This is a genomic window from Pseudomonas tumuqii (genome assembly GCF_013184545.1).
Classification (GTDB): Bacteria; Pseudomonadota; Gammaproteobacteria; order Pseudomonadales; family Pseudomonadaceae; genus Aquipseudomonas; species Aquipseudomonas tumuqii.
Genome location: NZ_JAAOJA010000001.1, coordinates 113825 through 171495, shown reverse-complemented (window position 1 = coordinate 171495; position 57671 = coordinate 113825). Strand labels below are relative to the sequence as shown.

The following is a 57671-nucleotide window of genomic DNA, read 5'->3' as shown; positions in this document are numbered from 1 at the left end:
TAGACTGGCGCCATTCCATTGGAGGTAGCCCATGTCCGAGTCCCTGCTCAGCTCCCGCAACCTGGCCTTCGAGCTTTACGAAGTGCTCGATGCCGAAGCCCTGATCCAGCGCGAGCGCTTCGCCGAGCACAGCCGCGAAACCTTCGATGCGGCCATCGACACCGCCCGCAGCATCGCCGAGAACTTGTTCGCCCCGCACAACCGCAAGAACGACGAGCACGAACCCGAGTACGTCGACGGCGCGGCGGTGCTGATCCCCGAGGTCAAGCCGGCGGTGGATGCCTTCCTCGAAGCCGGCTTCCTCAATGCCACCCGCGAGTTCGACTCCGGCGGCATGCAGCTGCCCAACCTGCTCTCGCAGGCCTGCTTCGCCCACTTCCAGTCGGCCAACGCGGCGACCACCTCCTATCCGTTCCTGACCATGGGCGCGGCCAACCTGATCGAGACCTTCGGCAGCGCCGAGCAGAAGCAGCGCTTCCTGCAGCCGATGATCGACGGCCGCTTCTTCGGCACCATGGCCCTGACCGAGCCCCACGCCGGCTCATCCCTGTCGGATCTGCGCACCCGCGCCGAACCAGCGGGTGACGGCACTTACCGGCTCAAGGGCAACAAGATCTTCATCTCCGGCGGCGACCACCCATTGAGCGAGAACATCGTGCATATGGTGCTGGCCAAGCTGCCGGACGCGCCGCCCGGGGTGAAGGGCATCAGCCTGTTTATCGTGCCCAAGTTCCTGGTCAACGACGACGGTTCGCTGGGCAAGCGCAACGACGTGGTCCTGGCCGGGCTGTTCCACAAGATGGGTTGGCGCGGCACCACCTCCACCGCACTGAACTTCGGCGACAACGGCGACTGCGTCGGCTATCTGGTGGGCAAGCCGCACCATGGCCTGGCGTACATGTTCCAGATGATGAACGAGGCGCGCATCGGCGTCGGCATGGGCGCGGTGATGCTCGGCTACGCCGGCTACCTGTACTCGCTGGACTACGCCCGCCAACGCCCGCAAGGTCGCCTGCCGGACGGCAAGGACCCGACCTCGAGCCAGGTGGCGATCATCGACCACGCCGATGTGCGGCGCATGCTGCTGACCCAGAAGGCCTATGTCGAGGGCGCCTTCGACCTCGGCCTATATGCCGCGCGGCTGTTCGACGACACCCAGACCCTGGAGACCGAAGAGCAGCGGCGCATCGCCCTGGAACTGCTGGACCTGCTCACCCCGATCGTCAAATCCTGGCCCTCGGAGTTCTGCCTCAAGGCCAACGAGCTGGCGATCCAGATCCTCGGCGGCCACGGCTACACCCGTGATTACCCGGTGGAGCAGTACTACCGCGACAACCGCCTCAACCCGATCCATGAAGGCACCCACGGCATCCAGTCGCTCGACCTGCTCGGGCGCAAGGTGTCGATGAACGGCGGCGCGGCGCTCAAGCAACTGGTCAAGCTGATCCAGGACAGCTGCCAGCAGGCCAGCGCCTACGAGTCGCTGAACGCCCTGCGCCAGCCGCTGGAGCAACTGCTGACGCGCCTGTCCGCCGTCACCCTGGCGCTGCTTGGCGATTTGCTGAGCGGCAAGGTCAACCAGGGCCTGGCCAACTCGGCGCTGTACCTGAACGTCTTCGGCCATATGGTGATCGGCTGGCGCTGGCTGGAGCAGGCGATCAAGGCCGAACAGGGCCTGGCGGCCGGCAACCCGGCCGACGCCGACTTCTATAAAGGCAAGCTGCAGGCCGCGCGCTACTTCCTGACCTGGGAAGTGCCGAGCTGCCACCACCACCTGGCCATCCTCGAAGCCCGCGACGACACCTGCCTGGGTATGCAGGACACCTGGTTCTAGGCAGCCCGGCATACTGCGACAAGACGCCCGGCACCTGCCGGGCGTTTTTTTGACAGAAAGCCAAGGGCAGCGGTTAGAATCCGTGGCACGCACCATGCATATCATGCATACAGGTGCAGTCGCCTTTCAGCCCGGAGCACTTCCTTGGACGCCAGCACCATCAATAATCTGTTCTTGATCGGTGCAGTGCTGGTGGCCTTGAGCATCCTGGTCAGCGCTTTTGGCGCGCGCTTCGGCATCCCCATCCTGGTGATCTTCCTCGCCGTCGGCATGCTCGCCGGCACCGACGGCCCCGGCGGCATCCTCTTCGACAACTACCCGCTGGCCTACCTGGTGGGCAACCTGGCCCTGGCGATCATTCTGCTCGATGGCGGCATGCGCACCCGCGTCTCCAGTTTCCGCGTGGCCCTGTGGCCGTCCTTGTCGCTGGCCACGGTGGGGGTGCTGGTCACCGCCGGGCTGACCGGCATGGCCGCCGCCTGGCTGTTCAACCTGAGCTGGATGGAAGGCTTGCTGATCGGTGCCATCGTCGGCTCCACCGACGCCGCCGCGGTATTCAGCCTGCTCGGCGGGCGCGGCCTCAACGAACGGGTCAGCGCCACCCTGGAAATCGAATCAGGCAGCAACGACCCGATGGCGGTATTCCTCACCGTCACCCTGATCGCCATGCTTGCCAGCGGCCAGGATGGACTGAGCTGGTCGCTACTCCTGCAACTGTTCCAGCAATTCGGCATAGGCGCGCTGTTCGGCCTGGGCGGCGGCTGGCTGCTACTCAACCTGGTCAACCGCATGGACCTGGCCAACGGCCTCTATCCCTTGCTGGTGGTCAGCGGCGGGCTGATCATTTTCGCCATCACCAACGCCGTAGGCGGCAGCGGCATTCTGGCCATCTACCTGTGCGGCCTGCTGCTCGGCTATCGGCCGATCCGCTCCCGTCACGGCATCCTGCACATGCTCGACGGCCTGGCCTGGCTGGCCCAGATCGGCATGTTCCTGGTGCTCGGCCTGCTGGTCACGCCCCATGAGCTGTTGCCGATTGCCCTGCCGGCACTGGGCCTGGCGCTGTGGATGATCCTGTTCGCCCGGCCGCTGTCGATTTTTCTCGGCCTGCTGCCATTCAAGGGCTTCCATGACCGCGAGCGCGCCTTTATCGCCTGGGTCGGCTTGCGTGGCGCGGTGCCGATCATTCTCGCGGTGTTCCCGCTGATGGCCGGCCTGCCGAATGCGCAGCTGTTCTTCAATGTGGCCTTCTTCATCGTGCTGGTCTCCCTGCTGCTGCAGGGCACCAGCCTGCCCTGGGCCGCAAAACTGTTGCGCGTCACCGTGCCGCCGGAGCCGGCACCGGTGTCGCGTGCCGGCCTGGACGTGCACCCGACCAGCCAGTGGGAGCTGTTCATCTACCGCCTGGGCGCGGAGAAATGGTGCATCGGTGCCGCCCTGCGCGAGTTGAAGATGCCCGACGGCACGCGCATCGCCGCGCTGTTTCGCGGCAAGGAACTGCTCCATCCCTCCGGCAGCACCCGGCTCGAGGCCGGCGACCTGCTCTGCGTGGTTGGCCACGAACATGACCTGCCGGCCCTGGGCAAACTGTTCAGCCAGGCCCCCAAGCGTGGCCAGGACCTGCGCTTCTTCGGCGATTTCGTCCTCGAAGGCGATGCCGAACTCGACGCCGTTGCCGCGCTCTACGGCCTGAAACTGGACGGCATCAACAGCCAGCAAAGCCTGGGGCGTTTCATCGCCCATGAAATCGGTGGTGAACCGGTGATCGGCGACCAGGTCGAATGGCAGGGCCTGACCTGGACGGTGGCGGCGATGGAGGGGAACAAGATCCGTAAAGTCGGCGTCAAATTTCCCGAAGGCAGTCGTCCGGGGCCAAGTCTGTTTCTCTGACGCCCTGCGGCAAACCTCCTGCGCCAAGCGTTACAGCAGCCTGTTAAACTCAACATCTTTTCGAGCCGCCCGATCGCGACCATGCCCTCTTTACGCACCTATCTAGCCGTACTTCTGCTCGGGCTTTGCCTGGGCTCGCCCTTGAGCCACGCCGCCGAGTCGCCGCAACGCGCCGACGTGCAGCGCAGCCTGGAGAGCCTGGCCGAGCGCAAACTGCCGGAAGCCGAGCAACAGGCACTCAAGCAGACCCTGGAGCAAACCCTGGAGCTGCTCAATCAGCAGGCCGACAGCGAAAAACGCCTGGGCGATCTCAAGCGGCAACTCGAGCAAGCGCCACAGCTGATCAAGGAAGCCCAGCGCGAGCTGACCAGCCTCAAGGCCAGCAGAGCCACCGCGGTCACCCAGCGCTATGCCGATACGGCGGTACCGCAACTGGAGCAATTGCTCAGCGAGCGCAACGCCCAGCTGAACGACTGGCAGAAGCAGATCATCGATGCCAACAGCCTGATCATCACCGCGCAGACTCGCCCGGAACGTGCGCAGGCGGAGATCAGCAACAACCAGACGCGCATTCAGGAAATCAACAATGCCCTGAAAAACGGCAAGGAAGCCGGCAAATCGCTGACCACGGAGCGGCGCGACCTGCTCAGCGCCGAAGTTGCCGCGCTCAATGCGCTAACCCTGTTGCGCCGCGAGGAACTGGCGGGCAACAGCCTGCTGCAGGATCTGGGCAGCAGCCAGCGCGATTTGCTCGATGTGCGCATCAAGCGCCTGGAGCAGGAGCTGCTCGACCTGCAATCGCTGGTCAACCAAAAACGCCGGGCACTGTCCGAGAAAACCGTTGCCGAACAATCCCTGGAGGCGGAGAAAGCCGGCTCGGACAAGCTCCTGGCCAGCGTCAGCACGCGCAACCTCAAGTTGTCCGACTACCTGCTGCGCGCCACCGAACGCCTCAACCAGCTGACCCAGCAGAACCTGCAGACCCGCCAACAACTGGATGCCCTGAACCAGAGCGACCAGGCCCTGGATGAACAGATCGACGTGCTGCAAGGCAGCCTGCTGCTGTCGAAGATCCTCTACCAGCAAAAACAGGCCTTGCCCAAACTGACCCTGGACAACGGTCTGGCCAATGAAATTGCCGATATTCGCCTCTACCAGTTCGAGCTGACCCAGCAGCGCGAGCTGCTCAGCAACCCCGGCGCTTATGTCGAGCAGTTGCTTGCCAAGCAACCTGCCGAGAACGTCACCGAGGAATTGCGCGCGACCCTGCTTGAACTGATGGACACGCGCCGCGGGCTGCTCGAGCGTCTCAATCGTGAGCTCAATGCGCTGCTCAACGAGTCGATCACCCTGCAACTCAACCAGAAACAACTGCAAAGCACCGCTCGCACCCTGCGCACGACCCTGGATGAGCAGATGTTCTGGATCCCCAGCAACAAGCCCCTGGATCTCGACTGGTTCGCCAGCGTGCCGCGTCTGCTGGAGCGCCAGATTGCCGACCTGCCATGGGGTTCCAACCTGCGCGAGCTGGGTGCCGGCCTGATCGAGCGCCCGCTGTTGTTTCTGCCGCTGCTGCTGCTGATCGGCCTGCTGCTGTGGAAACGCAGCTACCTGTACCGCAAGCTCAGAGAGCTGCACCAGGACATCGGCCACTTCAAGCGTGACAGCCAGCTGCACACCCCCCTGGCGATTCTGTTCAACCTGCTGCTGGCGCTGCCCGGCACCCTGTTCCTGGCCCTGTGCGGCTTCGCCCTGCAGATGGACGCCCGCGGGCAGAACGTCAACCTCGGCGCGGCCCTGTTCGAGATGGCCCAGGCCTGGCTGGTGTTCTATACCGTCTACCGGGTTCTCGCCCCGGGCGGGGTGGCCGAGCTGCATTTCCGCTGGCCGCGCGCCCAGGTCAATTTCCTCCACCGGCAGATTCGCCGTCTCGGCCTGGTGGTCATCGCCCTGGCTGGCGTCGTCGCTGTCGCCGAACACCAGCCTGCCAGCCTGGCCGACGATGTGATCGGCATCGCCGTGGTGCTGGGCTGTTACGGCCTGATGGCCTGGCTGCTGCACCAGCTGCTGCTGAGCGGCCCGGCACGCGAGCATGCCTCGGCGTTCCGCATATTCCTCGGTCTGCTGTTCAGCCTGCTGCCGCTGGCGCTGATCATCGCGGTCGGCTTCGGCTACTACTACACCGCCCTGAAACTCAGCGACCGACTGATCGACACCCTCTACCTGCTGGTCATCTGGCTGTTCGTCGAAGCCGCCTTCGTGCGTGGCCTCGGCGTCGCCGCCAGACGCCTGGCCTACCAGCGTGCCACCGCCAAGCGCCAGGCCCAACAAGCCGCCGAGGGCGAAAGCGGCGACGTCGTGATCGAAGAACCGACCCTGGACATCGAACAGGTCAACCAGCAATCGCTGCGCCTGATTCGCCTGGCCCTGCTCGGTGCCTTCATTGCCGCGCTGTACTGGGTCTGGGCCGACCTGATCTCGGTGTTCGCCTACCTGGACAACATCAGCCTCTACGAATACAGCAGCGGCACCGGCGAAACCGCCAGTTTGGTGCCGATCAGCCTCAGCGACGTGCTCGGCGCGTTGATCATCGTCGGCATCACCGTGGCCCTGGCGCGCAACCTGCCGGGCCTGCTGGAAGTACTGGTGCTGTCGCGCCTGAGCCTGGCGCAGGGCAGCGCCTACGCCACCACCACCTTGCTGTCCTACCTGATCGTCGCCGTCGGCTTCGTGGTCACCCTGTCCACCCTGGGGGTCAGCTGGGACAAACTGCAATGGCTGGTGGCGGCGCTCTCGGTCGGCCTGGGCTTCGGCCTGCAGGAGATTTTCGCCAACTTCATTTCCGGCCTGATCATCCTGTTCGAACGCCCGGTGCGCATCGGCGATGTGGTGACCATCGGCAACCTGTCGGGGACGGTGAGCAAAATCCGCATCCGCGCCACCACCATCACCGATTTCGACCGCAAGGAAATCATCGTCCCGAACAAGACCTTCGTCACCGACCAGCTGGTCAACTGGTCGCTGAACGACACCGTTACCCGGGTAATCATCAAGATCGGCGTGGCCTACGAGACCGACCTGGAGCTGGCGCGCAAGCTGATGCTGCAGGCGGCCGAGGAAAACCCACGGGTGCTGCGCGATCCCGAGCCGCTGCTGTTTTTCCTGACCATCAGCCCCAGCACCTTCGACTACGAACTGCGCTTCCATGTGCGCGAACTGGCCGACCGCAACGCCTCCACCGATGAAATTCTCACCCGCATCGCCCTGAGCTTCCGCGAGCACAACGTCGAGATGGCCTTCAACCAGGTCGAGGTCATGGTCAAGAACCTGCAAGGCCAGGAGCTCAACCTGAGCACCGGCAAGAGCACGCTTGGCGAACCCGCCAAGCGCAAGCTCGAGCACCAGCCCACACTTAAAGCCGAACCCGAACCCGAACCCGAACCCGAACCCGAACAGGATCCGATCACCCCGACGACACCCGCAATCGATCCGCAGTAAACATCTCGCGTTGCTCGGGGTCTACCGTTCGAGCAACGCGCGGATCAACCCCGCCGCACCGTTGTGCAGGAGTCTTGCCTTGAAGTCGCTCACCGACCTGACCTTCGACAATCGCTTCGCCCGCCTCGGCGATGCCTTTTCCACCCCTGTGCTGCCCGAGCCGATAGCCGAGCCACGCATGGTGGTGGTCAGCCCGGCGGCCATGGCCCTGCTCGATCTCGATCCGCGCGAGGCCGACAGCGAGCTGTTCGCCCAGCTGTTCGCCGGGCACAAGCTGTGGAGCGAGGCCGAACCACGGGCCATGGTCTATTCCGGGCACCAGTTCGGCAGCTACAACCCGCGCCTGGGCGATGGCCGCGGCCTGCTCCTGGGCGAGGTGGTGAATGAGGCTGGCCAGTACTGGGATCTGCACCTCAAGGGCGCCGGGCAGACGCCCTACTCGCGCATGGGCGATGGCCGCGCCGTGCTGCGCAGCTCGATCCGCGAGTTCCTCGCCAGCGAACACCTGCATGCCCTCGGCATTCCCAGCTCACGGGCGCTGTGCGTGACCGCCTCGAGCACCCCGGTCTGGCGCGAGAAGCAGGAAAGCGCGGCCATGATCCTGCGCCTGGCGCAGAGCCATGTGCGCTTCGGTCACTTCGAGTACTTCTATTACACCCGCCAGCACGATCTGCTGAAACAACTCGGCGAGCATGTGCTGAGCTGCCACTTCCCCGTCTGCCTGGAGCAGCCAGAGCCCTACCTGGCGATGTTCCGCGAGGTGGTCGAACGCAACGCCGGGCTGATCGCCCACTGGCAGGCCTATGGCTTCTGCCACGGGGTGATGAACAGCGACAACATGTCGATCCTCGGCATCACCTTCGACTACGGCCCCTACGCCTTCCTCGACGACTTCGACGCCGCGCACATCTGCAACCACTCCGATGACAGCGGCCGCTACAGCTTCAGCAACCAGGTGCCGATCGCCCAGTGGAACCTCGCCGCCCTCGGCCAGGCGTTGACCCCACTGATCGAGATCGACGCCCTGCGCGAGACCCTGGGCCTGTTCCTGCCGCTGTACCAGAGCCACTACCTCGACCTGATGCGCCGCCGCCTGGGCTGGCTCAGCGCCGACGCCGGCGACGACGCGCTGATCCAGCGCCTGCTGCAGCTGATGCAAGGCAGTGCGGTGGATTACAGCAACTTCTTCCGCGAACTGGGTGCCAGTGCGCCCGAGCAGGCCCTCGCCCGGCTGCGCGAGGACTTCACCGACCTCGCCGGTTTCGATGCCTGGGCCAGCGATTACCGGATCCGCAGCGCACAGGACGGTGGAACCCAGGCCGAGCGCCGCACGCGCATGCACGCGGTCAACCCCAAGTACATCCTGCGCAATTACCTGGCCCAGCAAGTCATCGACGCCGCCGAACAGGGCGACTACGCCCCAGTGCGCGAACTGCATGCCGTACTCAGCCGGCCGTTCGACGAGCAACCGGGCTTCGAGCGCTACGCCCAGCGCCCACCGGAGTGGGGCAAGCACCTGGAGATCAGCTGCTCCTCCTGAAGCGACGGCGCTCAGCGATCACGCAGGATGGTGCGGCCACCAACCCGTAGGATGGCGTTGAGCGCAGCGATACCCATCGCCACGCGGCATGTACGCATCTAACCTGCGCGGCCCGCGCCATCCAACAGCCACTCCAGCCCCATGGCCACGTGCAACTCGGTGCTGTCGAGCAGCGGCAGCGCCGCGTTTGTGCCCTCGAGCAGCAGACCGATCTCCGTGCAGCCGAGAATCGCCACCTCGGCGCCCTGCTCCTGCAGCTGCGCCAGACAGTCCAGGTAGAAGGCCCGGGCGCTGTCCTGGAATTGGCCCTGGCACAGCTCGGCGAAAATCACCCGGTCGATCTCCTCGATCTGCGCCGGGGCGGGGACGATCACCTGAATGCCGAAGCGCTCGGCCAGACGCTGGCGATAGAAATCCTCCTGCAGGGTGAAGCGCGTACCGAGCAGGGCCGCGCGCGTGACGCCCTGGCGCTGCAGCGCCTGGCCGACGGCATCGCCGATATGCAGCAGGGGAATCTCGACCGCCGCCGCAATGGCCGGCGCCACCTTGTGCATGGTGTTGGTCGCCAGCAGCAGCGCCGTCGCACCGGCACGCTCCAGGCCCTGGGCCGCAGCTGCCAATTGTCGCCCGGCCGCGTCCCAGTCGCCCTGTTTCTGCAGCGCGGCAATCCCGGCAAAATCCACCGAATGCAAAAGCAGGGGCGCCGAGTGCAGGCCGCCTAAACGCTCACGCACGCCCTGATTGAGCAGACGGTAATAGCTCGCGGTGGACTCCCAGCTCATGCCGCCAATAATGCCTAACTGCCGCATCGCTCACCTCCCGCATGAAAAACCCGAGCCTAACCGGCCAATGCCTGACGGCACAGGGACAGTGCGCGGCCAGGCTGGCGGTACAGCCTTAAATATTAACGGGCATGCCCGTTTCCCTCATCCGGCGCTTCGCGCCACCTTCTCCCGGAGGGAGAAGGACATAAGGATGGCGTCGCTGCGCGACTTTCACGTTAAATCTAAAAGGCATATAAACCTTCTCAAACATTCTTAGACTCTCTAAGCAGCAAGCCTTATCTTCAGCGCCTCGTATGGCCGCCCTTGAGCGTGCCCGCTACCTCACACGAGATTCGCACGCTAAGGACGTTCATGTTCTGGGACTCGCTACCCCTGCCCTTGCTGTTTGTCGGCGCCCTGCTGATCTGGGTGCTGTATGCCTTCGTGCGCGAGAAGTGGAGCCCGGACATAGTCGCGGCGATTGCCGTGGCCGCCCTGCTGGTGACCCAGTTGCTGGAACCCAAAGAGGTGCTCAGCGTGCTGTCCAACTCGGCGCCGGTGACCATCGCCTGCATGTTCGTGCTGTCCGCCGCCCTGGAGCGCACCGGCTGCATCGACGCCCTGGGCAACTGGCTGGGCGATCTGGTCGGCACCAGCCCGATCCGCGTCCTCACCGGCCTGACCCTGACCGCCCTGGTGATTTCCGCCGGCCTGAACAACACCCCGGTGGTGGCCATCCTCACCCCGGTGGCAATCTCCCTGGCCCGGCGCGCCGGCACCCTGCCGTCGAAACTGCTGATCCCGCTGTCCTACGCCACCATCCTCGGCGGCACCCTGACCATGATCGGCACCTCGACCAACATCCTGGTCGACGGGGTGGCGCGCAAGGCCGGCCTGGCGCCCTTCGGCATCTTCGAGATCACCGGCGCCGGGCTGATCCTCGCCAGCGTCGGCATGCTCTACCTGCTGACCATCGGCCGCCACCTGCTGCCCGAACGCGAAACCCTGTCCAAGCAGTTGCGCCCCGACCTCGATCGCACCTTCATGACCGAACTGCTGGTACCGCACGACTCGCCGGTGGTCGGCAAGACCCTGGCCGAGGCCAACCTCAACGGCGGCAGCGGCTTGCAGGTGCTCAAGCTGTTTCGCGAAGAGCAGGAGCTGACCGAACCGGACCACGCCACCCTGCTCGCCAGCGGCGACCGCCTGGTGCTGCACGGCCAGGTCAAAGACGTGGTGGAGCTGCGCGAGAGCGGCCACCTGACGTTCAACCGCGGCGACGCCTTCGAGACCATCAGCAGTCACGACGTGATCCTCGCCGAGGCCATAGTCGGGCGCAATTCGCGCTACAGCCACCGGCCGATGCGCGACCTCGACCTCACCGCACGCTACGGCATCGCCGTGCTCGCCGTGCACCGCCAGGACGAGAACATCCAGGGCAACCTCGACGACTTCGAGCTGCAATTCGGCGACGTCATGCTGGTCGAGGGCACCCCGGCACAGATCAAGCGCTTCGCCGACAACGGCGAACTGATCAGCCTCAACGCCGTGCAGGAACGCGCCTTCCGCCGCGACAAGGCACCGATTGCGATCATCGCCACACTTTCAGTGATGCTCCTGGCCGCCTTCGGCGTGATGCCGATCGAGGGTCTGGCGATCATCGGTGCGGTGGCCGTGCTGGCGACCCGCTGCCTGGATGTGGAAGACGCCTACAAGGCGGTGGACTGGAAGATCCTCAGCCTGATCTTTGGCATGCTGGCGATCAGCATCGCCATGGACAAGGTCGGCCTGGTCAGCCTGATGGTGGGCAACGTCATGGGCCTGATGCCCTGGGCCGGGCCGCTGCTGATGCTGTCGTTCATCTACCTGTTCACCTCGATCCTCACCGAGGTGCTGTCGAACAACGCCGTGGCGGTGCTGGTCACCCCCATCGCCATCGGCATGGCCCAGCACCTGGGCGTCGATCCGCGGGCCTTCGTGGTCGCGGTGATGTTCGCCGCCAGTGCCAGCTTCGCCACCCCCATCGGCTACCAGACCAACACCTTCGTCTACAACGCCGGCGGCTACCGCTTCACCGACTTCATGAAGGTCGGCATCCCGCTCAATCTGCTGCTCTGGGTGGTGGCCAGTTTCGTGATTCCCTGGTTCTGGCCGCTGACACCGGTGTGACTTGATAAGCGATGACGGCGGCTCCATCTAGTGGACATAGCCACCGGAGCCCGATCATGAGCGACCCCTTGCTGATTCCCTGCCCCCATTGCAACGGCCTCAACCGCATCCCCGCCGAGCGCCTGGGCGACAAGCCGCGCTGCGGGCGCTGCAAGCATGAAGTCGTGCCGAGCACGCCGATCGAACTGACCCAGGCCAATTTCGCCAGCCAGCTCAAGGGCGATCTGCCGCTGCTGGTGGATGTCTGGGCCGACTGGTGCGGCCCGTGCAAGGCCTTCGCGCCGACCTTCTACCAGGCGGCGGGGCAACTGCAGGGTCGCTGTCGCCTGGGCAAGCTGGACAGCGAGGCCAGCCCGCAACTGTCCAGCCAACTGGGCATCCGCTCGATCCCCAGCCTGATCCTGTTCAAGGGCGGCCACGAAGTCGCACGCCAGAGCGGCGCCCTGCCACTGCCGCAACTGCTGGCCTGGCTGGAGCGCCAGGGGCTCTGAGCGTTTTCACAAGCTCTGAGCGAAAGGGTCAAGCACGGCGACGGTTACGGTCAGTTGCACGCCGCCGGCAACGCATTAGGCTGGCAAGCAAACCACCCGAGGCCGACCATCATGCCCCTGCCTGCCGCAATCGCCCGCCAGCTCACCGAAGAACAGATTGCCTTCGTCAAACGCAGCGGCCTCAAGGCCGAAGTGCTCGAGCCGGGCTATGTGCGCCTGTGCATGCCACTGGCCGGCAACCAGAACCATATCGGCAGCATGTACGCCGGCGCCCTTTTCACCCTGGCGGAGATCCCCGGTGGCGCCCTGTTTCTCAGCAGTTTCGACAGCCAGCGCTTCTACCCGGTTATCAAGGAAATGAACCTGCGCTTCCGCCGTCCGGCCCTGGGCGACATCCATGTCGAGGCTCGACTCGATGCCGAGCAGATCGACCGGCTGCAGAGCGAGGCGCAATCCCGGGGCAAGGCCGATTACCTGCTGGAACTGCAGCTGACCGACGCCGGTGGCGAAATAGTGGCCGAGAGTCGCGGCCTCTATCAATTGCGCGCACGCTGACGTCTGGCCTTGCCTTAGGCCAAAAGAACGACTATTGCTTGATGGATAATAAATCGCCGACACCCATCGGCCGGAGATTTGTCCTATGTTTGCCCATATCCTCATTGCCCATGACTTGCGCGACACCGCCGACATGGCTCTGTGCCGCGCCACCCAGTTGGCCCAGCAGCACAATGCCAAGCTGACGATCTTGCATGTCCTCGACCCCACCCAGAGCAGCCAGGAACACGAAAAGGCCCACCAGGCCCTGGATCGCAGTCTGACCCGCTATGCCCCGCCGGGCAGCGAACTGGTCCTGCTCGCCGGCATTCCTTCGGAGGTGGTGCTGCAACAAGTGCAGGAACTCGGTTGCGACCTGCTGGTACTCGGCGCCCATCACCAGCGCCATAATTTCTTTTCCGGCACCAGCCTGGATCGCATCGCCCGCCACTGCCCCGTGCCGCTGCTGCTGGTAGCGCGCGACGACTTCCAGCCCTACCAGCGCGCGCTTGCCGCCATCGACTTCTCCCTCTGCGCCTGCAGCGCCCTGGAGCAGGCCTATCACCTGCTGCCGGCAACCGCCGAACTGCATGCCGTGCATGTGTTCCAGCCGGACCCGGGCACACCCAAGCAAGTCGAGGCGCAACTGCAGATCCAGCGCGCCTTGATCGATCAACTGCTTGAGGACGAAGCGCAGATCCTGCCCGCCGATGGCCCGACCCTGACCCATTCGGTGCAGCAGGGCGGCATCCTGAACTGCCTGCAGGAACAGCTGAAAGCGCGCCGCAGCGAGCTGCTGGTACTCGGCTGCCATGGTCGCAGCGCCTTGTCCCAGGCGCTGCTCGGCAGCCTGGTCCAGCACTTCCTGCACCGGGCGCCCTGCGACATTCTGGTCGTACGCTGAACAGCCGTGCACAACGAGAAAGGCGCCAGTGGCGCCTTTTTGTTTGCTGGCTATATCCCTGCCGGGTTGCGCAGGCTCAGCAGTCGATCAAACCCGTTCAACCGGCCGCATTGAGCAAGTCGTGCAGTTCGACGAACTGCTGGGTCAGTTTGTGCCGTGCATCCAGATAGATCAGCGGTGTGCAGGCCTGGTGCGATTCACGCATGCGCACCGAACTCATCAGGTTTACCGGCAATACCGGCAAACCCTCCGCGATCAGTTCATCGAGCAACTGCTGCGGTAGCGTGGCACGCGGTTGGAACTGGTTGACCACGATGCCCTCGACCTCCAGCCCTTCGTTGTGGTCGTCCTTGAGTTCCTCTATCTCCTGCAGCAGGCCGTACAGGGCCTGACGCGAGAAACTGTCGCAATCGAAGGGGATCAATACCCGATCAGCGGCGATCAACGCGGAAACCGTGTAGAAATTCAACGCAGGCGGCGTATCCAGGTAGATCCGGTCGTAATCCTCGGCCAGTTCATCGAGCAGTTTGCGCAGCTTGTTGATCTTGTGTTTCGACTCCAGCTTGGGCTGCAGATCGGCCAGTTCGGCCGTAGCCGTGACCACGTGCAGGTTGTCGAACGGCGTCTCGTAGATATCGACCCGGCCTTTCTTGGCAAAAGGGCCACTGGTCAGGCTGAGCTTGAAGAACTCGGCGATGCCCATGGGGATCTCATCGCCCGTCAGGCCGGTGAGGTAGTGAGTGGAGTTGGCCTGGGAATCCAGATCGACCAACAGCGTGCGGTAGCCCTGCGAAGCGCTTACGGCCGCCAGGTTGCAGGCAATGCTCGACTTGCCCACTCCGCCTTTCTGATTGAACACCACACGCCGCATGACAAACCTCCCTGATTCCGTTGGCCTTGGATTCTATGCAAAGCGCATGACAAGGGCGAGGTCGGCGTCTGAAATCGCCGGCCCATCCATCAGAAGCCTTCTGGCAAAGTTTGCGCAGAATGCCGGCGACCTAGATAATACGGGCACTTCGCCATGGCAGCGCCGACAATTCAATGTCGCGCGCGACAGCCGCAGTTGACAAGGACGCCCACAGGGCCGGGAAACGCTTCGTGTGATGCATTTCAGGATCGAGCAATGGCGTGCCTGGGCCCCCGGCCTGGAGAGCTTGGATGACTGGCGCACCTGGTGCGCGGCCCCCGTGCGCGTGGCTGACGGCCAGCAGCAACCGGACGTCAGCTTCCTCCCGGCCATGCAACGCCGACGCCTCAGCCGCCTGGCGCGGATGCTGTTTCAGGTTGCCTGGCCGCTGGCCGAAGCCTACCCGGCCTTGCCCCTGATCTTCGCCTCGCGCCACGGCGAAACGCCGCGCACCCTGGCCATCCTCGGCGACCTGGCGCGCGATGAACCCCTGTCGCCGACCCAGTTCAGCCTGTCGGTGCACAACGCCATCATCGGCCAATGGTCGATCCTGCGCGGCGACACCAGCGAGATGACCGCCGTGGCCGCTGCCGGCGATGGCCTCGAACACGCCATGCTGGAAGCCAGCATGCTGCTCGGCGAGGGCGCTCCGGCAGTGCTGCTGGTGATCGCCGAGGAAGCACCGCCAGCAGTGTATGCGCCCTATATCGACGACGTGCCTTTCCCCTACGCCGTCGCCCTGCTGCTCACGCCCGGCGACGACTGGCACCTGCAACTCTGTACCGGTGCAGGCCAGCAAGCCGAATGGCCACACCCCCTCAGCCTGCTGCGTGCGCTCTGCAGCGGACAGCCGACCCTCGTGCATCACTGGAAAAACCGCCAATGGCTCTGGTCACACAACAAGGCCTGAGCCCCTACAGCGCGCCCCTCTGGTGGCGCCTGATCGCCACGGCGCTGAGCTTCGCCCTGTTCGGCATGGGCGGCGTGCTGCTGCGCGTCCTGGTTTTCCCGGTGCTGAGCCTGCTGCCGGGCGACGCCGAGACCCACCGGCGCCGCGCCCGCGGCGTGATCAGCTGGGTGTTCCGCGCGTTCGTCCGGTTCATGTTCCGCAGCGGGGTGCTGACCTACGAAGTGCAAGGCGCCGAACGCCTGGGCCGGCCGGGCCAGTTGGTGCTCGCCAATCACCCGTCGCTGATCGACGTGGTGGTGCTGATCGCCTTCATCCGCGACGCCAACTGCGTGGTCAAGCAGAGCCTGTGGGACAACCCCTATATGCGCGGGCCGATTCGCGCCGCGCAGTACATCAGCAACAGCGGCAGCCTGGACATGCTCGACGAGGCCGCCGCCGCCTTGCACGGCGGCCAGACCCTGGTGATCTTCCCCGAAGGTACGCGCACCAGTCCGGGGCAGCCGCCTGAATTCCATAGGGGGGCCGCCGCCATCGCGCTGCGCGGCGCGCGCATCATCACCCCCGTGGCGATCAGCGTGACCCCGACCACCTTGACCAAGGCCGAGCCCTGGTACCGTATTCCGTCGCGGCGTTTCCATATCCGCCTGCGTGTGGGCGAAGATATCGACCCGCAACTGTTCCGCGCGCAGGGATCGGCCCCCGTCGCCTCGCGTAAACTCAACGAATTCTTGCACCGTCACTTCATTAAGGAGCTCGCCGTAGATGAGCGATTTACAGCTGGAAATCAAACACCTGATCATTGAGGCCCTCGGCCTGGAAGACATGGAGGCCGCAGACATTGGCGCCGACCTGCCGCTGTTCGGCGAAGGCCTGGGGCTGGACTCGGTGGACGCACTGGAGCTGGGGCTGGCGATCCAGAAGCGTTTCGGCATCAAGATCGACGCCGAAGCCAAGGACACCCGTGAGCACTTCGCCAACGTGGCCAGCCTCGCGGCCTTCGTTGCAGCACGGCAATCGGCCTGAGGACTCAGCACATGCAAACTCGTGATGAAATCTTCGCCACCCTGCGCACGGCCATGGTCGAACTGTTCGAGCTGGATGCCGAGCGCGTGACCCTGACCGCCAACCTCTACCAGGACCTGGAAATCGACAGCATCGATGCCGTCGACCTGATCGATCACATCAAGCGCCAGACCGGCAAGAAAATCGCCGCCGAGGAGTTCAAGTCGGTGCGCAGCGTGAGCGATGTGGTCGAAGCCGTGTACCGTCTGGTCAACCCGGCCAACTGATGGCCGGACAGTCAATGAAGAGTCGCGCATGAGTCGCCTGCTCGGCCTGCTGTTGGTCGTGGCCGGCCTGGCCTACCCCTTTGCCGTGTATTTCGGCATGGAACGGCTGTCGCCCCGAGTCTTCGCCGCCCTGTTGGGCGGGCTCTGGCTGGCGCGTCTGGTGCTGGGCAAGCAAGGCGCGGGCGGGCGCTGGATGGCCGCCGCGGGGTTGGCGTTCTGCCTGCTGCTGGGCCTGGCCGGCGAACCGGCGCTGCTGCGCTGGTACCCGGTGTTGATCAACCTGCTGCTGCTCGGCCTGTTTGCCCTCAGCCTGAAAATCGGCCCACCACTGGTGGAACGACTGGCACGCCTGCGCGAGCCGGAACTGCCTGCGGTGGCGGTGCATTACACCCGCCAGGTGACCAAGGTCTGGGCGCTGTTCTTTCTCGGCAACGGCCTGATCACCGTCGCCCTGACCCTGTGGGCGCCGCTGTTCTGGTGGACCCTCTACACCGGCCTGATTTCCTACGGCCTGATCGGCCTGCTGTTCGCCGGCGAATGGCTGGTGCGCCAGCGCGTAAGGCGGACGGCATGAGCTGGATAGGCCTCGATTGCTTGCTGCTGAACCCCGACGCCAGCCGCCCCGTCACCCCGGATCTCGACCACGCCGAGCTGTGCCAGCGCGCACTGCGCCTGGCTGGGCAGTTGCGTGGACAGAACGTGCAGCGCGTCGCGCTCTATCTGGAAGACGCCGCCGACCTGGCGATCGCCCTGCTCGGCGCCTGGCTGGCCGGCGTCCAGGTGCTGCTGCCCGCCGATGCCCAGGCGCAGACGCGCCTGCAGCTGGCGAGCCGGATCGACCTCTGGCTCGATGCCCTCGATCCCGCAGAAGCCGCCGAGCCCCTGGCGGCCCGCGCCCTGGACCTCGACCGGTGCCGACTGACCCTGTGCACCTCCGGCTCCAGCGGCGAGGCCAAGCTGATCGACAAGAGCCTGCGCCAACTGAGCAACGAAGTCGAAGCGCTGGAACGGCTGTGGGGCGAGACCCTGGGCGACGCGGTGATCGTCGCCAGCGTGGCCGCCCAGCATATCTACGGCCTGTTGTTCCGCGTGCTCTGGCCGCTGTGTGCCGGCCGCGCCTTCCTGCGCCACGCGCAACCCTTCCCCGAGGACATGCAACGCATCAGCCTGGAACAGCCCGCGTTCGCCTGGGTCGCCAGCCCGGCCTTGTTGAAACGCATGGGCGACAACCTCGACTGGACCGCCCTGCAGCCGTTGCGCCAGGTGTTCTCCTCCGGCGGCGCCCTGCCGACCGAGGCCGCGCAGCTGTTGCACGCCCAGCTCGGCCAGTGGCCAACGGAAATCTACGGCAGCTCGGAAACCGGCGGCATCGCCTGGCGCCGGGGCGATACGCCCTGGCAGCCGTTCGCCGGCGTCAAGCTGGGGGTCAACGCCGAGGGTGCGCTCAGGCTGACCTCGCCCTACCTGCCGGCCGGTCACTGCGAGCAGACCGCCGATGCCGTCGAACTCCAGGCCGACGGCCGTTTCGTCCTGCGCGGACGCCTGGACCGCATCGTCAAACTGGAAGAAAAGCGCATCTCCCTGCCCATGCTGGAGCAGGCCCTGATGGCCCATCACTGGGTCAGCGATGCGCGCCTCGGCGTGCTTCAGCAGGGCCGTGCCTTCCTCGGCGCCCTGCTGGCCTTGAGTCCGGCCGGCGTGCATGCACTGCGCAACCAGGGCCGGCGCAGTATCACCGACACCCTGCGCCGGCATCTGGCCGGGCACTGCGAAGCCATCGCCCTGCCACGGCGCTGGCGCCTGCTCAGCCAGCTGCCCTACAGCAGCCAGGGCAAGCTGGCCCAGGCGGCGGTCGAGGCGCTGCTCGCCGCGCCACGCCCGACCCAGGTCGAACCGCTGAGCGCCGTGCAGCGGGACGGCGAGTGGCAGCTTGAACTGCAGGTGCCGCTGGACCTGGCCCACTTCAGCGGCCACTTCCCGCAGACCCCGGTGCTGCCGGGCGTGGTGCAGATCGACTGGGCCCAACAGCTGGCGCGGCAACTGATCGAGCAACTGCCGCCGCGCTTTGTCGGCATGGAAGTATTGAAATTCCAGCAACTGGTGCGCCCCGGCGATCCCCTGCAGCTGTCGCTGCGCTTCGACGCCAGCCGCGGCAAGCTCTACTTCACCTTCCGCAACGGCGACAAGGCCTGCTCGTCGGGGCGGATTTTGCTGGGGCCGGCGCAATGAGATGCTTCTGTAGGTTGGCGTTGAGCGCAGCGATACCCGACAAAACCACCATGGGTATCGCTTCGCTCAACCCATCCTGCGTAGGGAAAGCCCATGTATAAGCCCTGCGCGGTGATCCCGGTGTACAACCATGAGCACGCCCTGCCGGCGGTGGTGGCGGCATTGCGTGACGCCGGACTGCCCTGCGTGCTGGTCGACGACGCCTCCAGCCCGGCCTGCGCCGCGGCGATGGATCGTCTGGCCGCGCAGGCCGACGTCTCCCTGCTGCGCCTGCCCGTCAACCAGGGCAAGGGCGGCGCGGTGATGGCCGGCCTGCGTGAGGCGGCGCGGCTGGGTTTCAGCCACGCCCTGCAGGTGGACGCCGACGGCCAGCACGACCTGAGCGAGCTGGCAATCTTCCTCGCCGCCTCGCAGGCCGAGCCACAGACCCTGATCTGCGGTTACCCGCAATACGATGCCAGCGTGCCGAAAGGCCGTCTCTACGCCCGCTACCTGACCCATGTCTGGGTGTGGATCAACTGCCTGTCGCTGAGCATTCGCGACTCGATGTGCGGCTTTCGCCTCTACCCGCTGCCGGCCACCCTGGCGCTGCTCGACACGGTGGCCATCGGCCGGCGCATGGACTTCGACACCGAGATCCTGGTGCGTCTGTTCTGGCGCGATCAGCCGATGCGCTGGCTGCCGGTGCGCGTGCACTACCCGGCCGACGGCCTCTCGCATTTTCGCCTGTGGCACGACAACGCGCTGATCACCAAGATGCACGCCAAACTGTTCTGCGGCATGCTCCTGCGCGCCCCGCAACTGCTCTGGCGCCGGTGGCGCGCATGAGCCAGCCGCGCAACAGCAGGCATTGGGCCGCACAGCAAGAGCGCGGCAGCTTCGTCCTGATGAAATTCATCGCCCTGGCCGTACGCCTGCTCGGGCGCCGCGCGCTCAGCCCGCTGCTCTACCTGATCGTGCTGTACTTCTTCCTGCTCGGCGGCCAGGCCCGGCGCAATATCTGGCACTACCAGCGCAACCTGGCCCACTGGAGCGGGCGCGCCGAACTGCAGCCCAGCCGCCGGTCGGTATTCCGCCAATTCATGGCCTTCGCCGACTCCCTGCTGGACAAGCTGGACGTCTGGAACGGCAAGCTGGGCCTGCCGGACATCGACCTGATCGATCGCCACGACCTGCACGGCCTGATGCAGGGCGAACGCGGACAGATGCTGATCGGCGCCCATCTGGGCAACCTGGAAGTGTGCCGGGCGCTGGCCGAGCTGAACAACAAGGTCCAGATGAACGTGCTGGTGCACACCAAGCATGCCGAGCAGTTCAACCGCCTGCTCAATGAAGCCGGGGCCAGCAACCTGCGCCTGATTCAGGTCAGCGAACTGGATCCGGCGATCATGCTGCAACTGTCCGAGCGCCTGGAACGCGGCGAGTGGCTGGCGATCGCCGGCGACCGCGTGCCGCTGCATGGCGCCCGCAGCGTCACGGTGGATTTTCTCGGCCAGAGCGCCGCCTTCCCCCAGGGCCCCTGGCTGCTGGCCGGTTTGCTGCGCTGCCCGCTCAACCTGATGAGTTGCCTGAAAATCGACGGCCGCTACCAGGTGCTGCTCGAACCCCTGGCCGACCGCGTACAGTGGAAGCGCGGCGAACGCGACGCGGTGATCCGCCGCTGGGTCCAGGGCTATGCGCAGCGCCTCGGCCAACTCTGCCTGGAGGCGCCGCACCAATGGTTCAACTTCTACCCGTTCTGGAAGCAAGATGACGACATACCTGGCTGAACCCGTGGTGTTCGGCGAACAACCGCTGAGTATCGAGCACATCAACGCCCTGTCCCAACGCCGCGCCCAGGCGTTGCTGCAGGACGATGCGGCCTATCGCGAGATGATCGACAAGGGCCCGCGCTTCCTCGATACCCTGCTGGACAAGGAGGGCGTGATCTACGGTGTCACCACCGGCTACGGCGATTCCTGCGTGGTGGCCGTGCCGCTGCACCAGGTCGAGGCGCTGCCGCGCCACCTCTACACCTTTCATGGCTGCGGCCTGGGCCAGTTGCTCGACGAAGCGAGCACCCGGGCGGTGCTGGCCGTGCGTTTGCAGTCGCTGTGCCAGGGGGTTTCCGGGGTACGCATGGAACTGCTGGAACGCCTGCGCGCCTTTCTCGAGCATGACGTGCTGCCGCGCATCCCGGAAGAAGGCTCGGTCGGCGCCAGCGGCGACCTGACCCCGCTGTCCTATGTCGCCGCCACCCTGTCCGGCGAGCGCGAGGTGCTGTATCGCGGCGCGCAACGCAGCGCCGCCGAGGTGCATGCCGAACTGGGCTGGACGCCGCTGACCCTGCGGCCCAAGGAGGCGCTGGCGCTGATGAACGGCACCGCGGTGATGACCGCCCTGGCCTGCCTGGCGTTTTCCCGCGCCGAGTACCTGCTCAAGCTGGCCACGCGCATCACCGCCCTCAACGTGGTGGCGCTGGAAGGCAACCCGGAGCACTTCGACGAGCGCCTGTTCGCCGCCAAGCCGCACCCGGGGCAGATGCAGGTGGCCGCCTGGCTGCGCCAGGACCTGGCGATCGACGCACCGACCGCGCCGCTGCACCGCCTGCAGGACCGCTACTCGCTGCGCTGCGCGCCGCATGTGCTCGGGGTGATGGCCGACAGCCTGGGCCTGCTCCGGCAATTCATCGAAACCGAACTGAACAGCGCCAACGACAACCCGCTGATCGACGCCGAAGCCGAGCGCGTGCTGCATGGCGGGCACTTCTACGGCGGGCATATCGCCTTTGCCATGGACAGCCTGAAGAACCTGGTCGGCAACGTCGCCGACCTGCTCGACCGCCAGCTCGCCCTGCTGGTGGACACGCGCTACAACCACGGCCTGCCGAGCAACCTGTCCGGTGCGCCGGCGGTCAGCGCGATGATCAATCACGGCTTCAAGGCGGTGCAGATCGGCGCCAGCGCCTGGACCGCCGAAGCGCTGAAAAACAGCATGCCGGCCAGCGTGTTCTCGCGCTCCACCGAGTGCCACAACCAGGACAAGGTGAGCATGGGCACCATTGCCGCGCGCGATGCCCTGCGCAGCCTGGAACTGACCGAACAGGTCGCCGCCGCCACCCTGCTGGCGGCCAACCAGGGCGTCTGGCTGCGCCTGCGCGACGGCAAGAGCGACATCCCCGCCCCCGTGGCGGCCATGCGCGAACAGCTGAGTGCGGATTTTCCGCCGGTGATCGAAGACCGCGCCCTGGAAGGCGAACTGCGCCTGTGCCTGACCCGTATCCGCGACCAGCATTGGAGGCTATATGCCTGAGTCCGCCCTGGTGCGCACGGCGCACCCTACGGCCAGCACCGCATACCGCGCAGGCTGCGTCGCGCGCACCACCCGCCAAGGAGCCGCCCATGCGTAGCCAAGGCGTATTGCAGGCCGAGATCGAGCTGGTCGTGCCCTTCTTCGACGTCGACTCGATGGACGTGGTCTGGCACGGCCACTACGTCAAGTATTTCGAGATGGCGCGCTGCGCCCTGCTCGACAGGCTCGGCCACAACTACACGCAGATGCGTGCGGCGGGCTATGTCTGGCCGATCATCGACCTGCAGCTGCGCTACATCCGTGGCGCCCGCTTCGGCCAGACGCTCATCGTGCGTGCCGACCTGATCGAATGGGAAAACCGCCTGAAGATCCACTACCTGATCTCCGACGCCGAGACCGGCGAACGCATGACCCGCGGCAGCAGCGTGCAGGTGGCGGTGGCGATGGCCAGCCGCGAGATGCAACTGGCCTCGCCGCGGGTGTTGCTCGACGCGGTAGAGAAGGCGCTCGCATGAGGCGTTTCCTGCGGGGTATCGCCGTCGGCATCGCGCTGCTCGGTGCCAGCCTGGCCCAGGCCTTCGACCTCGAGCAGCTCGGCGCCCAACTGGCCAAGCCGGCCGTGGTGCGTGGCCCGTTCATCCAGGAAAAACACCTGCGCGCCCTGCCGCAGCCGCTGACCAGCCGCGGCCAGTTCGTCCTGTCCCGCGCGCATGGCCTGCTCTGGCAGTTGCACAGCCCGCTGCAGCAGGATTACCGCATCGGCGACCGGGGCATTGCCCGACGCACGCCCCAGGGCTGGCAGCCGCAACCCGGGCAGGACGTCGCCGCGCAGCAGAGCCGGCTGTTCCTCGCCGTGCTCAGGGGCGACCATGCCGGCCTGGCCGACGACTTCGAGCTGCAGTTGAGCGGCGATGCCGAGGCCTGGCAGCTCAGCCTGACGCCGCGCTCGCGGCTGCTGCAACAGATCTTCAGCGCCATCCATATCCAGGGTGGCGCACTGGTCGAGCGTATCGAACTGACGGAAACCCAGGGTGACAGCACCCTGCTGCGCCTGCCGCAGAGCCAGGTCGACGATCGCTTGAGCGAAGCGGAGCGCCTCGCCCTTGCGCCTTGACCATCGGTCGAGACGGCTCCTGCCGCGCCTGTTCCTCGCCCTGCTGCTGGCGCTGCTGGCACTGAGCGCCTGGCAGTGGCGCGCCGGCCCGCCGTTGCAGGCGAGCATGCTCGCCCTGCTGCCGCAAGGCGCAAGCGACGAACTGGTGCAGCAGGCCGAACGGCGCATGCAGGAGCCGCTGAATCGCGAGCTGCTGGTGCTGGTCGGCCATGCCGAGCGCGAGCAGGCGATTGTCCTGGTGCAGCGCATCGCTCGGCAATGGGCCGAAGCGGAGCGCTTCGAGCAGCTGCAGTGGAGTCTCCAGGCCGACCTGGACGCCCTGCGCCAGCAGGTGCGCAGCAGCCGTCTGAGCCTGCTGCCGCACGCAGACCGGCAACTGCTGATCACCCAGCCCGACGGTTTTATCCAGCAACGCGCCGCCCAGCTGTTCGACACCTTCGCCAGCGTCAGCCTGCTGCCTATCGATCAGGACTGGCTGGGCCTGGGCGCCCGCGCGCAACAGGCGCTCAACCCGCACCCGCGGATCCAGACCGATCTGGGCAGCGGCGCGCTGCTGGTCGAAGACCAGGGCCTGACCTGGGCGCTGCTGCGCGCGCGCATCCGCGGCGACTCATTCGACCTGCAGGCAGCGCCGGCGGTCGCCAGCCAGGTGGCCAGCACGCGCGCCCTGGTCAGTGCCGAGGGCGGTCAACTGCTCGCCGCCAGCGGCCTGCTCTACGCCGCCGCCGGCCAGGCCCGGGCAAGCCAAGAAGTGGCCTGGATCGGCGGCATCGCGACCCTCGGCATCCTCCTGCTGTTGCTGCTGAGCTATCGCCGCGCGCGCGTGCTGGTCAGCCTGCTGCCCATCGGCGTGGCGCTGCTCGCCGGTTGCGCCGCCTGCGTGCTGGTGTTCGGCCAGATCAATGCGCTGACCCTGGTGCTCGGCGCCAGCCTGATCGGCGTGGCCGCCGACTACCCGCAGCATTATCTGAGTAAAAGCTGGAGCAGGTTGCACGGCCAGGCCCACTGGCACAGCTGGAGTGCCCTGGCCGCGACCCTGCCCGGCCTCAGCCTGAGCCTGGGCACCAACCTGATCGGCTACCTGGCGCTGGCCTTCACCCCCTTCCCGGCGCTGACCCAGATCGCCGTGTTTTCCGCCGCCGGGCTGATCGCCGCCTACCTCTGCGCGGTGTGCCTGCTCCCGGCCTGGCTCGGCGGCCTGCAGCTACGGCCCGCGCCCGGCCTGCTGCGCTTCAGCGAAAACCTGCTGAGCCTGCGTGCCCGTCTGCTCGCCAGCATCGGCAACCGCAAACTGCTTGGCCTGCTCCTGCTGTTCTGCGCCGCCGGGCTGCTGCAACTGCAGACGCAGAACGATGTGCGCCAGTGGCTGGGCGCAGAGCCGCAGCTGCTCGACGAAGCCCAGCGGATCGCCGAGCTGACCGGCCAGCAACCCACCAGCCAGTTCTTCCTGGTGCGCGCCAGCGATGAGCAACAGCTACTGCAGCGCCAGGCCGCGTTGAGCGAGCGCCTGGAGCGTGCCGTGGCCGACGGCCAGCTGCTCGGTTACCGCGCGCTCAGCCAGCTGGTCGCCCCGGCCGACTCGCAGCACGCACTGCGCCAGGCGCTGCAAGGCTTGCCGCAGCACTGGCAGCCGCTGCTGGCGGCCGGCATTCCCGAGGCCGCCTTGCACGCGGAACTGGCGCTGCTGCTGAACAGCGCACAACCGCGGCTCGAACAGGCCCTCGCCGGCCCGCTCGGCGAGGCCTGGCGCCCGCTCTGGCTCGGCCGCGGCGACGCTGGCGTGGCCGGACTGGTCAGCCTGCAAGGCCTGAACGATACCAGCGTGCTGCACAGCGTCGGCGCAGGGCTCGACGGCGTGCAACTGGTAGACCGTCTCGGCGAGCTGAACAGCCTGTTCAGCGCCACCCAACTGAGCGCGGCGCAGCTCAAACTGATGTCCATCGCGGCGATCCTGCTGTTGCTGTGCCTGCCGTTCGGCCTCGGCGGTGCCCTGCGCATCGTCTGCCTGCCGCTGCTGGCCGCCCTCACGGCACTGGCCTGCCTCGGCTGGCTGGGGCAACCGCTGACCCTGTTCAGCCTGTTCGGCCTGCTGTTGATCACCGCCATCGGCGTCGACTACGCGATCCTCATGCGCGAGAACATCGGCGGCCCGGCGGTGAGCCTGCTCGGCACCCTGCTCGCGGCCCTGACCAGCTGGCTGTCCTTCGGCCTGCTGCTGCTCAGCCAGACCCCGGTCATCGCCAACTTTGGCCTGGCCATCAGCCTCGGCCTGCTGTTCTGCTGCCTCCTCGCACCCTGGGCCGGCACTCAGCGCAGCGCCCAGAACCAGACGGTGGAGGCATGAGCATCGGCCTGTTCTGGCTCGGCCTGCTGGCCCTGTTCGCTGCCGCCACCTGGCTCGGCAGCCGTCTGCGCCTGATCCCCATCGTCAGCCAATTGCTGCTGGCCACCCTCGGCCTGCCGCTGCTGATGCTGTGGAGTGCGCCACATGGCTTCGGTGCCGACGAGCTGCTCGCCGCCGACTGGCTCAAGCCGCTGTACGGGGTGGCCTTCACCCTGCTGCTGGGGCATATCCTCAGTGACGTGATCGACCTCGACCTGCAGCCCGCCAGCATCAAGATCGCCCTGCCGAGTTTCTTCCTGCCATTCTTCTGCGGCCTGGCCTGCGCCCTGTGGCTGCTGCCGGCGCAGAGCCTGCTGGGCAGCATTGCCGTCGGCCTGCTGTTCGCCCTCACCGCCATCCCGGTGCTGTTCCTCTACCTGCAGCACCTCGGCTACCCGCCGGCGCGCATCCGCCAGCTGCTGCAGGCGGCGATCTTCATGGACCTGCTGTGCTGGCTGATCTTCGGCCTGGCCCAGGGCAGCAGCGCGCCGGCCACCCTGCTCTGGCCGCTGCTGGCGGCCGGCCTGCCCGTGCTGTTCAAGCTGCTGCCATGCCGCGCGGCGCGCTGCAACGGCCTGTGTTTCCTCGCCCTGCTGCTGGTCATGCAGCAGCTCAAGCTGAACGCCCTGGTGTTCGGCATCGCCTACCTGTTGTGCTGCGCCGCCCTGCGCATACCGCTGCGCCTGCCGTTGCCGGCCAACGTGTTTGCCGCCCTGCAGACCTGGCTGGCGGTGCCGCTGATCCTCGCCTACGGCCTGCTGCAGATCGACTGGCACAACGCCTGGCTGGCCTATTCCTGGCTGCAGTTCGGCGCCCTGCTGCTGTTGCCGATCGCCAGCAAGCTGCTGGGCAACTGGCTGGGCCTGAGCTGGGCCGCCGGATGCCTGGCGCCGGCCCCCGGCAAGTGGCGCGAGAGCGTGCTGCTGAACACCCGCGGCCTGACCGAAATCGTCTTCCTCAACCTGCTCCTGCACCAGCAGGTGATCAGCGCCCAGCTGTACTTCGCCTTGATGCTGATGGGGCTGATCTCCACCTTGCTGCCGGCCCTCACCGGCGCCTACTCTCGCCCTGCCACCGCCAATACCGAGGCACGAAGCCCATATGAAGTCCCCTGAACTCGAAAAACGCCAGGTCGTGGTGATCGGCGCCGGCCCCTCTGGCGCCATCGCCAGTGCCCTGCTCAAGCGCAACGGCCATGACGTGCTGGTCCTGGAGCGTCAGCGCTTCCCGCGCTTCTCGATCGGCGAGAGCCTGCTGTCGCACTGCCTGGACTTCGTCGAGGAGGCCGGGATGCTCGCGGCGGTGCAGGCGGCCGGTTTCCAGACCAAGCATGGCGCGGCCTTCGCCTGGGGCGAGCGCTACAACGACTTCGACTTCCGCGATGGCTTCACCCAGGGCCAGGGCTCGACCTACCAGGTCTTGCGCGCCGACTTCGACACCCTGCTGGCCGATCAGGCCGAGCTGCAGGGCGTGGAAATCCGCTACGAGGAAGAAATAGTCGCGGCCGATTTCAGCGGCGCCTGCCCGCGCCTGGCGGTACGCCGGCTGGCTGATGGCCACGAATACCAGGTGGAATGCGCCTTCGTCCTCGATGGCAGCGGTTACGGCCGGGTGCTGCCACGCCTGCTCGACCTCGACACGCCTTCGAATTTCCCGGTGCGCCAGGCCGTGTTCACCCATGTCGAGGATCGCAGTGCCGACAGCGGCTTCGACCGTGAGAAAATCCTCATCACCACTCACCCCACCCTGCAGGATGTGTGGTTCTGGACCATCCCCTTCAGCAACGGCCGCTGCTCGGTCGGCGTGGTCGCCGCGGCGACGCGCTACGAAGGGCGACCGCAGGATCTGGACGCCTGTCTCAAGCAGTTCGTCGCGGAAACCCCGAGCCTCCAGCGCGTGCTGGCGAACGCCGTCTGGGATACCCCCGCACGCGCCCTCGGCGGCTACTCGGCCAACGTCAAATGCCTGCACGGGCCGGGTTTCGCCCTGCTCGGCAACGCCGCGGAATTCCTCGACCCGGTGTTCTCCTCCGGCGTGACCATCGCCATGCGCTCCGCGAGCATGGCCGCCGGCGTGCTGCATCGGCAGCTGTGCGGCGAGGCGGTGGAATGGGAAAATGACTTCGCCATCCCGCTCAAGCGCGGCATCGACACCTTCCGGGTCTACGTCGAGGGCTGGTACGACGGTTCCTTCCAGGACGTGATCCATTATCAGAACGCCGCGCCGGACATCCGCCGGATGATCAGCTCGATCCTAGCCGGCTACGCCTGGGATCAGAACAACCCCTATGTCGCGGATTCCAGGCGGCGCCTGCGGGTGCTGGCCAAACTCTGCGCCCCCGCCCATGCCGTCTGAACAAGGAAGCTCGATGACCCGCGCCGCCGCCACCTATGTCGAAGAAACCGCTTTCGGTTTCTGGTTCCTGCAGAGCCATGTCTGGCAGCAGCACGTGCTGCGTGTGGCGATCGACGACCTCAAGCGCCTGATCGACGCGCCGCTGCCCAGGGCCGCGGTGCTGCTGGATGCCGGCTGTGGCCAGGGCAAGTCCTTCGGCCTGCTGCAGGCGGCGTTCGCCCCGGCGCAACTGATCGGCCTGGATGCCGACCCGCACAGCCTCGCCTGTGCGCGTCGCGAAGCCGAGCGCCAGGGCCTGCCCGTACGTCTGCTCGCCAGTGATTGCGCGGCGATCCAGCTGAACGATGCCAGCGTCGACATCCTCTTCTGCCACCAGACCTTCCACCACCTGGTCGAGCAGGAACGCACCCTCGGCGAATTCTGGCGCGTGCTCAAGCCCGGCGGCCTGCTGCTGTTCGCCGAGTCCACCAGGTTCTATATCGATACCTGGGTGATCCGCTGGCTGTTCCGCCATCCGATGCAGGTGCAAAAGAGCGCCGGGCAGTACCTCGACATGCTGCGCGAGCAGGGCTTCGAGTTTGCCGAGCGCAACGTCTCCTACCCCTACCTGTGGTGGAGCCGGGCTCAGGACTTCGGCCTGCTCGAACGCTGGGGCCTGCGCCAGCCCAAACCAGTTGGCCAGCGTGACGAGACCCTGGTCAACCTGATGGCGCGCAAGCCGCTGGAGCAACCCCAGCCATGAGGTGCCTGCTGCTCCTCGGCATCGGCCTGCTGCTGAGCGCCTGCGCGGCGCGCACGCCGCTGCCCTCGAGCCTTCCCGAATTAGCTACGCCACTGCCAGTGACCCTGCACATCCAGCGCGAACAGGCCGGCGCGCAGCAGTTCTGGTGGCTGGTGCTGCAAGCCGAAGGCTCAACCCTGCGCTGGTCGCTGTTCGACCCGCTCGGCGTGCCCCTGGCGCGCCAGCTGTTGCAGGATGGCGCCTGGCGGGCCGACGGCCTGCTGCCGCCCAACGACGAGGCACGCGAGCTGTTCGCCGCCCTGTTGTTCGCCCTGACCCCGACCGATGCCCTGGCCGCCAGCTACGCGCCCGCGACCTGGCAATTGCTGGCTGATGGTCAGCGCCGGCTTACCCCCGACTGGCGAATCAGCTACCGTGCGCCCCTGGATTTCACCCTGAACCACGCGCAAGACCTGAGTTATCGGGTCAGCGTGCTCTCCGACCAGGAGATTCCCTGATGCCCGGCTACCTCAACGCCCTCGGTCTGATCTGCGCCCTCGGCGAAGGCAAGCAGGCGGTCGCCGATGCCCTGTTCGCCGGCGACGGCAGCGGCATGCGCGCGCAGGACGGCTGGGTCACTGGCCGCCGCCTGACGGTCGGCGCGGTGAGTGCCGAACTGCCGCCGCTGCCGAACGGCATGCAGGCCGCGTTCAGCCGCAACAATCAGTTGCTGCTGGCCGCCGCGCTGCAGATCGAGGCGCAGATCCGCGCCGCCATCGCCCAGTACGGTGCCGCCCGGGTCGGCGTGGTGCTCGGCACCAGTACCTCGGGCATTCACGAAGCCAGCCAGGGCATTGCCCGTTTTGTCGACGACGGCGCGCTGCCGGCGGACTACTGCTACGCCCAACAGGAAATCGCCGCACCGGCCATCTTTCTCGCCGAGTGGCTCGGCTTGAGCGGCCCGGCCTACTGCCTGTCCACCGCCTGCACTTCCAGCGCCCGCGCCCTGCTCAGCGCCCAGCGCCTGCTGCAGCAGGGGGTGTGCGATGCCGTGCTGTGCGGCGGGGTGGACAGCCTGTGCCGCCTGACCCTGAACGGCTTCAGCGCGCTGGAGGCGGTGGCCGCCGAACGCTGCAATCCGTTCTCGCTGAATCGCCGAGGGATCAATATCGGCGAAGCGGCGGCGTTGTTCGTCATGACCCGCGCGCCACTGAGCCAAGCAGCAGCCGGTGCAGAGCCGCCGATCGCCCTGCTCGGCGGCGGCGCCAGCTCCGACGCCCATCATATTTCCGCGCCCCACCCTGAGGGCCTCGGCGCCCAGCAGGCGATGCGCAAAGCCCTGGCCGCCGCAGGCGTAGCCGCCGAGGAGATCGACTATTTGAACCTGCACGGCACCGCCACCCAGCACAACGATGCGATGGAAAGCCTGGCGATGCAGGCCGTGTTTCCCCACGGTGTGCCCTGCTCCTCGACCAAGCCGCTGAGCGGCCATACCCTGGGCGCCGCCGGGGCGCTGGAGGCGGCGTTCTGCTGGCTGACCCTGAGCGCCTACAACCGCGATCAGCGCCTGCCGCCCCATCTGTGGGACGGCCAGGCCGACCCGCAACTGCCGCGCCTGCAGCTGGTCGAGGTGCACGCCGCAGCCGCCAGACGCCCGCATCGACTGATGAGCAACTCGTTCGCCTTTGGCGGCAGCAACCTGTCGCTGATTCTCGGAGCCCTGCCATGAGCCTGTGGCCGATCGCCGAATTACTGCCGCATGCCGGTGACATGATCCTGCTCGACGAAGTACTGCACTTCAGCGAAGAGGATGTGCAAACCCGCCTGAGCGTGCGCCCCGGCGGCCTGTTCAATCAAGCCGACGGCAGCCTGCCGGCCTGGGTCGGCATCGAGCTGATGGCGCAGAGCGTGGCCGCCTACGCCGGCTGCCGGGCGCGCCAGGCGGGCATGCCGGTGGCGCTGGGCTTTCTCCTCGGCACGCGCAATTTCCAATGCAATGTCGAGCGCTTCCCCGCCGGCAGCGAACTGCAGATCCAGGCCCGGCGCTCGCTGCAGGACGACAATGGCATGGGCGTGTTCGAATGCCACCTGCGCGGCCCCGGCATCCATGCCGAGGCGCGCCTCAACGTCTTCTGCCCACCGCACGCGGCCAACTACCTGCAAGAACAACCCGAGGAGTGCACGCCATGACCGACCCGATTCGGCTTACCGGCTCCAGCCGCGGTCATCTAGCCCGCGCCAACGCGGCAAGTTGCCTGGCACATATTCGAGAGATCGCCCATGACTGATCCGATCCTGGTTACCGGCTCCAGCCGCGGCATCGGCCGGGCCATCGCCCTGCGTCTGGCCCGGGCCGGCTTCGATATCGTCCTGCACTGCCGCGCGCGGCGCGATGAGGCCGCGGCGGTGCAGGCGCAGATCCAGGCACTGGGTCGTCAGGCGCGCATCCTGCAGTTCGATGTCGCCGAGCGTAGCGCTTGCCGGACGGTCCTCGAGGCGGATGTGGCGCAGCACGGCGCCTACTACGGCGTGGTGTGCAACGCCGGGCTGACCCGCGACGGCGCCTTTCCGGCGCTGAGCGAAGACGACTGGGATCAGGTGCTGCGCACCAATCTCGACGGTTTCTACAATGTCCTGCACCCGCTGTGCATGCCGATGATCCGCCGGCGCCAGCCGGGACGCATCGTCTGCATCACCTCGGTATCCGGGCTGATCGGCAACCGCGGCCAGGTCAACTACAGCGCGTCCAAGGCCGGGGTGATCGGCGCGGCCAAGGCCCTGGCAATCGAGCTGGGCAAGCGCCGGATCACGGTCAACTGCGTGGCACCGGGCTTGATCGACACCGAGATGCTCGACGACAACCTGCCGCTGGAGGAAATCCTCAAGATGATCCCCGCCGCGCGCATGGGTACCCCGGAAGAAGTGGCCGGGGCGGTGAATTTTCTGATGTCCGAGGAGGCGGCCTACATTACCCGTCAGGTCCTCTCGGTAAACGGTGGGTTGTGTTGATGAAACGAGTCGTAGTCACCGGCATGGCCGGCATCACCTCGCTGGGCAGTGACTGGGCGAGCATCGAGGCGAACTTCCGGGCCGGCAAGAGCGGCATCCGCTACATGCACGAGTGGGATCGTTTCACGGAACTGAACACCCGCCTCGGCGGGCCAATCGATGACTTCGCGGTGCCCACGCACTGGACCCGCAGGCAGCTGCGCAGCATGGGCCGGGTGGCCAAGCTGGCGGTGCTGGCCGCCGAACGGGCGCTGGACGATGCCGGCCTGCTCGGCGACGAGTCGATCACGGATGGGCGCATGGGCGTGGCCTGCGGCTCCTCCACCGGCAGCACCGAGGACATCAAGGCCTTCGGCAACATGCTGCTCAACTCGGTGGCCGACGGCCTCAACGCCAACTCCTATATCCGCATGATGCCGCACACCACGGCGGCCAATATCAGCATCTTCTTCGGCCTCAAGGGCCGCCTGATCCCGACCTCCAGCGCCTGCACCAGCGGCAGCCAGGGCATCGGCTACGCCTACGAGGCGATCAAGTTCGGCCGCTTGCCGCTGATGCTCGCCGGCGGTGCCGAGGAACTCTGCCCGACCGAAGCCATGGTGTTCGACGCGCTCTACGCCACCAGCCTGAAGAATGACGCCCCGCAGAGCTCACCACGGCCCTATGACAGCGCTCGCGACGGCCTGGTGATCGGCGAAGGCGCCGGCATGCTGGTGCTGGAAGAACTGCAGCACGCCCTGGCCCGTGGCGCCCACATCCATGCCGAGATCGTCGGCTTCGGCTGCAACTCCGACGGCCAGCATGCCACCAAGCCGGAGCTGGTGACCATGCGCGGCGCCATGCAGCTGGCCCTGGACGATGCCGGCCTGGTGCCGGCTGCCATCGGCTACGTCAACGGCCACGGCACCGCCACCGAGCAGGGTGACGTCGCCGAATCCCTGGCCACCAGCGGCCTGTTCGGCGCACAGATGCCGATCAGCTCGCAGAAGAGTTTCCTCGGCCACACCCTGGGTGCCTGCGGCGCCCTGGAATCCTGGTTCAGCATCGAGATGATGAACTCGGACAGCTACGTACCCACCCTCAACCTCGACGACATCGACCCGGCCTGTGGCGAGCTGGATTACCTGCGCGGCGAGTTCCGCCGGATGAGCAACCAGTACGTGATGAACAACAACTTCGCCTTCGGCGGGGTCAACACCTCGTTGATCTTCCGCCGCTGGAGCTGAGAGCGGAGAGCTGGCCGGATTAGCCAGCCCCGGCAGTTAACCTGTTGCGCAACGTCAGCAGCAGGCGCCGGGAGGCAGTCGCAGTAGGCGAGAGTTTTTTCACAATTTCCCAGTAAAGCCTCATAACAAGGAGCAACCCATGAACGCCAAACCCTGGATCCTCGCCGTAGCCTGCCTGAGCCTGTTCCCAGCCGTCAGCCAGGCCCGGGACACCGCCCACTTCCTGCCGTTCGACGCCGTCGTCCAGGAGGCGCTGAATGCCGGGCGCCTGGATGGCAGCGTGAAGTTCTACCTGGCCGGCACCAAGCCGGCGGGCAAGGTCAGCATTCTCCAATCCGGGGTCACCACCAGCCAGAAGACCAACGCCTTCAACAAGAGCGACGAAGCCGCCTGCCGCTGGGTCCTGCAATCGGCCCTGATCCGCCTGCAGAACGCGGCCAAGGCGGCCGGCGCCAATGCCGTGGTGGATCTCGCCAGCAACTACAAGCACGTCGAATACAAGAACAGCCAGAAGTACGAATGCCACGCCGGCGCGCTCATGGCCGGGGTCGCCCTCAAGGGCAACCTGGCCAAGGTCCAGTAGCACTGCCGGTAGTCCTACCCCGCCTTCGGCGTCCACCGCGGCAGTTGCGCTCGGCGCCGAAGTCCCGGTCATCGCGGTATTGCCGCCGCGCTCTGCGTAGCGGCCGATATAAGGCCTTGTAGTCCCGTGTCGAGTATTTATCCAGCCGCCACAAGCCTCGGCGCCGTCCTGCTCGTACTTGCTCTGAGCGCCTGCGGCACCCTCTCGCAACAGCAGATCGATCCCCCCGAGCGCACTCAATATGCAATCGCCAACCCCGGTGACCTGCGCACCCAGGTGGATGCCCTGGCCCAGCCGCTGATCGACGGCAAGCGTACGCCCGGCATGGTGGTCGGGGTGCTGAGCGCCGATGGTCGCAAGCAGGTGTTTGGCTATGGCGTCAGCGACTCCCTCAGCGGCATCCGCCCGGACGGCGAGACCCTGTTCGCCGTGGGTTCGCTGAGCAAGGGCCTGGTCGGCAACCTCGCCGCCATGCTGGTACAGGACGGCCTGCTCGGCTGGGATGACGACCTCGAACAGCTGCTGCCGGCCGGCACGCCGCTGAGCGAGGACGCCCGCGCCATCACCCTGCTGCAACTGGCCACCCACAGCGCCGGCCTGCCGCGCCAGCCGATGACCCCGCGCACCCTCGGCTACTTCATCGAATACCTGTTCACCGGCAATAGCTTCTACCGGCATTTCGACCAAGCCTATCTGCTCGACTACCTGGCCGACTTCAGCAAGCCCAGGCAGGTGGCGCCGCAGTATTCGAATATCGGTTACGCCCTGCTCAGCCACGTACTGGAGCGGCGCAGCGGCAAGAGCATCGATGAGCTGGCCGCCGAGCGCATCCTCGGCCCGCTGCAGCTGAGCAATACCAGCTACCAGCCGCAGCAACTGGCCGGCTATGCCGAACGCGCCCGCGGGCATGCCGGCGACCAGCCGAAGTTCATCCGCCGTGGCCGCCCGGTTCCCGACTGGCAGTTCAGCGACATCCTGCACGGCTCCGCGGCGCTCTACTCCAACGCCGACGACCTGCTCGACTACGCCGCCGCGCACCTGCACGGCAGTGGCGATGCACAGCGCGACGCGGCCTTGCGCGACAGCCTGCGGGTGCGTCTCGAGCGGCCCAGGGAAGCCCCGGCGATCGCCTGGATAGTCGATACCATCCACGGCCAGCAGCTCACCTATCAGGTCGGTCTGGTGGCGGGCTATTCCAGCTACCTGGGCCTGGACAGCCGCCACAAGACCGCCGTGGTGGTGCTGCAGAACAGCTTCAACTGGAGCAACAGCATCGGCCACCGCCTGCTGCTGCGCATGGCCAATAGCCTGGACCGGCAGCAAGGCCTGGCGACCGCGCCAGGCCCCTGAGTAGGCAAGGCATAGGAAGGACATGCCGAAGGCTTGTCCGCCCTACGGCCCATCAGCGGGCCCCGTAGCCCGGATGCAATCCGGGAATGCCTTACCAGGCGCCGAACCGCCCCACTGCCTTAACGGTGATAGGCCGCCGACAGCTCGTGCACCGCCTCGAGGAACGCCCCGGCATGGGCCGGGTCGACTTCCGGGGTGATGCCGTGGCCGAGGTTGAACACATGGCCCGAGCCCTGGCCGTAGCTGGCGAGGATCCGCGCCACTTCGGCGCGGATGGCCGCGGGCTGGGCGTAGAGCACGGTCGGGTCCATGTTGCCTTGCAGGGCCACCTGGCCACCGACGCGGCGACGGGCCTCGCCGATGTCGCAGCTCCAGTCCAGGCCGAGGGCGTCGGCGCCGGTGGCGGCCATGGATTCCAGCCACAGGCCGCCGTTCTTGGTGAACAGGATCACCGGCACCTTGCGCCCGTCATGCTCGCGGATCAGGCCGTCGACGATCTTCTGCATATAGGCCAGGGAAAATTCCTGGTAGGCCGCCGATGACAGGTTGCCGCCCCAGGTATCGAAGATCTGCACGGCCTGGGCGCCGGCGAGGATCTGCCCGTTGAGGTAGCTGATGACCGACTGCGCCAGCTTGTCGAGCAGCGCGTGCATGGCCTGCGGGTTGTCATAGAGCATGGCCTTGGACTTGCGGAAGTCCTTCGACGAGCCGCCTTCGACCATATAGGTGGCCAGGGTCCAGGGGCTGCCGGAGAAACCGATCAGCGGCGCGCGGCCGTTCAGCTCGCGGCGGATGGTGCGCACCGCGTCCATCACATAACCCAGGTCTTTCTCCGGATCGGGAATCGGCAGGGCGTCGACATCGGCGGCGCTGCTGATGACTTTCATGAAGCGCGGGCCCTCGCCGGTCTCGAAATACAGCCCCTGGCCCATGGCATGGGGAATGGTCAGGATGTCGGAAAAAAGAATCGCCGCATCCAGCTGCGGGTAGCGGTCCAGCGGCTGCAGGGTGACTTCGCAGGCGAACTCGGGGTTCATCATCAGCTTCATGAAGTCACCGGCCTTGGCCCGGCTGGCGCGGTACTCCGGCAGATAACGGCCGGCCTGGCGCATCATCCACACCGGGGTGACATCGACGGGCTGCTTGAGCAGGGCACGCAGGAAACGGTCGTTCTTCAGGGCAGTCATAACAATTCCCGAGACATGAAAGGCAGTAAAAAAGTGCGGGCATTTTCGCAGACCACAAAACAAAAGGCACGGCGAGTGCCGTGCCTTTTATCCAATGCGACGATTTGCCCCGGTCGTAGGGTGCGCCGCGCGCACCCTGCCTGGCAAGGTGGTGCGCACGGCCTAGGCGGCCCCGCACACCCTACCGATCAGACGCCCAGATAATCCAGGATGCCTTCGGCGGCGTTACGCCCCTCGAAGATCGCCGTCACCACCAGGTCGGAACCGCGCACCATGTCGCCACCGGCGAAGATCTTCGGGTTGCTGGTCTGGTGCTTGAACTGCGACTGCTCCGGGGCAATCACTCGACCCTGATTGTCGGTCTGAATGCTGAACTGCTCGAACCACGGCGCCGGGCTTGGACGGAAGCCGAAGGCGATCAGCACGGCATCGGCCGGAATGATTTCTTCGGAACCTGGAATCGGCTCGGGGCTGCGCCGACCGCGGGCATCCGGTTCGCCGAGACGCGTCTCGACCACCTTGACGCCTTCGACCCGATCCTCGCCGACTATGGCGATGGGCTGGCGGTTGAAGAGGAATTTAACCCCCTCTTCCTTGGCGTTCTTCACTTCCTTGCGCGAGCCCGGCATGTTTTCTTCGTCGCGGCGATAGGCGCAGGTCACGCTCTTGGCGCCCTGGCGGATCGCGGTGCGGTTGCAGTCCATGGCGGTATCGCCGCCGCCGAGCACGACGATGCGCTTGCCCTTGGTGTCGATGAAATCTTCCGGCGACTTTTCGAAACCGAGGTTGCGATTGACGTTGGCGACCAGGAAATTCAGGGCATCGTGCACGCCTGACAAGTCTTCACCGGGGAAGCCGCCCTTCATGTAGGTGTAGGTACCCATGCCCATGAACACCGCATCGTACTCATCCAGCAACTGCTGCATGGTCACGTCTGTACCGATCTCGGTATTCAGGCGGAACTCGATGCCCATACCGCTGAAGACTTCGCGGCGATGGCTCAGCACGGTCTTTTCCAGCTTGAACTCGGGAATGCCGAAGGTCAGCAGGCCACCGATTTCAGGATTCTTGTCGAACACCACCGGGGTCACGCCATTGCGCGCCAGCACGTCGGCACAACCCAGGCCAGCCGGACCGGCACCGATCACGGCGACGCGCTTGCCGGTCGAGACGACCCGCGACATGTCCGGACGCCAGCCCATGGCAAAGGCGGTATCGGTGATGTACTTCTCCACCGAACCGATGGTCACGGCGCCGAAACCGTCATTGAGGGTGCACGCGCCCTCGCACAGGCGATCCTGCGGGCACACGCGGCCGCAGACTTCCGGCAGGGTGTTGGTCTGGTGCGACAACTCGGCGGCGGCGAGGATGTTGCCCTCGGACACCAGCTTCAACCAGTTGGGAATGTAGTTGTGCACCGGGCACTTCCACTCGCAATAGGGATTGCCGCAACCCAGGCAGCGGTGCGCCTGGTCACAGGCCTGGGCCGGCTTGAAGTTTTCGTAGATCTCGACGAATTCTTTCTTGCGCTGACGCAACAGCTTCTTCTTCGGGTCTTTGCGCCCGACATCGATGAACTGGAAGTCGTTATTCAGACGTTCAGTCATAGCAAACCTCTATACAGCAGCTGCAAGCTACAGGTTGCAAGCTGCAAGACTCATCACGTTAGCCGCACGCCTCACGCCACTTGGAGCCTGAGGCGCGCAGCTTGAAACTGCTTTATTGCGGATTGGCGCGGGTGCTGGAGAGCAGCGACTTCAGGCTTGCGGCCTTGGGCTTGACCAACCAGAACTTGCGCAGGTAATCGTCGAGGTTTTCCAGCAGGTTACGCCCCCACTCGCTGGCGGTCTCCTGCACATACTCGGCGAGCACACGCTGCAGATGGCTGCGATAGGCCTCCATCGACTCGTTGTTGATCCGCTGGATCTCGACCAGTTCATGGTTGACCCGGTCGTAGAAGCTGTTGTCCAGGTCGAGCACGTAGGCAAAGCCGCCGGTCATGCCGGAGCCGAAGTTGTAACCGGTCTTGCCCAGTACGCAGACGAAACCGCCGGTCATGTACTCGCAGCAGTGATCACCGGTGCCCTCGACCACGGCATGCGCGCCGGAGTTGCGCACGGCGAACCGCTCGCCCGCGGTGCCGGCGGCGAACAGCTTGCCGCCGGTGGCGCCATACAGGCAGGTGTTGCCGATGATGGCGCTGTCCTGGGTCTTGAACGGGCTGCCCTGCGGCGGCACGATCACCAGCTTGCCGGCGGTCATGCCCTTGCCGACGTAGTCGTTGGCATCGCCTTCCAGGTACAGGTTCAGGCCACCGGCGTTCCACACGCCGAAGCTCTGGCCCGCAGTGCCCTTGAAGCGGAAGGTGATCGGCGCCTTGTTCATGCCCTGGTTGCCATGCACCCGGGCGATTTCGCCGGAGACGCGGGCACCGATGGAGCGGTCGCAGTTACAGATGTCCAGGGCGAATTCGGCGCCGCTGGCGGCATCGATCGCCGGCTTGGCCAGTTCGACCATCTTCTCGGCCAGCAGGCCCTGGTCGAACGGCGGATTCCTGTCGACCAGACAGAACTGCGGCTTGTCGGCCGGGATGTAATCGCTGCCGAGCAGCGGGCTCAGATCCAGGTGATTCTGCTTGGCGGTCTCGCCCGGCAGAATCTCCAGCAGGTCGGTACGCCCGATCAGCTCTTCGAGGCTGCGCACGCCGAGCTTGGCCAGCCACTCGCGGGTCTCTTCGGCGACATAGGTGAAGAAGTTCATCACCATCTCGACGGTGCCGATGAAGTGATCCTTGCGCAGCTTGTCGTTCTGCGTGGCGACGCCGGTGGCGCAGTTGTTCAGGTGACAGATGCGCAGGTACTTGCAGCCCAGGGCGATCATCGGCGCGGTGCCGAAGCCGAAGCTCTCGGCGCCGAGGATGGCCGCCTTGACCACATCGAGGCCGGTCTTCAGGCCACCGTCGGTCTGCACCCGTACCTTGCCGCGCAGGTCGTTGCCGCGCAGGGTCTGGTGGGTTTCCGCCAGGCCCAGCTCCCAGGGTGCGCCGGCGTACTTGATCGAGCTCAGCGGCGATGCGCCGGTGCCGCCGTCGTAACCGGAGATGGTGATCAAATCGGCATAGGCCTTGGCCACGCCGGCGGCGATGGTGCCGACGCCGGCTTCCGCCACCAGCTTGACCGAGACCAGCGCCGCCGGGTTGACCTGCTTGAGGTCATAGATCAGCTGCGCCAGGTCTTCGATGGAATAGATGTCGTGGTGCGGCGGTGGCGAAATCAGGGTCACGCCAGGTACGGCGTAACGCAGCCGCGCGATCAGGCCGTTGACCTTGCCGCCGGGCAGCTGACCGCCCTCGCCGGGCTTGGCGCCCTGGGCGACCTTGATCTGCAGCACTTCGGCATTGACCAGGTATTCCGGGGTCACACCGAAACGACCGGTGGCCACCTGCTTGATCTTCGAGCTGCGCACCGTGCCGTAACGGGCCGGATCTTCGCCGCCCTCGCCGGAGTTGGAGCGCGCACCGAGGCGGTTCATCGCCTCGGCAATCGCTTCGTGGGCCTCGGGCGACAGCGCGCCGAGGGAAATCCCGGCGGAGTCGAAGCGCTTGAAGATGCTCTCCAGCGGCTCGACCTGCTCGAGGCTCAGCGGTTGCTCGGCCAGTTTCAGCTGCAGCAGGTCGCGGATCATCGACACCGGGCGGGTATCCACCAGGGCGCTGTATTCCTTGTATTTCTCGTAACTGCCCTGCTGCACCGCGACCTGCAGGGTGCTGACCACGTCCGGGTTGTAGGCATGGTATTCGCCGCCATAGACGAACTTGAGCAGGCCGCCCTGCTGGATCGGCTTGCGGTTGTTCCAGGCCTCGGCGGCGAGCAGTTTCTGCTCGGTTTCGAGATCGACGAAGCGGGCGCCCTTGATCCGGCTGGCCACTCCACGGAAGCACAGGTCGGTGACTTCATCGGCCAGGCCGACCGCTTCGAACAGCTGCGCCCCCCGGTAGGAGGCCACGGTGGAGATGCCCATCTTCGACAGGATCTTCAGCAGGCCCTTGGAGATGCCCTTGCGGTAGTACTTGAACACTTCGTAGAGATCGCCCAGCACTTCGCCGGTGCGGATCAGGTCGCCCAGCACTTCGTAGGCCAGGAACGGATAGACCGCCGAGGCGCCGAAGCCGAGCAGCACCGCATAGTGGTGCGGGTCACGCGCGGTCGCGGTCTCGACCAGGATGTTGCAATCGCAACGCAGGCCCTTCTCGGTCAGGCGATGGTGTACGGCACCGGTCACCAGCGCGGCATGGGCCGGCAGCTTGCCCGGGCCGATGTGGCGGTCGGTCAGCACCAGCAATACCTTGCCGGCGCGCACCGCTTCCTCGGCCTGGTCGGCCATGTTGCGCACGGCCGCTTCGAGACCGACGGACTCGTCGTAGTTCATGTCGATCAGCTGACGCTCGAAGCCTGGACGCTCCAGGGTCATCAGCGTGCGCCATTTGGCCGGGGAAATGACCGGCGAGCTGAGGATCACCCGCGAGGCATGTTCCGGCGACTCCTGGAAGATGTTGCGCTCGGCACCGAGGCAGATCTCCAGGGACATGACGATGGCTTCGCGCAGCGGATCGATCGGCGGGTTGGTGACCTGGGCGAACTGCTGACGGAAATAGTCGTACGGCGAACGCACGCGCTGGCTCAATACCGCCATCGGCGTGTCGTCACCCATGGAGCCGACCGCTTCCTGGCCCTGCTCGGCCAGCGGGCGCAGCACCTGGTCACGCTCCTCGAAGGTGACCTGGTACATCTTCATGTACTGCTTGAGCTGATCGATGTCGTAGAACGCCGAACCATGGTCGTTGTCTTCCATGGTCGCCTGGATACGCAAGGCGTTCTTGCGCAACCACTGCTTATAGGGATGGCGCGACTTCAGGCGGTTGTCGATGTCGTCGGTGCCCAGCACCTGGCCGGTTTCGGTATCCACGGCAAGGATCTGCCCCGGACCGACGCGGCCCTTGGCGATCACGTCCTCGGGCTGGTAGTCCCATACGCCGATTTCCGAAGCCAGGGTAATGTAGCCATTGCGGGTGGTGACCCAGCGCGCCGGGCGCAGGCCGTTGCGGTCGAGCAGGCAGACGGCGTAGCGACCGTCGGTCAGCACCACGCCCGCCGGACCATCCCACGGCTCCATGTGCATGGAGTTGTACTCATAGAACGCACGCAGATCGGCGTCCATGGTCTCGACATTCTGCCAGGCCGGCGGAATGATCATGCGCACGCCACGGAACAGGTCGATGCCACCGGTGACCATCAGCTCGAGCATGTTGTCCATGCTCGAGGAGTCGGACCCGACGCGATTGACCAGCGGGCCGAGTTCTTCCAGATCGAAGATCTGGTCGTTGGCGAACTTCAACCGGCGCGCCTGGGCCCAGTTGCGGTTACCGGTGATGGTGTTGATCTCGCCGTTGTGGGCGAGGAAACGGAACGGTTGCGCCAACGGCCACTTCGGCAGGGTGTTGGTCGAGAAACGCTGGTGGAACACGCAAATCGCGGTCTGCAGGCGCTCGTCACCCAGGTCCGGGTAGAACTGCTGCAGGTCGGCCGGCATCATCAGGCCTTTGTAGATGATGGTCTTGTGCGAAAAGCTGCAGATGTAGTGATCGCTGTCTGCGGCGTTGCTCACCGACGAACGGCGGCGGGCGCTGAACAACTTGATCGCGAACTCCTGATCGCTGAGCCCCTCGCCACCGATGAACACCTGTTCGATCTGCGGCAGACGCTCCAGGGCCAGACGGCCGAGCACGCTGGTGTCGATCGGCACCTTGCGCCAGCCAACCAGGCTCAAACCGGCCGCCAGAATCTCGCGATTCATGTTCGCGCGCGCGGCTTCGGCTTTCACCGGATCCTGGTTGAAGAACACCATGCCCACGGCATACTGCTTCGGCAGCTCGACCGCGAAGTGCTGCTGCGCCATCGCGCGCAGGAAGGCATCCGGTTTCTGGATCAACAAACCACAACCATCACCCGTCTTGCCGTCGGCGTTGATCCCGCCGCGGTGGGTCATGCAGGTCAGCGCTTCAATAGCGGTCTGCAGCAGGTGGTGGCTCGCCTCGCCCTGCATATGGGCGATCAGGCCGAAGCCGCAGTTATCCTTGAACTCATCAGGACGGTACAAACCTGCTTTCATAGGGACTCTCACCAGGCTGCCTCTCAAAGGCAAATCACTTTCTAATTCAAATACTTACCGTGCGCGCAGGGCATAGCGCCAGCTTTGCGCAGGCAAAACGGAGGTCATTGTACATATCCACCAAGGTCGTCACAAATCGGCGTGACGACCCACCGCAAGCTTATGTCGCGAAAACGAAGGAACCGACCGGGCAGTCATGCTACCGACCTGCAGGTCACCAGGCGCAGACCAACCCGCACCTGGCGCGCGGCCAAACAGATAGCGCCCGCTAGCGGACCTGGGCAATCTCGTGCCTGATACTGGCAAACGTCCGCGGCCAAGGCTTACCGGCCTGCACCTTGTCCGGCAAGCTCTTCAACGCGGCCTGAGCCGCCTCGCGAGTGCCGAAACTACCATAGGTCACGACATACAGCGGCTGACCTTGATGCTGCTTCTTGAAATAGTGGTACTGCGCACCGTGCTCACGCACAAACGTCTGCGCACTATCCTCTGCACGCGCACCGAGTATTTGCAGGGTGTAGCGCGAACCGGCCTGAGCAGCGTACCAATCATTGACCGCCGCAGTCTTCGCCGACGCAGTTGTTACCGCCTCCGGCTTCGGCGCAGGCGCCACCACCGGTGCTGGCTGCACGGCCGGCGCAACCGGCGCAGGCGTTGGTGCCACCGGCACTGCTGGCGGAACCGGGGCTACCGACACAATCGGCGTCTCACGCTCATCCACCAGCACACCAACAGCACTCGAACCAGCAACATCAGCGACATCCGCCTCCTCGACCCCGCTCAAGCCGGCAGCGCGAGCCAAAGGTTCGCGCATAACCGGCTGAGACTCACCCACCAGGGGCAGCGGGACGGGCTGATTGCCACCCGCGAACTCTATTGCCGGTGCGCCGGCGCCAGTAGAGCCGGAAGCGGGAACAGGCGCATCGACAACAGGTTGCTCGACCCGATCAAGTGGCAACTGCGTGGTGGCCGGCACAGGCGCGGCATCATCCGGACGGCCTTGCATCAACCAGGCCGCCAAGACCCCAAGCCCAACCACCGCCAATGCCAGCAGATGTTTGCGCGGCAGATTGATTGCAAAGCCTGCGCGCTTGGCGGCACCGCGCTGCGCCAGCATGGCCTCGATCAGGGTGTCGCGGGCAACCTGATTGATCGTCCCGGGCCAGCCCCCGGACTGCTCGTGAATGGCGGCGACCTGCTCATCCGATAACAACTCGAGCGCCCGCCCGGCGCCCTCTAATCGCTGCGCCAGGTACTCACGGGTTTCATCTTCGCTGTAAGGCTGCAATTCGATGGCATGGAAGCACTCTTCACCATCGGCCAGCAGTTCAAGTCGCGCAATCAACTCAGGTTCGGCAAACAGGAAAACATGTGGCCGCCCCTCGTTGTTGCCGGCCGCCAGAGCCAGCAAGCTGGCCAGCGCCGCATCACTCAACTGCTCCGCATCGTCGACCAGCAAGTAGACGTCCTGCCCAGTCAGGGCCAGCTGACCGACCTGCGCCAGAATCGCCTGCGGCTCCGACTGCTGCACCTGCAAGCCCTGAGCGACCTGACGCAGAATGCCCGCGGTATCGGCTGCACCCTGGGCGGAAACAACCACGCTATGCACCGCCTGCTTGTTGGTGCTGGCCACCAGCGCCTGGCGCAGCAGGGTCTTGCCGCTCCCCAGGGGGCCGCAGACCAACAACAGCAACTGGCTGTAACGAGCAAGGTGATGCAACTGCCCCAATACCGGCTTGCGCTGGGCTGGAAAAAACTTGAAACCCGGCACACGCGCCGCAAAGGGATCGTGGCTGAACTGGTAGTGATCGAGAAAAGCCTCGTCAGCATGCAAACTGGTCATTGGGCACTCATTAATGTTCAAGCTGATCCACCAGCGCTGCGTAATCTACGCTCAGCGTGGCATCCAAAATTTCGCGCGGGAACTCACTGGTCACCACGGCCTCGCCGATGTGACGCAACAACACCAGTCGCAGCTGGCCATCCAGCACCTTCTTATCAACCGCCATGTGCGCCAGAAATCGCTCTGGCGTCATGTCTTGCGGCGGCACAACGGGCAAGCCAGCCGCCTGCAACAGACGAATGCCTCGATTGCGCTCGGCCAGCGTAATCCAGCCCAGGCGCTGCGACATTTCCAGCGCCATGACAGTACCCGCAGCGACCGCCTCACCGTGTAACCAAACACCATAGCCTTGCTGGGTCTCGATGGCATGCCCAAAGGTATGCCCCAGGTTGAGCGTGGCCCGCAGCCCCGCCTCCCGCTCATCGGCCCCGACAATCCGCGCCTTGGCCGCACAGGAGCGCTCGATCGCCGCAGTCAGCGCCTCTTGATCGAGGGCCCGCAGTGCAGGCATGTGCTGTTCCAGCCAGGAGAGAAAAGGCTCGTCACAGATCAAACCATACTTGATCACCTCGGCCAGCCCCGCCGACAACTCGCGCGCCGGCAAAGTAGCCAGGCTGGTAGTATCGATCAAGACGGCTTGCGGCTGATAGAACGCCCCCACCATGTTTTTCCCTAGTGGGTGGTTGATGCCGGTCTTGCCACCCACCGAGGAATCGACCTGGGACAGCAACGTGGTCGGGATCTGGATGAAATTGACCCCGCGCTGATAACAGGCCGCCGCGAAACCGGCCATATCGCCGACAACCCCGCCACCCAGCGCGATCACGGTCGTGTGCCGATCGTGCCGTGCGCCGAGCAGGCCATCGAAAATCTGCTGCAAGATTTCCCAGGTTTTGAACGCCTCGCCATCCGGCAAGACAATCGCGGTCACCGCATAGCCGCATAGTGCGGCCTTGAGTGCATCCAGGTAGAGCGGCGCGACTGTTTCATTGGTGACGATGGCCACCTGGCGACCAATGATATGCGGCGCCAGCAAATCCGTACGACGCAACAGATCGGCACCGATATAAATGGGATAGCTGCGCTCAGCGAGATCGACCTGAAGAGTTTGCATGGAGCCCCCGATGTCAAAAGGGCTCTAGGATAGCGCAGTTCGGCCGGCGCTTTAACGGGGAGAAAGCGCTTCGAGGCACTCCAGTATCTCTTGCACCACCAAACGCGGCGGACGTTCATCGGTTTGCACGATGACATCGGCAATTTCGCGATACAGCGGATCGCGGATCGCCAGCAGATCAGCGAGCACCTTGCCCGGGTCGGCAGCGCGCAACAGCGGACGATTGCGGTCACGCGAAGTACGATCGAGCTGCTGCTCGACCGAGGCGTACAGATAGACTACTCGACCACCACGCCGCAGTGCTGCACGGTTATCCGGATGCAACACCGCACCACCGCCGGTGGCGAGCACCAGACCGTCCAATTCGCAAAGCTCGGCAATTACCGCCCGCTCGCGCTCGCGAAAGCCCTGCTCACCCTCGACATCGAAGATCCATGGAATATCGGCACCGCTGCGCTGTTCGATCTCCTTGTCGGAGTCTTTGAACAGCAGCCGCAGCTCTTTGGCAAGCAAACGCCCGATGGTGCTTTTACCAGCGCCCATCGGGCCAACAAGAATCACATTACGCATATATTTCAACGAGCTACCGATACAGCCTGAGTATTCATGATCCGCGGCGTAAGGAAAATCAACAGTTCCGACTTGCTGTCTTTGACCACATCGCGCCGGAACAGGGTGCCCAGGTACGGAATATCGCCAAGGAACGGAACCTTATCAACCGATTTGCTCTGGGTATTGGAAAACACCCCGCCGATCACGATGGTTTCACCGTCAGACACCAGGACCTTGGCATCGACCTCGTTCTTGGTGATTGCGGGTACCCCGCCGCTTGCAGCCGCATTGGAGAAGTCCGGCGCATCCTTGGTGACCTTGACCTCCATGATGATGCGGTTATCCGGGGTAATCTGCGGCGTCACCTCCAACGACAGAGCGGCTTGCTTGAAGGAGGTACTGGTGGCACCACTCGAGCTCGCTTCTTGATAGGGGATCTCCGAACCCTTGAGGATTTTTGCGGTTTCCTTGTCCGAGGTGACCACTTTGGGCTGGGAAATAACCTCGCCGTTACCGGTCTTCTCCATGGCGGACAATTCAAGATCCAACAAGGTGTTGTCGGTAATGAAACCGAGGTTCAGCCCCGAACTCGCACCGGCAGCACCCAAATCGACAAAGTTCCCCGCTTGAATCTCGAGAGGATCCGTTCCCTTGATCAGGCTATTGGTTCCGCCCACGATGAAATTGTTGTCACCAAGACTCACCCCGCGCCACTCGACGCCCAGGGCCTTGTCGTAGTCGACGTTAGCCTCGACTATTCGCGCCTCGACCATCACCTGACGCACCGGGATATCGAGTTGAGCGACGATCCGACGCAACTCATCCAGGCGCTCCTGGGTCTGATAGGCAATGATGCTGTTGGTTCTGTCGTCGACCGTGATCGAACCACGCTCGTCGGCACCGCCCTCGGCACTGGTGACCGACTGGAACAACTTGGCCATGTCGCTGGCCTTGGCATAGTTGACTTGAATCAGTTCACGGCGCAGTGGCGCCAATTCTGCGATCTGCTTCTGCGACTCAAGCTCCTGACGCTCGCGCGCGGCAATTTCATCCGCTGGCGCTACCAACAACACATTACCTACCTTGCGCTTGTCCAGGCCCTTGGTTTTCAGGACCAGATCCAGCGCCTGATCCCAGGGCACATTCTGCAAGCGCAAGGTAATATTGCCCTGCACCGTGTCACTGGCCACCAGGTTCAGATCGGTGAAGTCCGCGATCAACTGCAACACCGAACGGACGTCGATGTCCTGGAAGTTCAAGGATAACTTCTCGCCACTGTAAGCAAACCGCTCGCTCTTGCGCGTTTCGACTTCATCCTGGGTCAACGGCTTGATGCTGATGGTAAGTTTATTGTCGGCTTGATACGCCAGGTAATCATAGGACCCGGTCGGTTCAATCACGATACTCGCCTTGTCAGCCGAACCCGTTGCACTGACGAACTGTACTGGCGTAGCGAAATCCTTGACGTCCAAGCGAACGCGCAGAGCTTCAGGCAATTGGGTCTTGGCGAAGTCCAGACGAATCTTGCCACCCTGCTCTTGAATGTCAGGACTGACCGAAGCATCCGACAGGGTAATCACAACATTACCCTCGCCTTGCTCACCCCGCTGGAAATCGATATTGCTGATGGCCTTGCCTTGTGCGGCGTAGCTCTTCACTGGCGCAGCAGTACTGACAGCTGGCGCGGCAGCCGCCGGCCGAACTGACGCCGAGCTGGAGGCCCCCTCGCCAATCACGACATAAAGGTTGTTGCCATCAGTCCGCGTATTGTAGGGCGCCAGGTTGGTCAGATTGATGATCAACCGAGTTCGGTCTTTGGCCTCGACCACAGTTACGCTACGCGCATTACCCACACCCAACTCTCGGTTCTTTGCGCCCAACTTGTTGGCAACGCCCGGAAAATCCAAGGCAATACGCGCCGGCTGCTCTATCGTATAGCCACGCGGAGCAAGCACCGGCTCGTCAAACGTCAATTTCAACTCGACGCGATCACCTGGTAACGCCGAAACATCAAGCGCCTGCAAGTCAGCGGCCAGCAATGCCGGCGACAGCAGCAGCGCCAATAGAGAGATACCTAGATGCGATAAGGGGCTATTCATTCTTGGGTTCCGTTGGGCAGACCGGTTATTTTTTTTCATGATCATTCCGCTCATTCAAGAGCGCTCCTTGAGAGAGAGGCTGCGCGGGCGCTCGAGCCAGCCACCTTCACCATCTGGAACGATCTCAACAACATCGATTTTTGCTTCATCTATCGCCACGATGCGGCCGTAATTTCGACCTAGATAATCCCCCACCTTGACGCGATGAACCCCTCCCGCCCCATTCACCAAAGCAAACACACCGTTAGCATTGGCAAGCGTGCCGACCATTTCGAAGACCTCGATATTGAAAGTCTCGAGGAACTGTTTGACCCGCGCTTCATCCGGCTTAATTTCCTGCGAACCCTTTTGACGACTTACCATATCGATCTTGACGGGCGGCTGAAATGGGCTACGCAGAGAAGAGGCCCCATAGGTGAACGCTTCGTAGGGTTGAAACTTTGGCAAGGGCTCGATAGAGCCTTTCGGCCTGGCGCGAACCTCATCCATGAATGCCTGCAGATCGGAAAAATCGTTTCCTGAACCACACCCCTGCAAAAACGACAACAAACAGACAGATACAGCCAAACGAAGAGTCTTCATTTATCCATCCCTTTATCGTTATAACGATATGTCTTCGCCATAACACTCATCCGAATGACAGAAGCGCTCTCCGTGCTAACCGGTTTAGTTTCGAAATCATGCAACGTCACAATTCGCGGAAGGCTGGCGACACCACTGACAAAGGTCGCCAGGTCATGATAACCACCCACCACAACCACCTGGATCGGAAGCTCTATATAGAATGGCTGCGTCACTTCAGGCAGCAACTTGATCTCTTCGAACTCAAGACCGCTACCCAGACCGGTACGCGTAATGTCTTCCAGCAGGCCGGGCACCTCGGTATCGCTCGGCAGTTGGCGCAAGAGAGCACCGAAGGAAATTTCCATCTCCTTCATCTGCTCTTTATAGGCCTCCAGGTTTGCCGCCTGAAAAGCCTTGCTGGAAAACTGCTGTTTGAGGGTTTGCTCCTCTCCCTGCGAACGCTCCAGACTGGCTTGTAAATCCTTCAGATGGAAGTTATAACCAAGCGCCAGCATTACCACGAAAAACAAAACAAAAACGACGCCTTTGATAACGGGCGGCCATGAACCAATATTATTCAGATCAAGATTACTGAGTTCAATCTTGCGCAAGTTCTCGATGGATTCAGCCAGGCTCATTTTTCATCACCTTCTACCGGGGCAACGCCAGGCTGCGTTTGTTTAACCGTCAGCTGAAATACATTGGCCTGATCCAAAGCACCTGCGGTGGTGGCTTTGACTTGCGTCAAGTTAGGCGCATCCAACCAATCGGATGCGTCCAGATTACGCATCAAATTGGACACCCTATTGTTGGACTCGGCCGCCCCCACAATTGCAATATTCTTGCCCGTCATTTTGACGCTATTGAAATAAACACCATCCGGCAAAGTCCGCACCAGCTGGTCGAATACGCGTCCAATGATCGGCCTGTTGCCCTGCAAGTCCTGAATAATCTTCATACGCTCCAGCAACTGCTGGCGTCGCGTTTTCAACTCGCTAATTTCCTTGATGCGCGCATCCAGCACTGCAATTTCTTTGCGCACGAACTGGTTGCGTGCATTTTGCTGTTCGATTGCACCACTCAGATACTGATCACCAAGGAACACCGCACCGGCAGCGACCGCCACGACACCGACGAGCGTCACCAGAAAGCGCTGCTTGCGCTCCTCGCGTAACTGCTCGCGCCATGGAAGAAGGTTAATCCGCGCCATTAATCGAAACTCCTCATCGCCAGACCACAGGCAATCATCAATGCCGGAGCATCACTGGCCAATGCCCCAGCATTGACCCTGCTGCTCAGCGCCATGTCCGCAAAGGGATTGGCAACCAGGGTTTGCGTGCCAATCTTTTGCTGAATCAGACGATCGAGGTCGGGAATGGAGGCCGTTCCGCCAGCCAGAAGGATGTAATCGACATCATTGAACTGGCCTGCAGCAAAGAAGAATTGCAGGGAGCGCGAAACTTGCTGCACGACCGCTTCCTTGAACGGCTGCAATACTTCGCTGTCGTAGTCATCGGGAAGACCACCCTGTTTTTTCGCAAGACCGGCCTCCTCCACGGACAGGCCGTAGCGCCGCTGGATTTCCTCGGTGAGTTGCTTGCCACCGAATAGCTGCTCGCGCGTGTAGATAGTCCGCCCGTTGTGCAGCACGCTAAGCGTGGTCATGGTTGCACCAATATCGACCACAGCCACCGTCAGTTCGTCATGCCCGCTACCAAGCTGCTCCGTGAGCAGGCCATATGCACGCTCCAGGGCATAGGCTTCGACATCGACCACTTTGGCGACCAACCCGGCCAAGGCCAGGGCGGCCTCGCGAACCTCTACGTTTTCCTTGCGGCAGGCTGCCAGAAGCACCTCAACCCGCTCGGGATTACGCGGCGAAGATCCTTGCACCTCGAAGTCGATAGCCACTTCCTCAAGCGGATAAGGAATGTACTGATCGGCTTCGATCTTCAGCTGATTCTCGAGATCATCGTCGGAAAGACCGGCTTCCATCTCGATGGTCTTGGTGATCACCGCGGAGCCAGCGACCGCGACAGCAACGGATTTCACACCGGTCTTGGCTTTGGCCAGCACACGCGAAAGCGCCTGCCCGACCCCCTCAAGTTCGGCAATGTTTTTCTCGACCACCGCATTTGGCGGGAGCGGCTCTACAGCGTAAGCCTCTACTTTGTAGCGGCTTCCTGAGCGACTCAATTCGAGGAGCTTGACGGAGGTCGAACTGATATCGATCCCCAACAGCGTATTCGCTTTCTTATTGAAGAGCCCTAGCACGACCGATTTCCTATTGGCATCCGCGACTTACGGACTATTTATGTTTTTTCACATTAAATAACAGTCTTGACAGAAGCGCAAATGGATCCCCGGGAAAAAAAACGCTTATAATGTGATCAGTTTTTCCCTTTTCGCATTGCCTTCCGCTTAACTCATTCTTTTATCTGGAAATCCAAAAATCTTGATGCGTTTGTTGAAGTTCATCTGCTGGTCTGGTCTCGCCACTTTTTGTGCGCTGTTACTCAGTCTGAGCGGCGCTTTTCTCTATCTCAGCCCCAGCTTGCCATCCGTTGAGTCGCTACGCAGCATCCAGTTGCAGATCCCTCTACGGGTATACAGCAACGATGCCAAGCTGATCGCGGAATTTGGCGAAATGCGCCGATCGCCGATCAAGTTCGACGACATCCCTCCCGACTTCATCGGCGCCCTGCTTGCCGCTGAAGACGACAACTTTGCGAACCATTATGGCGTCGACCTTACCAGCTTGATGCGCGCTGCCACGCAAATATTGAAAAGCGGGCACATCCAGACTGGTGGCAGCACCATCACCATGCAGGTGGCGAAGAATTTCTTCCTGTCCAGCGAGAGAAGCTTCTCGCGCAAGATCAATGAGATCCTCCTGGCCCTGCAGATCGAGCGTGAATTGAGCAAGGATGAAATCCTCGAACTCTATGTCAACAAGATCTACCTCGGCCACCGCGCTTACGGAATCGAAGCCGCCGCCCAAGTCTATTACGGCAAATCGATCAAGGAGCTCAGCCTAGCCCAGCTGGCAATGATTGCAGGCCTGCCGAAAGCGCCTTCACGCTTTAATCCGCTGACCAACCCCACCCGTGCCAAGGAACGCCGTGACTGGATCCTCGGCCGCATGCACATGCTCGGCAGGATCGACCAGCAGAGCTATGAAACCGCCCTGGCCGAGCCTAACGACGCCAGCCACCACGCACCGGCCCCCGAAGTCACCGCCCCCTATGTAGCAGAAATGGTCCGTGCAGAAATGGTCGGTCGCTATGGCAGCGAGGCCTACACCGAAGGCTTCAACGTCACCACCACCGTGCCGAGCGACCTGCAAAACGCGGCCAACACCGCCGTTCGCGAAGGCTTGATCGCCTATGATCAGCGTCATGGTTACCGCGGCCCGATACGCCGTCTGCCTGACATGGACAAACAAGCCTGGCTGAGCGAACTGACCAAACAGAACTCACTGGGCGGCCTTGAGCCGGCGATCGTCAGTCAAATCGAAAAAAGCGGCATCCTCGTGCTGTTGCGCAGCGGCGTGGAAGAGGCGGTCGCCTGGGACAGCATGAAATGGGCGCGGCCCTTCCTCAATACCAACAGTCTCGGCCCCCGTCCGCAGCAACCCGGCGATGTCACCCAGGTTGGCGACCTGATTCGCGTGCAACGCCAGGACGATGGCAGCTTGCGCTTCGTCCAGCTCCCACAGGCACAGAGCGCGCTGGTCTCGCTTGACCCAGATAACGGCGCGATCCGCGCGCTGGTCGGCGGCTTCTCATTCGAACAAAGCAACTACAACCGTGCCGCACAAGCCAAGCGCCAACCAGGCTCCAGCTTCAAACCCTTCATCTACAGCGCCGCACTGGACCGTGGCTACACGGCCGCGAGCCTGGTGAACGATGCACCTATCGTGTTCGTCGACGAATACCTCGACCAGGGCTGGCGCCCGAAAAACGACAACAACACCTTCCTCGGCCCGATCCGCCTGCGCGAGGCCCTGTATAAATCACGCAACCTGGTGTCGATTCGCCTGCTGCAAGCAATCGGCATCGACTATGCCCTGGACTACGTCAGCCGCTTTGGCTTCGACAAGCAGGAATTACCGCGCAATCTGTCCCTGGCGCTCGGCACCGCCAACCTGACACCACTGGAAGTTGCCGGCGGCTGGACCGCGTTCGCCAACGGTGGTTATAAAACCCAGCCCTACCTGATCGAACGTATCGACAGCCGTTACGGTGAACCACTGTTTATCGCCAACCCCGCCAGCACGCCAAGAGCCATCAGCACCCCAACCGCTAACGAAGTCGATGCAGCAACCATCACCAACGGCAGCGAGACTGCCCCCGAGCAAGCGCTGGCTACCGAGCCTGCTATTGCCGAACGCATCATCGACGAACGCACCGCCTATATCATGACCAGCATGTTGCAGGACGTGATCAAGCGCGGCACCGGTCGCAGAGCCATGGCTCTGGGGCGCAATGACCTGGCAGGAAAAACCGGCACCACCAACGAGTCCAAAGACAGCTGGTTCTCCGGCTACAACGCCGATTACGTGACTACCGTGTGGGCCGGTTTCGATCAACCGGAAAGCCTCGGCAAGCATGAGTACGGCGGCACCATCGCCCTGCCGATCTGGATGAATTACATGGCCAGTGCCCTCAAAGACAGCCCCAGTCATGCCCCCGCGGAACCCAAAGGCCTGCTGACCCTGCGCATCGACCCCTATAGCGGTCGCGCCGCCGTGCCAGGCACCGTTGACGCCTACTTTGAACTGTTCAAGAGCGAAGACTCGCCGCCACCGATGAGCGAACTGGATCCAGGCCTTCGTGCTCCGGGCAGCCCGCTACCAGCCGACGAATCGGCACCGATCGACTTGTTCTAGAGAAGTGACGGCAAGCGACCGAATCAGGCTTTACTTTTGCGCTTACGGCTCGAAACTATAAAGACTCTGGGCCCGTTAACCATTGAGCCGAACCGCGACCTTGTAGGCGCGAATTTATCCGCGAATTTCGCGGCTGAAACTGCTCCTACAAGGAACCCTCGCGCCATCTGTAGGAGCGGCGGGGGCGCCCAGTTCCATGGCCGCTAAAGTGTCCGGCCGTGCGCGGATCGCGGGCATGGCCCGCTCCTACAAGGAATTGCCGCATGCAACAGGTAACTGGGACATAGCCATAAAAAAACCCGCCGAAGCGGGTTTTTTATGGGCTCGGCTTAGCCGTTGAACACATCATCCACCGACGTCAGCGGATAGTGTTTCGGGTAGGGCAGCGTCGCCACACCGCTTTCGATGGCGGCCTTGGCCACGGCATCGCAGACTACGGTGATCAGGCGCGGGTCCATCGGCTTGGGAATGATGTACTCACGACCGAACGAAAGCGCGATGCCGCCGTAGGCATCGCAGACTTCCTGCGACACCGGCAGCTTGGCCAGGTCGCGCAAGGCCAGAGCCGCGGCGATCTTCATCTCTTCGTTGATGCGCGTGGCGCGAACGTCCAGAGCACCACGGAAGATGAACGGGAAACCCAACACGTTGTTGACCTGGTTCGGGTAATCCGAACGACCGGTGGCCATGATCACGTCGTTGCGTGCCGCATGGGCCAGTTCCGGAGCGATTTCCGGATCAGGGTTGGAGCAGGCGAACACGATCGGGTTGGCCGCCATGCGCTTGAGGTCTTCCGCCGGGAGCAGATTGGCGCCGGACAGACCGACGAACACATCAGCGCCCTCGAGAGCCTCGGACAGCGTGCGCTTGTCGGTTTCAGTGGCAAATATCGCCTTGTACTGGTTCAGATCGTCGCGACCCGCGTGGATCACACCCTTGCGGTCGATCATGTAGATGTTTTCGACCTTGGCACCCATGCTCACCAGCAGCTTCATGCAGGAGGTCGCCGCAGCGCCAGCGCCCAGGCAGACGATCTTCGCCTGCTCCAGGGTCTTGCCGGCGATTTCCAGGGCGTTGAGCATGCCGGCCGCAGTCACGATGGCGGTACCGTGCTGGTCATCGTGGAAAACCGGAATGTCGCACTGCTCGATCAACGCACGCTCGATTTCGAAGCACTCGGGCGCCTTGATGTCTTCCAGATTGATGCCACCAAAGGTGATGGAAATGCGCTTGACCGTGTCGATGAAGGCTTGCGGGCTTTCAGCGTCGACTTCGATGTCGAATACGTCGATACCGGCGAAGCGCTTGAACAGCACGCCCTTGCCTTCCATAACCGGCTTGGAAGCCAACGGACCGAGATTGCCCAGGCCGAGAATCGCGGTGCCGTCGGAAATCACCGCGACCAGATTGCCCTTACCGGTATAACGGTAAGCCAATTCAGGGTCACGGGCGATTTCGCGCACAGGCTCGGCAACACCCGGGCTGTAGGCCAGTGCCAGGTCGCGAGCAGTGGCGGTGGGCTTGGTCAGCTCGACGCTCAGCTTACCCGGACGGGGCATGGCGTGATATTCGAGAGCGGCAGTTTTCAGATCAGACATAGGGGCATTTCCGCTTTTTTGGCTGTTGAACAGGCAGGCGGCCGAGGATACGCAAGTTGTATACATCTGCACAAGACCGTTAAGCCTTACCCGGACGCACGTGACTAACGCACGACCTTGAGCCAGCTGCCAGGGGCTGGCTCACCTGCGGGATAGAGGTTATTGAGCAGGCGCAGGGTCGCCTGGGCGTCGCCCGGCAACTTGCTTTGGCTGGCCAGGGCCGCCATGCCCTGCCCGCTTTGCGCCTTGACCAGATGCAGCCGCAGAGGCTCTGCCAGACGCCGCTCGGCCGTGGTAAGCGGGCGCAAGCTCTTGATCACCTTGAGAAAGCTGTCATCGTGGGCATCCAGCGACGTGCGTCCGCGTACCGCCGCAACAAACAGATAAGCCCGCGGCCCCTGCAACAGCACCGCGACGCGCTTGGCGGCAGTGCCCGGGATGATGGCGCTGTAGCCCGACAACCCGGCCTGACGCCATTCGCTCTCAGCCTGCAGACGCTGCCCGCCGACGCGCTGACGCAGCAGTTGAGCGGCTGAGAGACGTTGCGGATTGGCCTGCTGGGTCATGGCGATAAAGGCCTGCTGATCGGCACTGTGACCGATCAGCGCATCCGGCCGGTTGACCATGCTCCAGCCTTGCGGGAACTCCAGGGTCAAGTCCAGTTCGGCATGGTAGAAGTGCTGACCCCGGCGCACACCGCTGGCGGCGGAATCGCCAAATGGCAGCCCATTCAGATGCTTGATAAAGGTCTCGCGATTGATTTCCTGCTGCCCGGTTGCCAGCGCCCGCGCCGGCCCCAGAACCTGCTGCAGACGCCGATCATTATCCGGATGGGTATCGAATACGCCGTGATAGCCGCCCGCCGGTTGCGCCTGACCACGCTTGGCTGCCTGTTCACGAGCGAAGTCTTCCTGATTTTTCAGCACCTTGACCACTTCGATCATCGCCTGTGGGTCATAGCCGCTGCGCGCCAGGTACTGGGCCCCCAAACCATCGGCCTCCAGCTCCATGTCGCGGCCATAGCCACGCACGAAGGCACTACCGAGGACACTGGTCAGGTCGGCCGCTGCACCGACCCCGGTGCCGATGGCCAGCGCCTGACCCAGAATGCCCCAGGCGCTCGACTGGCTTTGCTGCTGCACGCCGTGCCGCGCGGTGACATGGCCGACCTCGTGCCCCAATACTGCCGCCAGCTCGGCTTCCGAATTGAGATAGGCAAGTAGCCCGCGGTGAATATAGATATAGCCGCCCGGCAGGGCGAAGGCGTTGATATCCGGGCTGTCCACCACGGTGAATTGGTAATCGAGCTGGTCGCGATGACTGTGCCTGGCCACTCGCTCGCCGACCTGCTGGACATAAGCCTGCAGTTTCTCGTCGGCATAACGGGGGTATTGCTTGAGGATTTCCTGGCTGTAGCGCTGGCCGAGATCCAGTTCCTGGCGCTCACTCATCATCACGAAATTGCTGTGCCCGGTGGCGGGGTTGACTGCACAACCGGTCAGTTGCCCGAGTATCAGCAGCCCTAGCGCCAAATAACGCAGGCTCATGGCAGCACCTCCAGCATCGACTCATGGGTCACGGGCAACATCCAGCGTGCCTGTCCCGGTTTTACCCCTGCGCGGCGGGAACGGTCAATCACCCAGCCCCGGGCTTCGACCCGGCGCCCAGCCAAACTGTGCAGTCGACGGAGATCGAAACCCTCCAGTGCCTGCGGTGGCACACGCAGGACCAACGAATCCCCCAGCTCCAGCCAAACCCCACCGCGATTGCGCTCGACCCGCTCGACCCGCCCCTCGATCAGGGCAAAACCGCCGCGGCTCAGCTGTCCGGGCGCTTGTACCGGCGAGCGCCGCCAGAGGCCGACGCGCGACTGCCGTGCCAAGCGCTCGGCCGTCTGCTGGCACTCGACCAACGCCACATTGGGCGCAATCGCCACCAGATAGCCCAGCCCCTCGGCCAACAGTTGCGCTTCGAGGTTACGCCCCTTGCCGTCGTAGGCATGGGCCAGGGTGCGCCCGTAGTGATCCTTCGGCTCACGGCCAAGTTGCAAGCCGACATGCCCGTCATTGGCCGCCACCAACTCGCTCAAGCGCTTGCGCGCAGCCTCGGCCAAGGGTTCGGCACTGCGCCCCTCACGCCCGAGTTCGGGGCTGTTCACACCGATCAGCCGCACACTGCGGCCATCCTGCAGGCGCAGGGTGTCGCCATCAACGATCCGCTGAACCTTGACGCTCGGCAATGTGCCGGGGGCCGGACAGAACGCCTGAACGGATGCCAGGTAAAACACGGACATAAAAAAGGCGCCCGCCAGGGACGCCTTTTTTACTAGCGAGGAACCGCCCATCAGGGCACCCGTCGCTGCGCGCAAACTTACTGCTTGGCGCCGAACATGCCGAAACGCTGCTTGAAGCGATCAACACGGCCGCCGGTATCCAGCATTTTCTGCTTGCCGGTGTAGAACGGGTGGCATTCGTTGCACACGTCCAGGCTCATCGGCTTGCCCAGGGTGGAGCGGGTTTCGATCACGTTACCGCAGCTGCAGGTAGCAGTGAGGCCTACGTAGTTCGGATGGATATCGGCTTTCATGGTGTATTCCTCGGGGCTGACGTGCCGCCACCCGACACTATTGTCGAGTACCGCACGGAATTAGGCCGGCGATGA

At 64.1% G+C, this 57671-nt stretch carries 48 protein-coding genes; 31 read left to right on the top strand and 17 right to left on the bottom strand.

Annotated features, from left to right (window positions below; translation table 11 throughout):
* Positions 1 to 31 precede the first annotated feature (31 nt).
* From G9C89_RS00775 to selO, 4 genes are all read left to right on the top strand, one after another.
* Positions 32 to 1834 (top strand): acyl-CoA dehydrogenase, encoded by a 1803-nt coding sequence (locus G9C89_RS00775; RefSeq protein WP_172143455.1) that lies wholly within the window; start codon positions 32 to 34, stop codon positions 1832 to 1834.
* Positions 1835 to 1978: 144 nt separating this feature from the next.
* The gene (locus G9C89_RS00770) at positions 1979 to 3724 is read left to right on the top strand and encodes a potassium/proton antiporter (protein WP_172143454.1); all 1746 of its coding nucleotides are present in this window, start codon (positions 1979 to 1981) and stop codon (positions 3722 to 3724) included.
* 81 nt (positions 3725 to 3805) lie between these two features.
* Complete coding sequence (gene mscK / locus G9C89_RS00765) at positions 3806 to 7222, top strand: mechanosensitive channel MscK (RefSeq protein ID WP_172143453.1); 3417 nt, start codon at positions 3806 to 3808, stop codon at positions 7220 to 7222.
* 79 nt (positions 7223 to 7301) lie between these two features.
* Positions 7302 to 8762 (top strand): protein adenylyltransferase SelO, encoded by a 1461-nt coding sequence (gene selO, locus G9C89_RS00760; RefSeq protein ID WP_172143452.1) that lies wholly within the window; start codon positions 7302 to 7304, stop codon positions 8760 to 8762.
* A 98-nt stretch (positions 8763 to 8860) separates the two neighbouring features.
* On the opposite strand, the gene G9C89_RS00755 is transcribed toward selO, so the two are convergent.
* Entirely contained in the window at positions 8861 to 9571 is a 711-nt protein-coding gene (locus G9C89_RS00755; protein WP_172143451.1) for an aspartate/glutamate racemase family protein, read from the bottom strand.
* 327 nt (positions 9572 to 9898) lie between these two features.
* On the opposite strand from G9C89_RS00755, the gene G9C89_RS00750 reads away from it, so the two are divergent.
* From G9C89_RS00750 to G9C89_RS00735, 4 genes are all read left to right on the top strand, one after another.
* A complete protein-coding gene (locus G9C89_RS00750; RefSeq protein WP_172143450.1) occupies positions 9899 to 11695 on the top strand; it encodes an SLC13 family permease in 1797 nt (598 codons plus the stop codon).
* Positions 11696 to 11751: 56 nt separating this feature from the next.
* Positions 11752 to 12186 (top strand): thioredoxin TrxC, encoded by a 435-nt coding sequence (trxC, locus tag G9C89_RS00745; RefSeq protein ID WP_172143449.1) that lies wholly within the window; start codon positions 11752 to 11754, stop codon positions 12184 to 12186.
* 111 nt (positions 12187 to 12297) lie between these two features.
* Positions 12298 to 12741 (top strand): YiiD C-terminal domain-containing protein, encoded by a 444-nt coding sequence (locus G9C89_RS00740; RefSeq protein ID WP_172143448.1) that lies wholly within the window; start codon positions 12298 to 12300, stop codon positions 12739 to 12741.
* A gap of 85 nt (positions 12742 to 12826) precedes the next feature.
* Complete coding sequence (locus G9C89_RS00735) at positions 12827 to 13624, top strand: universal stress protein (protein WP_172143447.1); 798 nt, start codon at positions 12827 to 12829, stop codon at positions 13622 to 13624.
* Between the two features lie 97 nt (positions 13625 to 13721).
* Here G9C89_RS00735 and G9C89_RS00730 read toward each other — a convergent pair whose 3' ends face one another.
* Entirely contained in the window at positions 13722 to 14495 is a 774-nt protein-coding gene (locus G9C89_RS00730; RefSeq protein ID WP_172143446.1) for a ParA family protein, read from the bottom strand.
* A gap of 235 nt (positions 14496 to 14730) precedes the next feature.
* Here G9C89_RS00730 and G9C89_RS00725 point away from each other — a divergent pair, with 235 nt between their 5' ends.
* The 22 genes from G9C89_RS00725 (at position 14731) to G9C89_RS00620 (ending at position 34994) form a co-directional block, all read left to right on the top strand.
* Positions 14731 to 15444 (top strand): beta-ketoacyl synthase chain length factor, encoded by a 714-nt coding sequence (locus G9C89_RS00725; protein WP_172143445.1) that lies wholly within the window; start codon positions 14731 to 14733, stop codon positions 15442 to 15444.
* On the top strand, positions 15417 to 16247 hold the full coding sequence (locus tag G9C89_RS00720) for a lysophospholipid acyltransferase family protein (protein ID WP_172143444.1): 831 nt from the start codon (positions 15417 to 15419) through the stop codon (positions 16245 to 16247). The genes G9C89_RS00725 and G9C89_RS00720 overlap by 28 nt, the downstream gene beginning before the upstream one ends.
* A complete protein-coding gene (locus G9C89_RS00715) occupies positions 16207 to 16467 on the top strand; it encodes a phosphopantetheine-binding protein (RefSeq protein WP_172143443.1) in 261 nt (86 codons plus the stop codon). Before G9C89_RS00720 ends, G9C89_RS00715 begins: the two co-directional genes overlap by 41 nt.
* A gap of 11 nt (positions 16468 to 16478) precedes the next feature.
* Complete coding sequence (locus tag G9C89_RS00710) at positions 16479 to 16733, top strand: acyl carrier protein (RefSeq protein WP_172143442.1); 255 nt, start codon at positions 16479 to 16481, stop codon at positions 16731 to 16733.
* A 28-nt stretch (positions 16734 to 16761) separates the two neighbouring features.
* Complete coding sequence (locus tag G9C89_RS00705) at positions 16762 to 17307, top strand: COG4648 family protein (RefSeq protein WP_172143441.1); 546 nt, start codon at positions 16762 to 16764, stop codon at positions 17305 to 17307.
* Positions 17304 to 18962, top strand: coding sequence for an acyl-CoA synthetase family protein (locus G9C89_RS00700; RefSeq protein WP_172143440.1), 1659 nt, complete (start codon positions 17304 to 17306; stop codon positions 18960 to 18962). The genes G9C89_RS00705 and G9C89_RS00700 overlap by 4 nt, the downstream gene beginning before the upstream one ends.
* Positions 18963 to 19055: 93 nt before the next feature.
* A complete protein-coding gene (locus tag G9C89_RS00695; RefSeq protein WP_172143439.1) occupies positions 19056 to 19790 on the top strand; it encodes a glycosyltransferase family 2 protein in 735 nt (244 codons plus the stop codon).
* Positions 19787 to 20731: an LpxL/LpxP family acyltransferase gene (locus tag G9C89_RS00690; RefSeq protein ID WP_172143438.1), complete on the top strand. Its 945-nt coding sequence runs from the start codon at positions 19787 to 19789 to the stop codon at positions 20729 to 20731. The genes G9C89_RS00695 and G9C89_RS00690 overlap by 4 nt, the downstream gene beginning before the upstream one ends.
* Positions 20712 to 22253, top strand: a complete 1542-nt coding sequence (locus G9C89_RS00685) for an HAL/PAL/TAL family ammonia-lyase (RefSeq protein ID WP_172143437.1) — start codon at positions 20712 to 20714, stop codon at positions 22251 to 22253. Before G9C89_RS00690 ends, G9C89_RS00685 begins: the two co-directional genes overlap by 20 nt.
* 89 nt (positions 22254 to 22342) lie before the next feature.
* Complete coding sequence (locus G9C89_RS00680) at positions 22343 to 22768, top strand: acyl-CoA thioesterase (protein WP_172143436.1); 426 nt, start codon at positions 22343 to 22345, stop codon at positions 22766 to 22768.
* A complete protein-coding gene (locus tag G9C89_RS00675; RefSeq protein ID WP_172143435.1) occupies positions 22765 to 23367 on the top strand; it encodes an outer membrane lipoprotein carrier protein LolA in 603 nt (200 codons plus the stop codon). Before G9C89_RS00680 ends, G9C89_RS00675 begins: the two co-directional genes overlap by 4 nt.
* Positions 23357 to 25711 carry an MMPL family transporter gene (locus G9C89_RS00670; protein ID WP_172143434.1) on the top strand — a complete coding sequence of 785 codons (2355 nt, stop codon included), beginning with the start codon at positions 23357 to 23359 and terminating at the stop codon, positions 25709 to 25711. Before G9C89_RS00675 ends, G9C89_RS00670 begins: the two co-directional genes overlap by 11 nt.
* The gene (locus G9C89_RS00665) at positions 25708 to 26865 is read left to right on the top strand and encodes a sodium:proton antiporter (protein WP_172143433.1); all 1158 of its coding nucleotides are present in this window, start codon (positions 25708 to 25710) and stop codon (positions 26863 to 26865) included. Before G9C89_RS00670 ends, G9C89_RS00665 begins: the two co-directional genes overlap by 4 nt.
* On the top strand, positions 26852 to 28105 hold the full coding sequence (locus G9C89_RS00660; protein ID WP_172143432.1) for an NAD(P)/FAD-dependent oxidoreductase: 1254 nt from the start codon (positions 26852 to 26854) through the stop codon (positions 28103 to 28105). Before G9C89_RS00665 ends, G9C89_RS00660 begins: the two co-directional genes overlap by 14 nt.
* Positions 28106 to 28118: 13 nt before the next feature.
* A complete protein-coding gene (locus tag G9C89_RS00655; RefSeq protein ID WP_172143431.1) occupies positions 28119 to 28847 on the top strand; it encodes a class I SAM-dependent methyltransferase in 729 nt (242 codons plus the stop codon).
* A complete protein-coding gene (locus G9C89_RS00650) occupies positions 28844 to 29344 on the top strand; it encodes a DUF3261 domain-containing protein (protein WP_172143430.1) in 501 nt (166 codons plus the stop codon). The genes G9C89_RS00655 and G9C89_RS00650 overlap by 4 nt, the downstream gene beginning before the upstream one ends.
* Positions 29344 to 30555 (top strand): beta-ketoacyl-[acyl-carrier-protein] synthase family protein, encoded by a 1212-nt coding sequence (locus tag G9C89_RS00645; RefSeq protein ID WP_172143429.1) that lies wholly within the window; start codon positions 29344 to 29346, stop codon positions 30553 to 30555. Before G9C89_RS00650 ends, G9C89_RS00645 begins: the two co-directional genes overlap by 1 nt.
* Complete coding sequence (locus G9C89_RS00640; protein ID WP_172143428.1) at positions 30552 to 31016, top strand: hotdog family protein; 465 nt, start codon at positions 30552 to 30554, stop codon at positions 31014 to 31016. Before G9C89_RS00645 ends, G9C89_RS00640 begins: the two co-directional genes overlap by 4 nt.
* A gap of 90 nt (positions 31017 to 31106) precedes the next feature.
* Positions 31107 to 31835 (top strand): 3-oxoacyl-ACP reductase FabG, encoded by a 729-nt coding sequence (fabG, locus tag G9C89_RS00635; protein ID WP_172143427.1) that lies wholly within the window; start codon positions 31107 to 31109, stop codon positions 31833 to 31835.
* Positions 31835 to 33061: a beta-ketoacyl-ACP synthase gene (locus G9C89_RS00630; RefSeq protein WP_172143426.1), complete on the top strand. Its 1227-nt coding sequence runs from the start codon at positions 31835 to 31837 to the stop codon at positions 33059 to 33061. The genes fabG and G9C89_RS00630 overlap by 1 nt, the downstream gene beginning before the upstream one ends.
* 139 nt (positions 33062 to 33200) lie before the next feature.
* On the top strand, positions 33201 to 33644 hold the full coding sequence (locus tag G9C89_RS00625; RefSeq protein ID WP_172143425.1) for an excinuclease: 444 nt from the start codon (positions 33201 to 33203) through the stop codon (positions 33642 to 33644).
* Positions 33645 to 33770: 126 nt separating this feature from the next.
* Positions 33771 to 34994, top strand: coding sequence for a serine hydrolase domain-containing protein (locus G9C89_RS00620; RefSeq protein WP_218575903.1), 1224 nt, complete (start codon positions 33771 to 33773; stop codon positions 34992 to 34994).
* A 119-nt stretch (positions 34995 to 35113) separates the two neighbouring features.
* Here the strand turns inward: G9C89_RS00620 and hemE are convergent, their stop codons facing one another.
* The 11 genes from hemE to G9C89_RS00565 form a co-directional block, all read right to left on the bottom strand.
* Positions 35114 to 36181 (bottom strand): uroporphyrinogen decarboxylase, encoded by a 1068-nt coding sequence (gene hemE / locus G9C89_RS00615; protein WP_172143424.1) that lies wholly within the window; start codon positions 36179 to 36181, stop codon positions 35114 to 35116.
* A 188-nt stretch (positions 36182 to 36369) separates the two neighbouring features.
* Positions 36370 to 37788, bottom strand: a complete 1419-nt coding sequence (locus G9C89_RS00610; RefSeq protein WP_172143423.1) for an FAD-dependent oxidoreductase — start codon at positions 37786 to 37788, stop codon at positions 36370 to 36372.
* Between the two features lie 112 nt (positions 37789 to 37900).
* Entirely contained in the window at positions 37901 to 42349 is a 4449-nt protein-coding gene (gltB, locus tag G9C89_RS00605; RefSeq protein ID WP_172143422.1) for a glutamate synthase large subunit, read from the bottom strand.
* Positions 42350 to 42617: 268 nt separating this feature from the next.
* The gene (locus G9C89_RS00600; RefSeq protein ID WP_172143421.1) at positions 42618 to 44192 is read right to left on the bottom strand and encodes an SPOR domain-containing protein; all 1575 of its coding nucleotides are present in this window, start codon (positions 44190 to 44192) and stop codon (positions 42618 to 42620) included.
* 10 nt (positions 44193 to 44202) lie between these two features.
* Positions 44203 to 45306, bottom strand: a complete 1104-nt coding sequence (aroB, locus tag G9C89_RS00595; RefSeq protein WP_172143420.1) for a 3-dehydroquinate synthase — start codon at positions 45304 to 45306, stop codon at positions 44203 to 44205.
* A 51-nt stretch (positions 45307 to 45357) separates the two neighbouring features.
* On the bottom strand, positions 45358 to 45876 hold the full coding sequence (gene aroK, locus G9C89_RS00590; RefSeq protein ID WP_172143419.1) for a shikimate kinase AroK: 519 nt from the start codon (positions 45874 to 45876) through the stop codon (positions 45358 to 45360).
* Between the two features lie 5 nt (positions 45877 to 45881).
* A complete protein-coding gene (pilQ, locus tag G9C89_RS00585) occupies positions 45882 to 47957 on the bottom strand; it encodes a type IV pilus secretin PilQ (protein ID WP_172144759.1) in 2076 nt (691 codons plus the stop codon).
* A gap of 54 nt (positions 47958 to 48011) precedes the next feature.
* On the bottom strand, positions 48012 to 48539 hold the full coding sequence (pilP, locus tag G9C89_RS00580; protein ID WP_172143418.1) for a type 4a pilus biogenesis lipoprotein PilP: 528 nt from the start codon (positions 48537 to 48539) through the stop codon (positions 48012 to 48014).
* Entirely contained in the window at positions 48536 to 49159 is a 624-nt protein-coding gene (pilO, locus tag G9C89_RS00575; protein WP_172143417.1) for a type 4a pilus biogenesis protein PilO, read from the bottom strand. The genes pilP and pilO overlap by 4 nt, the downstream gene beginning before the upstream one ends.
* Entirely contained in the window at positions 49156 to 49731 is a 576-nt protein-coding gene (gene pilN, locus G9C89_RS00570; RefSeq protein WP_172143416.1) for a type 4a pilus biogenesis protein PilN, read from the bottom strand. Before pilN ends, pilO begins: the two co-directional genes overlap by 4 nt.
* On the bottom strand, positions 49731 to 50795 hold the full coding sequence (locus G9C89_RS00565; protein WP_172143415.1) for a pilus assembly protein PilM: 1065 nt from the start codon (positions 50793 to 50795) through the stop codon (positions 49731 to 49733). The genes pilN and G9C89_RS00565 overlap by 1 nt, the downstream gene beginning before the upstream one ends.
* A gap of 184 nt (positions 50796 to 50979) precedes the next feature.
* Between G9C89_RS00565 and G9C89_RS00560 the strand changes: the two genes are divergently transcribed.
* On the top strand, positions 50980 to 53412 hold the full coding sequence (locus tag G9C89_RS00560) for a penicillin-binding protein 1A (RefSeq protein WP_390623754.1): 2433 nt from the start codon (positions 50980 to 50982) through the stop codon (positions 53410 to 53412).
* 329 nt (positions 53413 to 53741) lie between these two features.
* Here G9C89_RS00560 and G9C89_RS00555 read toward each other — a convergent pair whose 3' ends face one another.
* The 4 genes from G9C89_RS00555 to rpmE form a co-directional block, all read right to left on the bottom strand.
* Positions 53742 to 55010, bottom strand: coding sequence for a malic enzyme-like NAD(P)-binding protein (locus tag G9C89_RS00555; protein ID WP_172143413.1), 1269 nt, complete (start codon positions 55008 to 55010; stop codon positions 53742 to 53744).
* 104 nt (positions 55011 to 55114) lie between these two features.
* Positions 55115 to 56557: a M48 family metalloprotease gene (locus tag G9C89_RS00550; protein WP_172143412.1), complete on the bottom strand. Its 1443-nt coding sequence runs from the start codon at positions 56555 to 56557 to the stop codon at positions 55115 to 55117.
* A complete protein-coding gene (locus tag G9C89_RS00545; protein ID WP_172143411.1) occupies positions 56554 to 57354 on the bottom strand; it encodes a thermonuclease family protein in 801 nt (266 codons plus the stop codon). Before G9C89_RS00545 ends, G9C89_RS00550 begins: the two co-directional genes overlap by 4 nt.
* Before the next feature lie 26 nt (positions 57355 to 57380).
* Positions 57381 to 57596, bottom strand: coding sequence for a 50S ribosomal protein L31 (gene rpmE / locus G9C89_RS00540; protein WP_172143410.1), 216 nt, complete (start codon positions 57594 to 57596; stop codon positions 57381 to 57383).
* Between the last annotated feature and the right edge of the window lie 75 nt (positions 57597 to 57671).

Coding starts and splice junctions, on each gene's coding strand:
- G9C89_RS00685 (WP_172143437.1), top strand. CDS start 20,712: ATGACGACATACCTGGCTGAACCCGTGGTGTTCGGCGAACAACCGCTG.
- aroK (WP_172143419.1), bottom strand. CDS start 45,876: ATGCGTAATGTGATTCTTGTTGGCCCGATGGGCGCTGGTAAAAGCACC.
- G9C89_RS00750 (WP_172143450.1), top strand. CDS start 9,899: ATGTTCTGGGACTCGCTACCCCTGCCCTTGCTGTTTGTCGGCGCCCTG.
- G9C89_RS00660 (WP_172143432.1), top strand. CDS start 26,852: ATGAAGTCCCCTGAACTCGAAAAACGCCAGGTCGTGGTGATCGGCGCC.
- gltB (WP_172143422.1), bottom strand. CDS start 42,349: ATGAAAGCAGGTTTGTACCGTCCTGATGAGTTCAAGGATAACTGCGGC.
- G9C89_RS00725 (WP_172143445.1), top strand. CDS start 14,731: ATGCATTTCAGGATCGAGCAATGGCGTGCCTGGGCCCCCGGCCTGGAG.
- G9C89_RS00740 (WP_172143448.1), top strand. CDS start 12,298: ATGCCCCTGCCTGCCGCAATCGCCCGCCAGCTCACCGAAGAACAGATT.
- rpmE (WP_172143410.1), bottom strand. CDS start 57,596: ATGAAAGCCGATATCCATCCGAACTACGTAGGCCTCACTGCTACCTGC.
- pilQ (WP_172144759.1), bottom strand. CDS start 47,957: ATGAATAGCCCCTTATCGCATCTAGGTATCTCTCTATTGGCGCTGCTG.
- G9C89_RS00695 (WP_172143439.1), top strand. CDS start 19,056: ATGTATAAGCCCTGCGCGGTGATCCCGGTGTACAACCATGAGCACGCC.
- G9C89_RS00630 (WP_172143426.1), top strand. CDS start 31,835: ATGAAACGAGTCGTAGTCACCGGCATGGCCGGCATCACCTCGCTGGGC.
- G9C89_RS00645 (WP_172143429.1), top strand. CDS start 29,344: ATGCCCGGCTACCTCAACGCCCTCGGTCTGATCTGCGCCCTCGGCGAA.
- G9C89_RS00700 (WP_172143440.1), top strand. CDS start 17,304: ATGAGCTGGATAGGCCTCGATTGCTTGCTGCTGAACCCCGACGCCAGC.
- G9C89_RS00555 (WP_172143413.1), bottom strand. CDS start 55,010: ATGTCTGATCTGAAAACTGCCGCTCTCGAATATCACGCCATGCCCCGT.
- aroB (WP_172143420.1), bottom strand. CDS start 45,306: ATGCAAACTCTTCAGGTCGATCTCGCTGAGCGCAGCTATCCCATTTAT.
- pilO (WP_172143417.1), bottom strand. CDS start 49,159: ATGAGCCTGGCTGAATCCATCGAGAACTTGCGCAAGATTGAACTCAGT.
- G9C89_RS00680 (WP_172143436.1), top strand. CDS start 22,343: ATGCGTAGCCAAGGCGTATTGCAGGCCGAGATCGAGCTGGTCGTGCCC.
- G9C89_RS00690 (WP_172143438.1), top strand. CDS start 19,787: ATGAGCCAGCCGCGCAACAGCAGGCATTGGGCCGCACAGCAAGAGCGC.
- trxC (WP_172143449.1), top strand. CDS start 11,752: ATGAGCGACCCCTTGCTGATTCCCTGCCCCCATTGCAACGGCCTCAAC.
- G9C89_RS00640 (WP_172143428.1), top strand. CDS start 30,552: ATGAGCCTGTGGCCGATCGCCGAATTACTGCCGCATGCCGGTGACATG.
- G9C89_RS00610 (WP_172143423.1), bottom strand. CDS start 37,788: ATGACTGAACGTCTGAATAACGACTTCCAGTTCATCGATGTCGGGCGC.
- G9C89_RS00705 (WP_172143441.1), top strand. CDS start 16,762: ATGAGTCGCCTGCTCGGCCTGCTGTTGGTCGTGGCCGGCCTGGCCTAC.
- G9C89_RS00550 (WP_172143412.1), bottom strand. CDS start 56,557: ATGAGCCTGCGTTATTTGGCGCTAGGGCTGCTGATACTCGGGCAACTG.
- G9C89_RS00715 (WP_172143443.1), top strand. CDS start 16,207: ATGAGCGATTTACAGCTGGAAATCAAACACCTGATCATTGAGGCCCTC.
- G9C89_RS00650 (WP_172143430.1), top strand. CDS start 28,844: ATGAGGTGCCTGCTGCTCCTCGGCATCGGCCTGCTGCTGAGCGCCTGC.
- hemE (WP_172143424.1), bottom strand. CDS start 36,181: ATGACTGCCCTGAAGAACGACCGTTTCCTGCGTGCCCTGCTCAAGCAG.
- G9C89_RS00655 (WP_172143431.1), top strand. CDS start 28,119: ATGACCCGCGCCGCCGCCACCTATGTCGAAGAAACCGCTTTCGGTTTC.
- G9C89_RS00675 (WP_172143435.1), top strand. CDS start 22,765: ATGAGGCGTTTCCTGCGGGGTATCGCCGTCGGCATCGCGCTGCTCGGT.
- pilN (WP_172143416.1), bottom strand. CDS start 49,731: ATGGCGCGGATTAACCTTCTTCCATGGCGCGAGCAGTTACGCGAGGAG.
- G9C89_RS00755 (WP_172143451.1), bottom strand. CDS start 9,571: ATGCGGCAGTTAGGCATTATTGGCGGCATGAGCTGGGAGTCCACCGCG.
- G9C89_RS00665 (WP_172143433.1), top strand. CDS start 25,708: ATGAGCATCGGCCTGTTCTGGCTCGGCCTGCTGGCCCTGTTCGCTGCC.
- G9C89_RS00710 (WP_172143442.1), top strand. CDS start 16,479: ATGCAAACTCGTGATGAAATCTTCGCCACCCTGCGCACGGCCATGGTC.
- G9C89_RS00600 (WP_172143421.1), bottom strand. CDS start 44,192: ATGACCAGTTTGCATGCTGACGAGGCTTTTCTCGATCACTACCAGTTC.
- G9C89_RS00775 (WP_172143455.1), top strand. CDS start 32: ATGTCCGAGTCCCTGCTCAGCTCCCGCAACCTGGCCTTCGAGCTTTAC.
- G9C89_RS00730 (WP_172143446.1), bottom strand. CDS start 14,495: ATGCGGCGTGTGGTGTTCAATCAGAAAGGCGGAGTGGGCAAGTCGAGC.
- fabG (WP_172143427.1), top strand. CDS start 31,107: ATGACTGATCCGATCCTGGTTACCGGCTCCAGCCGCGGCATCGGCCGG.
- G9C89_RS00545 (WP_172143411.1), bottom strand. CDS start 57,354: ATGGGCGGTTCCTCGCTAGTAAAAAAGGCGTCCCTGGCGGGCGCCTTT.
- G9C89_RS00720 (WP_172143444.1), top strand. CDS start 15,417: ATGGCTCTGGTCACACAACAAGGCCTGAGCCCCTACAGCGCGCCCCTC.
- G9C89_RS00625 (WP_172143425.1), top strand. CDS start 33,201: ATGAACGCCAAACCCTGGATCCTCGCCGTAGCCTGCCTGAGCCTGTTC.
- pilP (WP_172143418.1), bottom strand. CDS start 48,539: ATGAAGACTCTTCGTTTGGCTGTATCTGTCTGTTTGTTGTCGTTTTTG.
- G9C89_RS00560 (WP_390623754.1), top strand. CDS start 50,980: ATGCGTTTGTTGAAGTTCATCTGCTGGTCTGGTCTCGCCACTTTTTGT.
- mscK (WP_172143453.1), top strand. CDS start 3,806: ATGCCCTCTTTACGCACCTATCTAGCCGTACTTCTGCTCGGGCTTTGC.
- G9C89_RS00735 (WP_172143447.1), top strand. CDS start 12,827: ATGTTTGCCCATATCCTCATTGCCCATGACTTGCGCGACACCGCCGAC.